We start from the raw sequence: 56,453 nt of genomic DNA, 5'->3' as shown, positions 1-56,453 counted from the left end.
TTGCAGCCACCAGCTCGGCGCGATCTGTGGCAAAGATAATCTTGTCGATCAGCGCATCCACCGCTTCATTCTTGATACCGGCAAAGTTGCGCGAACCTTCCCGGTCAGCAGAACTTGAGCCGAAAAACTCCCGTTGCTCGTTGCCTGGCGACAGGCTCTGCGCCCAGCCGGAATAGATCAGATCATAATCGCGGCTGCGCAGACGGTTGATATATTGCGAGCTGTCGACCATCCGGATATCGAGCTTGATCCCGACCCGCTCCAGCGAGGCCTGCAGGCGCAGGGCAACCCGCTCGAACCCGGAACTGTTGAGCAGATATTCAATCTCGAAGGCTTCACCCTTGTCGTTGCGCATGACGACCTTGGTCGGGTCGCTCGCCAACCCCAGCGTCACCATGATGGAATGGAAAAAGCCTTGCGGTTTCTTCTCCTCATCCACCTCGGTACGTGGCTCCCAGCCCGCTTCCTTGAACAGCTCAAGTGCCTTTTTCAAGTTGTCGCGCAAATCTTCCCGGCTCTCGACCTTGGGATTGGTGTAAGGCTCAAAGGCAGCGGGCGGCACCTTGTCGCCCAAATCGCTCAACAATTCAGCAACCCGCCCTTCAGCTGCGCCCTTGCTGGCCAGATCGGTGCCGAAGAAGTAGCTCGAAATGCGGCTATATTGATCAAAGAACAGGGTGCGGTTCATTTCCTCGAAATTGAAGACATAATTGAGTGCCTTGCGGACGCGGATATCGCTGAATTTCTCGCGTCGCAGGTTGGGAATGAACCCCACCATCACGCCGCGTGCTGTATCGGGGAACAGTTCGGTGACCACACGGCCATCCTTGGCCGCCGGGAAGTCATATTGCACCGCCCAACGTTGGGCCGTGGTCTCGACCCGATAGTCATAGCCGCCGGACTTGAAATTCTCGAACATCACGGTGTCGTCGCGGAAATATTCAATCTGGATCTCATCCATATTGTAACGTCCGACATTGACATTGAGATCCTTGGCCCAATAATCATCCACCCGCGTGAAAGTGACACTCTTGCCCGCCGAGAATTCTCCAATCTTGTAGGGCCCGGAGCCAAGCGGAGGCTCCAACGTGCCCTTGGCAATATCGCGCGGGTTGCCGTCTGCATCTGTGCCCGTCCACCAATGCTTCGGCATGATCGAAAGCTGGCCGACAATATGGGGCAATTCCCGGTTGCCGGTCTGATCGAAGCTGAAGGTCACCTCTCGCTCGCCGGTCACTTCCGCCTTGGTGACATGGGAATAATAGAAGCCGACCTGAGGATTGAGTTTGGTTTGCTGCTCAAACGACCAGACCACATCTTCCGCCGTGATAGGCTGGCCATCATGCCATGTGGCATTCTCCCTGAGGCGGAATTTCACGAAGGAGAAATCCGGCCCCACAAAAATTGCCTCGGCCAACAGGCCATACTCGGTCGACACTTCGTCAAAGCTTGCCGCCATTAGCGTATCATAGAGATAGCCAAGGCCACTGGCCGGATCGCCCTTGGTGATGATCTGGTTGAAGCTGTCATAGCTTCCCTGCACCGCCATCTTGACCGTGCCACCCTTTGGCGCGTCGGGATTGACGTAATCGAAGCGGGTGAAATCGGTAGGATATTTCACATCCCCCATCAGCGAGGTGCCATGCAGCCAGGTTTCGAATTCCAGTGCTTCGGCCCGGCCCGGTTCCACCAGTGCGCCAACGGCTCCACTCGACAGCAGCAGCAGCCCCATCAGGGGCGCGCGCAGGGACTTGAAACAGCTTTGGCGCATGGATTGAGGCACGAAGACTTCTCCTTTAAATGGACTAACCTGCAAAGACCTTAGCAAAGCCGCGTCGGGTCGAGTAGGCGAAATTATGAGCACAAAATGCAATGTAGTCGCAAAGTACGATTTTCAAATCACTTTTGTGATGCAATCGGACGCTATTGTGGCGTTGTCTGTCAAGTTTCAATGAACTTTTCGTAAGGCATACAAAATCATAGGCCCAATGGAGCTGTCCATCACCTTACCAAAACACACTGGATGGTCATGACAATCGCAGCTAGGCGAGCAAGGTTGCCTTGGTGGCCGCCTGCAAGGCATCCGGCTTGACCTCAAACACCGAGTTCGGCGCCCCTGCCGCTGCCCAGACAGTGGCATGGGTCAATAGGGCCGGGTCCATATAGACTTCCATCTCGCACAAATGGCCAATCGGAGCGACGCCCCCAATGGCAAACCCGGTGTCCGCACGCACTTTTTTCGGGTCCGCCCGGTCAAGGCTGGTGCCGATCACCCGGGCCGCCAGATCCATATCCGCCCGATTGTCCCCCGCGATCAGCAACAGTGCCAGATGCTGATTGTCGTGGCGTTCGAAGATCAGGCTCTTGACGATCTGCCCCACTGCGCAGCCACAGGCCTCTGCCGCCTCTTCCGCCGTGCGGGTGGAGGCGGGCATTGTCACGATCTCAATCGCCAGACCAAGCGCCTCGCCAGCCTCGCGGACCCGATCCTTCGAGCTTTTCTTCGGCTTGTGCTGGTTTGGCTGGTTCATGCTTCTGTCTTCCTTGTCATACGATGACATCTTGCGCGGTCTGGTCTCCGACCCGGAACACACGTTTGTAGCGGTCGATTTCGCTGGCGGGCCCCATGGCCTTGTTCGGATTGTCCGACAGTTTGACCGTCGGGTTGCCATTGGCCGACACCGCCTTGCAGACCAGCGAAAAAGGCGCCAGCCCATCGCCTTTGACCAATGTGCGGAAATCATTGGTCAACAAGGTGCCCCAGCCAAAGGAAATGCGGGCACGATGGTTGAATTGCTGATAGAGCTCGGCGATCATCTCGACATCCAGCCCGTCGGAGAAAATGATCCTTTTCTCGGATGGATCCTCGCCGCGATCACGCCACCATTGAAGGGCAATTTCTGCCGCTTCCGCCGGATTGCCGCTGTCGATGCGGATGCCGGTCCAACCGGTCAGCCAATCCGGTGCCCGTTCCAGAAAGCCTTTGGTGCCATAGGTATCGGGCAAGATGATCCGCAAGTTGCCGTCATGCTCTGCCTGCCAGTCCTTGAGCACCTGATAGGGGGCGTTGGCCAGCTCTTCGTCGCTGGTGGCGAGCGCTGAATAGACCATCGGCAACTCGTGCGCATTGGTGCCGATGGCTTCGAGCTCGCGTCGCATGGCAATCAGGCAATTGGAGGTGCCGACAAAATTCTCGCCCAGGCCTTCATGCATTGCCTGCACGCACCAGTCCTGCCACAGGAAGGAATGACGCCTGCGGGTGCCAAAATCGGCAATCTTGACATCCCCGATGGTCCGCAGCTGCTCGACCTTTTCCCAAAGCTTGGTCATTGCCCGGGCATAAAGCACCTGCAGCTCAAACTGCTTCATCTCATGCAGGATTGCTCGCGACCTGAGTTCCATCAGCACCGACAGAGCGGGGATCTCCCACAGCATCACCGCCGGCCAGTCCCCTTCAAAGCTCAACTCATACTGATCGCCGACCCGTTCCAGATGATAGGGTGGCAGGGTCAGATTTTCGAACCATTCCATGAAATCGGGATGAAACATCGACCGCTTGCCATAGAACATATTGCCACGCAGCCACGTGCTTTCCCCCCGCGACAGGCGCAGGGTTCGGATATGGTCGAGTTGGGCGCGCAACTCCCCTTCATCGATCAGCTTGGCCAATGGCACATCTTTTGACCGATTGATCAGACTGAAGGTGACATGAACATTCGATCTGTTGTGAAAGACCGACTGGGCCATCAAGAGCTTATAGAAATCAGTATCGATCAGCGATCGGACGATGGGATCTATTTTCCAGCGATGGCTGTAGACGCGCGCGGCGAGATCCGTTGGCATGGAGTCTCCTTACCCGAATTCAAATTGCACGACAGGCTGGCCCAGCAGACCGTCGGTTGCAAGTCCTTTTTGTGACCTGTCCCTAAGGGTCAGGTCCGAAGCGACAAAGAGAAACAACAGGATCAGTCGAAGAACTGGACCCCATGGTCACGCATATCCTGCAACGCGGCGGCGAGCGACCCTTCCATGTCGATGGCCCGGCAAGCCGCCAGATCGACGGACACATCAAAGCCCAGCTTGGCCGCATCCACAGCCGAATAGCGCACACAGAAATCGGTGGCCAGACCCACCATCATCAAGGCAACCACGCCCCTTTCGCGCAAATAGCCCTCGAGCCCGGTTGGCGTGTGATGATCATTTTCAAAAAAGGCCGAATAGCTATCGATCGCCGGGTTGGTGCCTTTTCGCAAGATCATGGATGCGCAGTCCGTTTCCAGATCGTTGTGGAAGGCGGCGCCCTCGCTGCCCTGAACACAATGGTCGGGCCAGAGGATCTGATCACCATAGGGCATGGTGACATGCTCATAAGCGGTCTTGCCCTGATGGCTTGAGGCAAAAGATTTATGCCCCGCTGGATGCCAGTCCTGCGTCAACACGATATGGTCAAAGCTCTGCTGCATCTGGTTGATCCGGCTGATGATGGCATCGCCGTCCGGCACGGCCAGCGCACCACCGGGGCAGAAATCATTTTGCAAGTCAATAATGATAAGAGCTTGATGGGACACGCTTTTCATGGGGGTGCCTTTCTTCTTCCGTATGGCCTGGTTGCAGCCATGCAAAGACTATTCGGTCCTGATCGATTATTCCAGCCTCTTCTTGCCTAGATCCGGGCACAAAAAAAGCCGGGGAAATCCCCGGCCTTGTGCCCTGTTTGCGCTTGAGGCGGCGATCAGTTGTTCAGGCTTTGCAGATAACCGATCAGGTTGGCGCGGTCGGTATCCTTCTTCAGACCGGCAAAGGCCATGGAGGTCTTGCCAACAAGATCCTTTGGCTTGGTCAGGAAGGCGTTGAGCGTGTCTGCATCCCAGCTTTTGCCTGCACCGAATTCGGTCATGGCATCGGAATAGCCAAAGCCATCGACGCTGGCAACCGCACGGCCAAAGACATCATGCAGGTTCGGACCGGTTTTGGCGCCGGCACCGGCTTCAAACGTATGGCAGGACTGGCATTTCTTGGTGACCTTTTCACCCTTGTCGATATCGGCTGAAGCCAACAGGGTGGCAAAATCCACTTCCTCTTCGGCTTCCTTGGCCGGACCGCCGGTATCGGATGCGTCTGCAATCTCAATCACGTAACCCGGTGTCTCGGGTGTTTCCTCATGGAAAATGTAACCCGTGACCATGCCTGTCACCATGATGAAGATCAGCGCGGCCAACAGCGCGCCAAAGGCTTTGTTCAGTTCGAAAAAGTTCATTGGTCCTTGCTCCGGGGTCTTTGTGACGGACATTATCCTAACAGCATCGCGCGCCCATGTCGCGCTCATGACTGTTGCAATAACTATTTGAAGCGGAAACTACTAGCTTTTACTAATAAATGTCCATAGGAATACCGGCTAAGATGGATCGACTTTCGCCACAGATTGCTTCGTTTTCAACAATATTGGAGGAATTTTTGATGTCGGCTGTAAATCATCCAGGGAAATCGGTCATTCTCATTCCCGCTCGGATGACATCTGTCCGTCTGCCGAACAAGCCCATGCTCGATATTGCAGGGGAACCGATGATCGTTCATGTATGGCGGCGTGCCATGCAAGCCAACGTCGGGCAGGTTTTGGTTGCCGCAGATTGTCACCAGATCGCTCAGGCAGTGCGTGATGCAGGTGGTGACGCCGTCGTGACAAATCCCGATCACGCCTCTGGCTCCGATCGCATCTTTGAAGCGCTCGAGCATATCGACCCGAACAAGCGCATAGATTATGTGATCAATGTGCAAGGGGACCTGCCGACCATCAATCCAGCCGTGATCCGCTCCTGCCTTGAGCCGATGGAAGACCCTGAGGTCGATATCACCACGCTGGCGGTCGAGATCCGTGAAGAAGCCGAAAAGACCAATCCCAATGTCGTCAAGGTCGTTGGTTCTCCGTTGAGCAAGGACCGCATGCGGGCGCTGTATTTCACCCGTGCGACCGCCCCTTTTGGTGATGGTCCGCTCTATCACCATATCGGCCTCTACTGCTACCGCCGCAAGGCGTTGGAACGCTTTATCAGCCTGAATGTCTCTCCCCTTGAAGGGCGCGAGAAACTGGAACAATTGCGGGCACTTGAAGCTGGCATGCGGATCGATGTGTCGATCGTTGACGACGTGCCGCTCGGGGTTGACACGCCTGCCGATCTTGAGAAAGCTAAAGCCATCCTTGCCTTCCAATCCTGATTGACACCGGATCCACCGGGACGTGTGTGAAAGACAAGAGGAAAAGGCAAGCAAAATAGACAGATATCTGACCCCGGCTGTCGTGCGGCAGCCGGGGTCTTCATCCCAATAGAGGCGTGGCAAGCCATGCGCTCGCTCGCCAAGGAGCCAACATGACCATCAAGAAAGTCGTCTTTCAGGGAGAGCCCGGAGCCAATTCCCATATTGCCTGCAACAATGTCTATCCCGACTTTGAAGCGGTACCGATGGCGACTTTTGAAGATTGCTTTAATGCGGTTCAGAATGATGATGCCGATCTGGCAATGATTCCGGTGGAGAATTCGGTGGCTGGCCGCGTTGCAGACATTCACCATTTGATGCCAACCTCGGACCTGCACATCATCGGTGAATATTTCCTGCCCATTCATCACCAACTTGTGGGGGTGCGGGGGGCATCTCTCGATGAGGTGAAAAGCGTTCAGAGCCATGTGATGGCCCTTGGCCAATGCCGAAAGGTGATTCGTGAAATGGGCGTGCGTGCGGTGATCGGAGCGGACACAGCAGGCTCCGCCCGGCAGATTTCAGAGCGCAAGGATCCCTCTCAGGCGGCCATTGCCTCGGACTTGGCCGCTGACATTTATGATTTGGATATTCTCAAACAGGATGTCGAGGATGAAACCCACAACACCACCCGCTTCATCATCCTGTCGAAATATCCGATCAAGGCCGACCACGGGGTTGGGCCTGTGGTCACGACCTTCTTCTTCAGGGTTCGCAACGTGCCCGCCGCGCTCTACAAGGCAATGGGTGGTTTCGCGACCAACGGCGTCAATATGACCAAGCTGGAAAGCTATCAGACCGGCGGCAAGTTCTTCGCCACCCAGTTCTACGCCGATATTGAAGGGCACCCGGATGACCCTCGCGTGGAGCTGGCACTCGAAGAGTTGCGCTTCTTTTCCGCCGAGTTCAAGATCCTCGGAGTCTATCCAGCGCATAGCTATCGCAACACAAATGCCGAACCGGAAGCCAACCGTGCTCTGCGTCCAAGTCCGGATGTTTGATCAGCCATGGTCTGATACAGCCAAGACCGAACCCCATGGCCTGCGCGGGTCATGGGGCCTTTGGCTGTGCGGCGGACCAACCGCTAAAGGGGCAGCCCCGGTTGACGCGGGCTTTGGGTGGCTCTAGCACCGATAGGCGTAGGTGAAGACCAGTGTGTCTGTCGTCCAGCGACCGGTCGGGCGGCAGCGATTTTGCACTTCCCTGTTGCCTTGCACAGTCACTTTCAGCTGGTTCGTCGCGACCGGGCCCTCGACATGATAGGGCAGGGGAGATCCGGGGCAATATTTTGAGAAAACCCGTGCTGTTCCGACATACCAGTTCCCCTGCTTGTTGCCGTTGAACAGCAGCGTACCAGGACCGACCGCAAGGCCTGCGCGGGGTTGTTCATAATAGAACCAGCGGTTATTGCCTTGTGCCACCAAGCGCATCAACGACCCATTGTGCCACCAGCAGCTGTCGGCAGAGGCCTGACCCGTTGGCAGCAACGCGATGCCGAAAGACATGGCAAGGATCAAGGTCAGGATTGTTTTGTTTATATTTATTTGAAACCACCGAATAGTCATCTTAAATCCCCCCCAAATACATCCAAATACCCTAGAAGCCTAGCATGCATCAGCACGGACGGGAAAGCAATTCTGCTTACGGCAAAGGCTGGAAGTGAAACGAGAGGAGATTAGATAAATACATCGTTGAATAAAATGTAACTGCATCAGTCAATGCATTTGGTTTTTCTATCCTGGTAAGCCTTATTCCTGAGCGAAGCCTCAGGTTGCTCGGATTTTGTGCAGTTTATTCCTAAAAAGGATTGATGTCGCTCACCCTTTGTCAATGTTTTCTTGTCACCTTCGACCAGACAAAAACAAAAATGACCGCGAACAAAAAATGGGTGTTTGCAGTGACGACTCGAACGCAAACCAGTGAAATTGTTGCTTCCAAGGCACGAACGCGATTCTTCGCGCTTTCGACTTTGCCCGCGTTTTTTGCTGCATTGGTGGTCGTGGTCGCCACCTTCGTTGCCGAAGATGTCAGTCGTGAATTCGAGCACAATGACATGCGCAGGTACCTTCAGCAGAAAACCAACCTGATCGGATCTCGCTTGCAGGGCCGCATCACCGCCAATGTCGAGCTGGTTCGTGGTTTGGCCGCAACCATTGCAACGGATTCCGACATTGATCAGGAGCGTTTCACTGCTCTCGCCAACAGCCTTGATAATGCCCGCAGCGACATCCAGAGCTTTGCCGTCGCACCGGACCTTGTCGTTTCCATGGTCCACCCGCTCGAGGGCAATGAGGCAGTGCTTGGATTGGACTATCGCACCAATGAAGCACAACGGGCCATGGCTTTGCAGGCCCGCGATACAAAGGAGACGATATTTGCCGGGCCAGTCGATCTGGTGCAGGGTGGGCGTGGGTTCATTGCCCGCTATCCGATTTTCAATCGTCTCCCCAACGGCAGAGAGCAATTCTGGGGTCTTCTGGCGGCGGTCATTGATGCCGACACGCTGCTGAAATTATCGGGGATCGTCGATAATACTGAGGTTGATTTCGCGCTGGTGGGGCGTGATGGGCGAGGTTTTGCCGGCAATCAGTTTTTTGGTGATGCGAAGATTCTGGAGAATGATCCGGTCAGCAACTTCATTGACTTCGGCTCGGGACAATGGATCCTCTATGCGATTCCAAAGGGGGGATGGGCGACCACTTCAAAAAATGTGTGGTTCATCCGTGCCGTCGGATTGTGCATCTTCTTTTTGGTTGTTGTGCCGATTTACGGGATTGGGCGCCTTTATCAGGAGCGCGGGGTTCATCTGGCAGACAATCTGGCCAATCAGCAAAAACTCGCCCATATGACCAAACGTCTGGAAATGGCGTTGCAAAGCTCGAAAATCGGGGTTTGGGAGTTCGATCCGGCCTTGGAAAAAACCCATTGGGACGAGCGCATGAAGGAGTTGCATGGGCTGCCTCTCCATGAAGATGTCACGGATCAATTCTGGCGTGACAGACTCCACCCCGATGACAGGGACCGGGTGATCGAGGAGATTCGTGTTGCGGTCGAGAATGGCACCCTGTTCAAATCGCAATTCCGGATCCGACCTGCAGGTGGCAAGGAACTCACCATCCGGGCTGTCGGCTCGTTGCTGGTCAGTGCCAGTGGTGAGCGCCGGCTGATCGGGGTCAATTGGGACATTTCGGAAGATGTTGCCCGCGAGCACGAACTCGAAGAAGCGCGCGCCGAAAGCGAGCGCCGCTATCTGGCACTGGAACAGGCTCAAGTGAAAATCCGGGAAAGTGCCCTGCATGACTTCCTGACCGGACTGCCAAATCGTCGCTATCTTGACGACTTGCTTCACCGACGCAACGGTGACGGTCCCTGTATTGATGATCAGTCATGTCTCATCAAGATAGATCTCGATGGCTTCAAGGAAGTCAATGACAATTACGGTCACGCCGCAGGCGATGCGATCCTCGTTGAAGTGGCCTCCTTATTGCGTAGAGTGATCAGCGAGGAGGAATTCACCGCCCGTGTTGGTGGCGACGAGTTCATTATTCTCTGCCAAACCGATGAAGAACTGGAGCGTCCCGTCGCCCTGTGTGGTGAGGTGCTGGAAGCCCTCCAGACCCCGATCGAGTTCAACGGCAGGAAATGCCGCATCGGGGCCAGCATCGGTATTGCCCTCTCGGTGGATGCCAAAAACGATCCGGACAAGCTGTTGTCCAATGCGGACCTTGCGCTCTATCAGTCCAAACAGACAGGCAAGGGGCGTTATAGCTTCTTCAGTGAGCCGTTGGTTCAGAAAGCCCGACAGCAACGCCGTCTTGCCGACGATGTGCTGCGCGGCATCGAAAACCGAGAGTTTATCGCCTTCTATCAGGGACAATATTCCGCCAAGACCCACGAGCTGGTCGGAGCCGAGGCGCTGGCACGCTGGCAGCATCCAGAGCGCGGCCTGGTCAGCCCGTTCGAGTTTGTCGAAACGGCTGAAGCCCTTGGCGTCATGGGGGCGATTGACGCCCAGATTCTTGATCATGTGATTGCCACCAAGAAACGCTTCGATCAACAGGGCTTTGTCGTGCCGCGCCTGTCGGTCAATGTCTCTGCCAAACGTCTTGGTGACAAGGATCTGATTGGCAATCTCAGAAAGCTCGATATCAATCCCGAAAGTCTGACCTTCGAGCTGGTGGAATCCACCTTCCTGGACCGTAGCGACGCGCAGGTTGCGGCCAATATCCGGCAAATTCGCGATATGGGCATCGACATTGAAATCGATGATTTCGGCACCGCTTACGCCTCGATCGTCAGCCTGACCCACCTGCTACCAAACCGTCTGAAGATTGACCGTGAACTGGTCTTGCCGATCATCGAGCGCGAAGACCAGCGCGAGTTGGTCCATTCCATCATCCATATCGGCCGCACTCTTGGCATCGGCTCGGTGGCTGAAGGGGTTGAGAGCATGGAACATGCCGAGATTTTGCGCATCATGGGGGTCGACATCCTGCAAGGCTTTGCCTTCTGTCGTCCCCTGTCGGCGGAGGATTTCTACCGCCATCATCACACATCAACCGGCTCCAAGGCATGGCGGGTTGCCGCGACTTGATCGCGAAGTGAGGATCAGACCGACTGTGTAGCCATAGGACAATGGGGCTCGGTGAGCCCCATTGTCCTTTGTCGTTTCATGATGTCAGTTCAATGATCCTGACAGTCAGCCAACAGTCGGGCGGGCATTCAGGCCGGCATCATTTGATAGCTCACCGGGACATAGCGGAAGCCGGTGTCGCGTTGTTCCACAAACCCGGCGGCCGGGAAGGGCATGTGATAGCCGATCAATGGCACCCGATCCGCTGCCAGCATGCCAAGGATCTTGCGTCGGGTTGCCGCAGCGGCTGCTTTGTCCATGTCAAACTTCACTTCCCAGTCGGGATAGGCCAGCGACCAGACATAATGGTTGGCCGTATCGGCCATCAGCAACAATTGCTGCCCGTCGCTCTCCAGCATATAGGCCATGTGGCCCGGCGTGTGACCATGGGCGGCAACCGCGGTGATGCCTGATGCAACCGAGCCTCCATCATTCAGGAAGGTCATCTTTTCTGCCAGCGGTTTGACCTTGGCGTCGAAATTCTTGTTGTCGGCCTTCGACCAGTGATCAAATTCTTTTTGGCCCGTCAGATAGACCGCATTGGCAAAGGTCGGCATATCCCCATCCATGAGACCGCCAATATGATCGCCATGCATATGGGTGATGACCACATGAGTCACATCTTCCGGCATTGTGCCAGCCTCGGCCAGAGCAGCCGTGATGCCTGCGGCATTCAGTCCCGTATCGAACAGGATGACATTGCCACCCGCCCGCACCAATGTCGGCGTGAAATAGAATTGTGCCATGTCGGTGCCAATGAAGTTTGCCGCACTGACCTTTGCAAAGTCGTCGTCGGACACGTTCAGGCCGAAAATGCCGTGCGGGTTATCGCGCGGCACCGAGCCCGCCAGCAAAGCCACGACATCCAAGGAGCCGACCTTGAAGCCCCGTGCCTTGGCCATCGGCATCATTGCCTTGTTATCCCCATTGGCAAAACTGACTTTCGGGGCCAGCATCGCACCGGTTGCACCAGCAGCAGCCAGCATCGCTGTGCGTCGATTGATCTTCATATCCATTTCTATCTCCCCTAGAAAAATGCGCAAAGCACACGGTTCCTACGTGAAGATCCTATCATCCGGATTACCTGATCGGTGAACACGCTTTTGTGACCAGTGCCGCCTTGCCACCCACCGATGACGTTGCGTCCGGACTTTGGTTACTGAATCGGTAAGGTTAACAGGCATTTTTCTTTTCCCATTGTAGGTGCCTTTATCCATTTCAGTTATCCTTCACCGAACAACGCAATTTGTGGCGTTGATTGGCGTCTGACGGGACTAGACAAGACAAAAGCAGAATGAAGGCATGACAGAAAAAGCAAAACCACATTTTGGATTATTCGCTGTCTGGCGCCTGATCGCAGCAATTCTGGTGATGATCTATCATTTTAGCGCCTACGGCCCGGAATTCTATCAGGCGTTGAACATTGGCATGGAACGCCTGACGCCGATGCTCGACATGTTTTTCATCATTTCCGGCCTGCTGATCTGGTTTCATTATGCCGATCGGATCCAGAGCTGGCAGTCTCTGCGCGTCTTTATCGTCAGGCGGTTGGCGCGGATATATCCGCTGCATCTGGTCACGCTGAGCTTCTTTTGTTTTGTCGCTCTGGCCGTCCATTTCGGAGTGGTTTCCACCGCTGATCCGGAGCGCTACAGTCTTGCGGAACTCGGACGAGAGCTGTTGTTGATCAACGCCTGGGGGACAGGCGATGTGCTGGGTTACAATTATGTTTCCTGGTCTTTGTCAGCGGAATGGTTCGCCTATCTGGCTTTTCCCTTGATCGTGTTCATCTATCGCCGCAATGGATTGATCGGTTTGGTCACCCTGCTGCTTTGCTGTGTTGCAGTCCTGGAAGGGGCAACGAAACTCGAACTGATGCCATTCCCCACCTGGCTTGAAGCCAATACGTGGGGGGCCTATCGGGTGTTGGCGGACTTTGTGCTCGGAGCAATTCTGGCCGATTGCATTCTGCGTCATCCGGTCAAGGTGAAGTCTCATCTTGCCCCATGGGGCCTGTTCGCGCTGTCGATGATCATGATGATCAGTGGCGTTTCGTCGGGATATCTGACCATCGCTGTGATTGCGCTGTCGCTCTATGTTGCGGGCTGCATCGATTTGGTATCCCCCGAAAAGGGCCGTTACCTGCGACCACTGATGCCTGTTGCTGCCGTGTCCTTTGGCATGTATCTCTGGCACCCGGTTTTGGCCGTGACCCTGCTCGGCTTTGGCTGGCGGCACATCCTTGAACCAATGCAGACTGTGCCCTTCACAGCCATTCTCATTGTCGGCCTCATTGCCAGCACCATCGTAGCGATGATCTCGGCGCGCCTGATCGAACAGCCGATGCGTGCGATGATCCTGTGCCTTGCAGAAAGCCGCAAAACCAAAAGACAGAAAGCGTCAAATCGGGCCAGGGCCATTCCGGCAGAATAAGCGGGCAGGGCCCCAAAAGCAGGTTTTTATGCAGGATCTGCCTCGGCCCATTCCTTGATCAGCCAGTGGGCAATCGAAAAATCGCCGGGCACATGCGGCTCCGGCGAGCCGACCGGCCGTTCCATCATCACCTTCAGCGCCTCACGGCTATACCAATGGGCCTCGCCCAGCTCGGTGTCATCGAGCGTCAGATCCGTCGACAGCGCTTCGGCAAAACAGCCAAGCATCAGCGACGAAGGGAAAGGCCAGGGCTGGCTGGCCAGATAGCGCACCGCCCCGATCTTCACCCCCGCTTCCTCGAAAATCTCCCGACGGACCGCATCTTCCAGTGTCTCACCCTGTTCCATGAAACCGGCAAGCGTTGAGAACATCGGATCTTCAAACCGGGTGTGCCGCGCCAGCAGGCAACGCTCGACGCCTTCCGCATCGCGATGGATCGCCAACATGATCACCACCGGATCCGTGCGCGGGAAATGCACTGCCTCGCAAGAGGGACAATCCCGTCGGGCACCGGCCAGCGCAACATGGGTCTTGGCTCCGCATTTGGCACAATATTGATGGGTGTCATGCCAATTGAGCAAGCTACGGGCCTGCGCCACCGCACCCAGCTGATCCGCGGGCAGCATGTCTTTCAAGCCAACGGCCCGCACGGTCTCCAACTGATAGTCCGCATGCTCTTCATAGGCAGCTGCCCGCTCTGGCAACAGCGGGGCCGCCAGCCGTGGGGCATTGTCCTCGACAGGGTCGGTGCCAAGCAGGATCACCCGATCCATATCCGCACCCAGCTCGGACGCCATCTTTTGGCAATAGAGCGGATCAAACCGATCCGCTTTCACCCGCACCAGCAACCGATCCCCGTCAAACAAATAAAAGCGGGCCCGGTCGTGGGCCATTCGATCCATGAGCGTGGCCTCGGTGCGATGCTCGGTGTCCCGATCGAGTCGATTGTGGGCATATCCCAACCCCTCAAACGATGGATTGTGGCGGGGTCCGGCGAAAAAGTCCGACATGGTCAACTCCGTTGGGTCTTCAATAGAAGTTTTGGTCAAAAAAGGGGAGGCAAACAAGAGGAGGGCAGGGCAAAGCCAGAAACGGCTTAAAGCTCTGCCATGATGGCTCTCTTCATGTCAGCAATCAAGGCATTGCCGTCCATTTCATCATAAGCCACCGCTGGCACCTTGCCCCAGACCGGGCCGGGCCAGGCTGCATCCCCTTCAAAGCGGGCAATCACATGGATATGGAGTTGGCGCACCATATTGCCAAGGGCTGCGACATTCAGCTTGTCGCACTTGGTCACCGCTTGCAGCGCCTTGGAAACGACCCGGATTTCGTCGGTCAATCGATGCTGATCCTCGATCGATAAGTCGATCAGCTCCGCAAGGCCCGCTTGCTTTGGTACCATCAATATCCATGGATAGGTCGCATCATTCATCACCCGCAGGGTGCACAGATCAAGTTCGAGCAAAGGCAGACTGTCGGCGCCAAGTTGGGGATCAAGTGTGAATTGGCTCATACCAATGCTCCAGTTTTGCAAAATGAATCGACTATGCCCCTTGCTTTAGCATGCAACAAGTGACATATGAACAGACGGAAGGTTGGCAATGGACGTTCCCCTCGCCAATCGGGTCAGGTCCGGAAGGAAGCAGCCCCAACGAGTCCAGAGCGGGTCATCTGTTCAGCCTTCCACTTATTCCCAGAAAATTTATCCAAGCCGCTGTTCCAGCCAGTGCTTTTGTGCGCCCTGCTGCCTGTCAACAGATCGTCCCCGTATGCCACAAGACAGGTGACGGGCTTGCGCCTCCTCTGCTATGGATAGGGACAGAATCTCAGCTTTTTAGGTCAGGACAGCTTTATGAGCATTGCGGATCATCAGTCAGATCAGGGCTATCGCGTTCTAGCGCGCAAATACCGCCCCGCGAACTTTGATGACATGATCGGTCAGGATCCGATGATCCGAACCCTGACCAATGCTTTTTCGACCGGCCGCATTGCGCAGGCCTATATGATGACCGGGGTGCGCGGGGTGGGCAAAACCACCACGGCCCGCATTCTGGCCCGGGCGCTGAATTATGAAATTCCCGGCGAGATCGATCAGCCGACCATCGACATGAAAGAAATGGGTTCCCATTGTCAGGCCATCATGGAAGGCCGCCATGTCGACATCATGGAAATGGACGCCGCCTCTCACACCTCGATCAATGACATCCGCGAGATCATCGAAGCGGTCCGCTACAAGCCGGTCAGCGCCCGCTACAAAGTCTATATCATCGATGAGGTGCATATGCTCTCCACCGCCGCCTTCAACGGCCTGTTGAAGACGCTGGAAGAGCCGCCCGAGCACGTGAAATTCATCTTCGCGACCACCGAAATCCGCAAGGTGCCGGTGACGGTCCTCTCCCGCTGTCAGCGGTTTGATTTGCGCCGCATCGATGCAGCCGAGATGGCCGCCTATATGAAGGGGATCTGCGAAAAAGAGCAGGTCGACATCGAGGATGATGCGCTGCAGATGATCGCCCGGGCTGGCGAAGGCTCGGCCCGCGACTCGCTCTCTCTGCTCGATCAGGCCATTTCCCATGGCGCAGGAAAAATCACCTCTGAGACCACCCGCCAGATGCTCGGTCTTGCTGACCGTGCCCGGGTGATTGATCTGTTCGAAGCGGTGATGAAGGGCGATATCGCCACTGCTTTGGAGGAACTGAAAGCTCAATATGATATCGGCGCTGAACCGGCGGTGGCTTTGTCCGATCTGGCCGACTTTGTCCATCTGGTCACAAGGCTGAAGCTGACCCCGGATGCCAATTCCGATGCGGCCGCAACCGAGGCGGAAAAGAAACGCGGGCGCGATTTCGCCTCCCAGCTTTCCGTGCGGGTTCTCTCGCGCGCTTGGCAAATGCTGCTCAAAGGGCTGACCGAAGTGCAATCCTCGCCGCGTCCGCTGGCTTCTGCCGAGATGGTGCTGGTGCGTCTTGCTTATGTCGCCGATCTGCCAAGCCCGGATGAAGCGCTCAAGATGTTGACCAACAAGGATTACCGCCCGCCAATGCCATCAGGCGCAGGGTCGGGCCCATCCACCCCGCCAGATGCCCGTCTGCCGGCTGAATCAGAGGCCCGTGCTACACCGAGTGATCCGCCACCCTATGGGAATAATGGCGGAACTGGTGCCCCAACCGCGATGCATGCGGGGGCTGGCACCGCGACCACACCCGCTGCCATGCCAATGGGGCATGTCGAGCCGATCAAGGAAGACAGGGAGGACCGAGACGACAGGGCCAACCTGCGTCTGGTTGCCAGCCAGAGCGAGAAGCAATTGGCAGCCCGCAGCCCGCAAGCGGCCGACGCCACCCGCCCGCAGCCAAGCAATCAATCGGTCAAACCGGTCATCACCCGCTTTGAGCAGATCGTGGCGCTGGCTCACAAAAATCGTGACATTGCTTTGAAGCTGCAATTGGAAAGCGCCGTGCGGCCTGTCTCGGTCGAACCGGGCCATCTGGTCATTGCCTATGATGGTTTCGACAGCGAAGGCTTCCAATCGAAAATCGGTCGCAAACTCAGTGAATGGACCGGTGATCGCTGGCATGTGGATCTGGCCAATGAAGGGGGCGGAGCCACCCTCTCCGAGCGCAAGGAAGAGCGCGAGCGCGAAGTCCGCGAAGCCGCCGACCAACATCCGCTGGTCGAAGCGGTGCGCAAGGCTTTCCCCGGTTCCAAAGTGGTCGACGTCCGCATCCATCGCGATTTTGAAGAAGAATTCCTCGCGCCGGTTATCGAAGACCCGGCAGACGAGGATGAGGATGCCATGGTCTTTGCGCTTGATGACGGGTCCGAGCTTGGCTTTGACGACTAGCCCCTTGCAGGCAGGGCCATCGATGGCCACTTATCCAGACAGACCTTTATCCGGCTTTTTTTGAAAGCGGCTTTCTGAAATAACCGGCGGCAGAAGCCGATATATGCGATCCGTCCCTGTCTCGACTCTTCGGGACAAGCCGAGGCGATCGCCCAACGACAAACGACGAGGATGACCATCATGGATATGATGAAAATGATGAAGAAGGCCAAGGAAATGCAGGCCAAGATGGCCCAGATGCAGGAAGAAGTGGCCCAGATGCAGGCAACCGGTGTCTCCGGTGGCGACATGGTCAAGGTGACCTTGTCCGGCAAGGGCGAAATCGTCGCCATCTCCATCGATCCATCGATGATCAACCCGGACGATGCGGAAATTCTCGAAGATCTGATCATGGCAGCCCACAATGACGCCAAAGCCAAGGTCGAAGCCGCCATGCAGGAAGAAATGCAGAAAATGACAGGTGATCTTGGCTTGCCTGCAGGCATGAAGCTGCCTTTCTGACCGCAGAGGCGGTCAGAAACACTCACAAAACCGGCGCTGCCGCCATGGCGGCCGCCGCTGCCGCCATCGCCAACAAAGCATGATCATTTGCCCGCATTGTGCGGCTTAAGACGAGAAGAGACGACAATGGCAAAATCGATGGCTGGCCCGGAAATTGAGGCGCTGATCAAATTGCTTTCGCGGTTGCCGGGATTGGGGCCGCGCTCGGCCCGTCGTGTGGCTTTGCATCTGATCAAGAACAAGGAACAGCTCCTCGTCCCTCTGTCCGCCGCCATGGCCGAAGCGGTCGAGAAGGTGCAGGTTTGCGAGACCTGCGGCAACATCGACAGTGCCAGCCCTTGCACCATTTGCACCGACACACGCCGCGACCCGTCGCTGCTGGTGGTGGTCGAGGATGTCTCCGACCTCTGGGCGCTCGAACGCGCCTCGGTGATCAATGCCGGCTATCATGTGCTTGGCGGCACCCTGTCGCCGCTTGATGGCGTTGGCCCGGATGATCTCAACATTGCCGGTCTGCTGGCCCGCACCGCCAAGGGTGAAATCAGGGAGATCATTCTCGGTGTCAATGCCACCGTTGAAGGCCAGACCACGGCCCACTATATCACCGATCAATTGCAGGCTCAGGCCAAAGCCATGCAAGCCGCCGACCCGAGCTTCGAGCCAGTGACCATCTCCCAGCTCGCCCATGGTGTACCCATTGGCGGCGAGCTGGATTATCTCGATGAAGGCACCCTGTTGCAGGCCATCCGCAGCCGCAAGGCGTTCGGCTGAGATCTATTTCAGCACAACCAATTCTTCGAAATGGTTCATGTCTTCAAACGAACAGAAGGCAGGCGCTGCCAGTTCGATGATCGGCGCGGCCTCGCGTAGATCCTCGACAATTTCCTTCAAAGCCTTTTCCCATGTCAGCATCGCTTCATCGCTGAAGCGCTCGAGCAGATAGGCAAAGGTGATGTGGAACATATAGGTCTCGTGATCAGGATGGCGATAGCCGAAAATATCGGCCAGCTCGTCACGCCAGACGGTCATCCCCTGCCGGTCCTTTTCTGTGACACCTGCCACCGTGAGGCCATTGGGCGTCGCACCGATGACTTCCACCTTGAAACGACCCGGCGCTTCAAAACCGTCGAGCCGCTCGATATAGGCCTTGGTCATCGCGTCGATCGGCGTATCAAGGGCCAGATCCTCCGGCCAATAAGGCAGCGCCCGGCGCCCTTCGATGATGCCTTGAAACAGCGTCATATGCAGACTGCTTACCGCGGTATAGGCAAGCTTCTCAGCCTCTGGCAGCGACTGCATGCGGGTGCGCGCATCGAGCACGGCTTTGGCAGAGAGAGAATCCTTGACCAAGTGACACACGATCGTGTTGCCCGGTTCTTTCAGAAAGACACCATCTGTTGTGTGCCGGATGCCCATATGGCGCAACGGCGTTTGGCTGAGCGTGGACGAGAAAAAATGCAGCTCTTTAGGCAGGGAGGACAGGGTCATGGAACGCCTCTGATTGAGGGAAGAGGGAGAGCAAAGATAGATAAGCAAGGGGTGTTGCAGTTTGATGACTGAGCCAGCGGTCATGGGCAGCCCACCGTCCGGTGAGACCGGCAAGCAATCAGCGATCATCCATATGAAACAGAGAGGCCATCCGCGCCTCGATCTGGGCTTCGGTTGGGTCGTTCTCGCGCGGCTTGTCCGGTGATGCGATGCCAAAGGGGCGGCGTGGCTGAGGCGAACCAGCAGTCTCTTGAGGGTGCGGCTCGGCAGTCGGGGCGGATGCAGCCGTTGCGTCGGCCGCGTCGGCTTGAGGGGCATGTTGCCCTTCGCGGATCGCCAGTTCGGCTTCGCTGACATCGATATCCTCGATCCGGCGACCCCGTTTGACGATCTTGCCGGTCGAGGTGAGGATCTGGTCGATGTCCTTCTGGGACTGGCCAAAATGGCTTTGCAGCTTGGACACCCGATCATCAAGCCGGGCGACATCTTCCATCAAAAGCGCCACTTCCCGCTGGATGATATGGGCCTGCTCGCGCATCCGGGCATCTTTCAGCACCGATTGCACCACCTGGATCGACAGGGTCAACAAAGAGGGCGACACAATCACCACCCGGCTGCGATGCGCCAGCTGGACAATATCTTCGAACTGCTCATGCAGATCGGCAAACAGACTCTCGGACGGCACAAACATGAAGGCCGTATCCTGCGTCTCGCCAACCAGAAAATAGCGCTCGGCAATGTCCTTGATGTGTTTCTTGACGTCGTTGCGAAAGCGTGTCCGGGCTTGCTTGTCCTCGTCCGGATTTTGAGCATCCTTTACGGCGCTCCAGCCCTCGAGCGGAAATTTGGCATCAATCACCAGAACGGCCGCGTCATTCGGGATGTGAATGACGCAATCGGGGCGGTTGTTGTTGGACAAGGTATATTGGAAATCATAGGCGTGAGGCGGCAGGGCATCCTCGATGATGGCCTCCATCCGCCCCTGTCCGAAGGTGCCTCGGGTCTGCTTGTTGGCAAGGATCTGTTGCAACTCGACCACCCGGCCCGACAGTTCGGTGATGTTGCCCTGTGCCTTGTCGATCACTGCCAACCTTTCATGCAGGGCCCGCAAATCGTCCCCGGTCGCCTTCTGGCTGTCGGTCAGGCTCTTGGAGACGGTCTGGGTCAGGCGATGGCCCATGCCGTCCATCCGGTTGGTCAGGGCTTGGGCCATTTCACTCTGGCGGGAGGAAAAGATCTCCGACATGGTCTGCATGCGTCCGGTCATCTCGGTCTGCAGCCGTGTCAGTTCTTCCACCTGTGCCCGTTGCGCCCGCGCTTCGGCAAACGCATCATCGCGCTCGCGGGACTGCTTTTGGACTGATATCAGCACCCACACAAGCATCAACCCCAAAAGGCCGATGGCGCCAAGAAGCAGGTCAAACAGGGTAAAGCCATGCTGGCCAATGGTGATCGCGATCTCATTCATGCCGCGCACTATAGATCGATTCGTCAGTGTCAGAAACAAAAAGAGAACACGGCAGTCGGACACCGCCTCCTCCTTTTCGACAAAACCCCCGGAAATCGGCCCGATTGGCCCTGTTTGTGATTGACGCCAGCCATGCCAGGCCTTACATCACCTCCCATGGCTGTAATGGATATCGTAAAATTGCCGGACCCGATCCTGCGCGAGCAATCGGCTCCCATCGAGCGCGTCGATGATGACCTTCGACGCCTTGTCGAAAACATGTTTGAAACCATGTATGACGCACCGGGCATTGGTCTGGCGGGCGTGCAGGTTGGTGTGACAAGACGGCTCTTCACCGTCGACTGTGCCAAGGAAGGCGACGACAAGAAGCCGCTCTGCTTCATCAACCCGGAAATCATCTGGAAATCGGAAGAGATCAGCACCTATGAAGAAGGCTGCCTGTCGATCCCGGAATATTACGCCGAGGTCGAGCGTCCCGCCGAGATCAAGATCCGCTATATGGATCAGTTTGGCAAGGATCAGGAAATGCATTGCGATGGCTTGTTGGCCACCTGCGTCCAGCATGAATTCGACCATCTGAATGGTGCGCTCTTCATTGACTATATCTCGAAACTGCGTCGCGACCGGGTGATCAAGAAATTCGCCAAACTTGCCAAGCAGCAGGAAAAGCAGGGCATACTTTAAGGCGCTTGCGCTGAAATGCCCATTGCGCTGTCATCGCCCCGGGCGAAAGGCGCCAAGACCAGAAGCAAGGATCAATCATGGTGCGTGTCATCTTCATGGGAACCCCGGATTTTGCGGTTCCGACCCTGATGGAAATTGTCGGGCAGGGCCACGACGTGGTTGCGGTTTACAGCCAGCCGCCGCGTCCCGCCGGTCGTGGCATGGATGAACGCAAGAGCCCGGTGCATGAAAAGGCTTCTTTGCTTGGCCTGCCGGTTTTCACCCCCACCTCGCTGAAATCGGAAGAAGAGCAGGAAAAATTCCGTGCCCTTGATGCCGATGTTGCGGTGGTCGTCGCCTATGGCCTGCTGCTGCCCAAAGCGATTCTGGATGCGCCGGTTGAGGGGTGCCTCAATCTGCATGGCTCGCTGCTGCCTCGTTGGCGCGGCGCGGCCCCCATCCAGCGGGCCATCATGGCAGGGGATGCTGAAACCGGTGTGCAGGTGATGCGCATGGATGAAGGGCTCGATACCGGCGACATTGCCATGTCCGAGACCATTGCCATCACGAACACCATGACCGCCCAAGACCTCCATGACCGGATGATGGTGCTTGGTGCTGACCTGATGGTCCGTGCCTTGGCGGCCCTGTCCCGTGGCTCCCTTGGCTCGCAGCCGCAGCCTGAGGAAGGCGTCACCTACGCCAAAAAGATCGACAAGGCCGAGGCGCGGATCGATTTTGCCAGCCCGGCATCCGAGATCCACAACAAGATCCGCGGTCTGTCGCCATTCCCCGGTGCGTGGTGCGAAATGACCATCCGCGGCAAGGCCCAGCGGGTGAAAATCCTCCGATCTGAGCTGGCCGAAGGGCAAGGTGCGCCCGGCACCCTGCTGGGCGATGGCATGACGGTTGCTTGCGGTGACGGTGCTATCCGTCTGGTCGAGTTGCAACGGGCGGGCAAGGGTGCGATGAAGGCAGATGATTTCCAGCGTGGGGCGGATCTGAAGGTCGGCGAGGTGATCGGCTAGGATGCCTCGCTACAAGCTTCTGATTGAATATGATGGCCGCCCTTTTTCCGGTTGGCAGCGGCAGGATAATGCACCGAGCGTGATGGGATTGATCGAGCAATCTTTGCTCAAATTCACCCGCGAGCAGGTGGTCGTGTTTGGCGCAGGGCGAACGGATTCCGGTGTCCATGCAACGGGCCAGATTGCCCATTTCGATCTGGAGCGTGATTGGCACAGCCAGAAGGTCCGCGAAGCGCTCAATCATTTCCTGAAAGAAACCGGCGTCGCCATTCTCGGGGCCGAAAAGGTGACCAGTGAGTTCGACAGCCGCTTCATGGCCACCCGCCGCTATTATCGCTATCGCATTTGCAACCGCCGTGCGCCGCTGACCTTTGAAATGGGACGGGCGTGGCAATATAGCTATCCGATTGATGTCGATCTGATGCAGGAGGGTGCCAATCAGCTGATTGGTCATTTCGATTTCACCACCTTCCGTGCCACTGCCTGTCAGGCCAAAAGCCCGTGGCGGACGATGGAGAAGCTGACCATTTCCCGTGAGGGCGAATGGGTCTATCTCGATGCCATGTCGCGCTCGTTCCTGCATAACCAGATCCGCTCTTTCGTCGGCTCGCTGGCCGAGGTCGGGTCAGGCCGCAAGCCGGTGGAATGGATCACGGAAATTTTGGAAGCCCGCGACCGCCGCGCCTGTGGCCCGGTCGCCCCTCCTGCCGGGCTTTACCTCACGCAGGTCGATTATCCCGAAGACGCGGATTTCCTCATCCCTGAGGCACCGTGGTACGGTCACAAGAAGGACTAAGCGGCAGGCAGGGCTGGCAATGTCGCGCTGAGGCGGTTGATCACCATGATCGACCACAACCCCATCACCAGCATCAGGATCGCAAGACCAACGGCCATGCTGGGCGGGCAGCCGAGCACAAAGCGATAGAGCCGGAATGACATCCAGAGGATGAAGCCATAGATTGCCAGCATCACCATCACGGCGACCTCTGCGACCACAAAGTCGGGCGTGATCAGAGCGCCGGGCAACAGCACAATCATTAGAATGACGACACTGATCCAGTTCGAGCTGACAATCAGTGGCACCAGTCGGTCGCGATAGCCAAAGATCGCGCAAAAGCCCAAAAAGAGCATTGGCGCCATGCCCCAATCGAGCAACAATTCGAGGCAGTAGAGCCCCAAGCCACCCGCGCGGAGCAGCAAGATCTGATCCAGATGGCCAAACAGGGCTGCATAGAGAAAGCGGATCGGCTCGACGATCAGAATGGCCATGAAGGACAGCCACAGCCCACGCCGCGACACATCCATCCCGTAAAGCGCTTCATCCTGCCCGCGCACAAAGGACCAAGCCAGCTCCAGATGATAAAGGATGTAAGACATGAGGCCTCTTTGGAAGAATGACGGGGGACGGATGGCGATGGGCAGAGACATAATGCCCCTGTTCTTTACAAGCAAGTCGAAACAAAAAAGGGCCAGCAATGCCAGCCCTTTTGCCGATCGATCTTTCAACGAGACTTATCCCTTGATACCGAAATAATGCTCGAGGAAGTCGAGATAGATTTCGCTCAAGGTCTCCAGATCCTTGATGTCGGTATTCTCATCGATCTTGTGCATCGTTTGGCCGACCAGACCGAATTCGATGACCGGGCAATAATCCTTGATGAAGCGGGCATCCGAGGTGCCGCCATCAGTGGAATGATCCGGCGTGCGGCCGGTGATGCGCTCGACCGACGCGGTGAAATTGTTGATCAGGCTTTCCGACTTGGTCAGGAAGACTTGCGAAATGTCCGGCTGCAAGTCCAGCTTCACATCGAAAGCGTCATTCGGCAGCATGTCCTTGGCGTGGCCGATCACAAAATCGGCGATCTTTTCTGGGTTCCAGACATCATTATAGCGACAATTGAAGCGGGCAGACGCGGATTTGGGAATGAGGTTCCAGGTCTCGTTGCCGACATCGAAGGAAATGAATTCCAGATTGGTCGGCTGGAAATAATCCGTCCCATGATCAAGGATGGCATGGTTGAGACGGGCAACGATGTCTGCCAGAACCGGCACCGGATTGTGCGCCAGATGCGGATAGGCCACATGGCCCTGCTGGCCGGTCACCGTCAGGGTGCCTGACTGGCTGCCACGACGACCCACCTTGATGGCATCCCCCAAAGCGTCCGGGTTGGTCGGCTCGCCCACGATGGCATCAGAGAAGCTCTCGCCACGTTCCTTGGCCCATTCGAGCAACTTGATGGTGCCGTTGAGCGCCGGGCCTTCTTCATCGCCGGTGATCAGAAAGGAGATGCTGCCCTGCGGCAGGCCATGCAGTTCGATGAATTTCAGCGCAGCGGCGGCAAAGGCACCGATGCCCCCCTTCATATCTACTGCGCCACGGCCATAGAGCTTGCCATCCTTGGTCTCACCGGCAAAGGGAGGCAAAGTCCAAAGGCTTTCATCCCCCGTTGGCACCACGTCGGTGTGTCCGGCAAACATCAGATGCGGGCCTTCGCTGCCCGAAATCTTGGCAAACAGATTTTCCACGTCCGGCGTGCCGTCCTGGCTGAAGACGGGGCGCTGCACTTCAAAGCCTTTGGGGCTCAGCAATGTGTCGAGATAGGCGAGCGCGCCGCCTTCTTTCGGAGTGACGCTGGGGCATTGAATAAGATTTCGGGTGACTTCCAATGCGGTGGGGGCGTTGGTCATGACAGAGGCTGCTTTCATGGTCTGGACGGATCCCGGCAACCGGTTCGGCCACCTCGATAGGCTTGGCCGGTCTGGATCGGGTGCACAACAAAGTCTCAAGCCGCTCATCCGCAGGAAGCGGGGCAAACGGCACGGGCATCACGGCAGCAAATCGGCAAATGGACATGCGCAGGATTGCTTCATGGCACAGAGAACCGATTTGCTCGGTGTCACGCAATCTAGGGCCCGTCTGCGACAGAAATCTGGCAACAGGCGACAAATCGATGATTTGCGGGACGTAAGATTGCGACGTTGCAAATCGAAGTCTGCGGGCGCTACCATAGTGAAGCCGCGCCCAGCCTTCAATCCCGAATATCCAGGAAGCAGCAATGCAAACATGCTGACCCGACTGGTTATTTTCCCGCAACCGGGAAATTGGCAGAATTGTCGGAGGTTGCGCTCGCATCCGTCTTGCGATGCACCTGATCCTCTTGTGTTGCTTCTTCGTCAGGAGCGGGATCCTTTGTGGACAGTTTGCTTTTCAAAAGGCCCAGATCGATGAAATAGATCAACCAGAAAGGCAGGATCAGTGCCAGATAGATCAACCGTCCCTCAATGGGTATAGAACAGGACAAGGGATAATGCGGCGCCAGCGCACTCAGCGTCGCAAGGATCGGCAGGGCATAGGCAAAAAAGCTCAGATGCCCCCGACCGCGCGCCCGCAACCGCTTGATGACGACACAGTACCACATGAAAAAGAAGGTCGCCGCCATCACGGCCAGTGCCCCATAATAGACCTGACCGAGGGTCGTGGTGGGATCCATCGCACAGAGATAGTTTTCATGCACACGGAACAAAAAGGCCGCCGCAATCTCCAGCGGAAAGAGCCACAGATGGGCCAGCCAGAATTGCTGGCGATTGATTGTGCCCCGGCTGTCAAACAGCAGCTGTTCGAAGGTCATAGCATGATCCAATCCATCCGGACACCTCGGGGGGCTTCGGCCCGTGTGAGGTGACCGTGACATCTTACAGGTGGTGTGCTGAAGGTATGCACATTTGGATGTCTGAAAAGGATAACGCCATTTGTCCCCAAAAGGGGGACTTTCTTAACCGTCATCACCATTTTCATTCTCTAGCCCACCGGTCAGGTGAGCGACGATCTCATCTGGCGCTCCGAATGCACTCTGGGGCAAGCGCCCTTGGGGATAAGACAAACAAAAACCCCGCAACTGGAACAGTGCGGGGTTCGAGAATGTCAAAGATCTTTAGGGGATCAATCGCGCAGCAGCTCGTTGATCGAGGTTTTGGAACGGGTGCGTTCGTCGACACGTTTGACGATGACCGCGCAGTAAAGGCTTGGACCAGCAGACCCGTCTGGCAGCGGCTTGCCTGGCATGGCACCGGAGACAACCACAGAATAGGGCGGTACTTCACCCATGAAGATTTCACCGGTATTGCGATCGACGATCTTGGTGGAGGCACCAAGATAGACACCCATCGACAGCACAGAGCCCTCACGGACAATGACGCCTTCGGCCACCTCGGCGCGCGCACCGATGAAGCAATTGTCTTCGATGATCACCGGACCGGCCTGCAAGGGTTCCAGCACGCCGCCAATACCAGCGCCGCCGGAAATATGCACATTTTTGCCGATCTGGGCACAGGAGCCAACAGTTGCCCAGGTGTCGACCATGGTGCCTTCACCAACAAAGGCCCCCAGATTGACGAATGATGGCATCAGCACGACACCCTTGCCGATATGGGCAGAGCGGCGCACGATGCAGTTTGGCACGGCACGGAAACCGGCTTTCTCGAAATCAAGACCGCTCCAGCCGTCAAACTTGGAAGGCACCTTGTCCCACCAGGTTGCATCGCCCGGACCACCCTTGATGATTTCCATCGGGTTGAGGCGGAAAGACAGCAACACGGCTTTCTTCAGCCACTGATTGACCACCCAATTGCCATCAGCGCCTTTTTCAGCCACGCGCGCCTGCCCACTATCCAGCAAGGTCAGCGCCTTTTCGACCGCGCCGCGAATGTCACCATTGGTGGTGTTGGTGATGCTGTCGCGTTTCTCGAACGCGTCGTCGATCATTGTTTGAAGGGAAGCCAAGTCAACCTGCGTCATGTCTTTTTGCCTTTTTCTCAAGTGCACGTCCTGCCCGGTTCCGGTGACAAAGCCACGGTGAGCCGGTGCGGGGAACGGCGCAATCTGTCTTCCGTTTCTTGCACCAAGCGAGATGGCTCGGTCATTGCAAAGACGGAAACTGTCTCTGTACAACATCCATCTCTGGGCCAGTCAAGATCGGATATGGCACATGCTTCAATCACCCGCACACACCCTCTTGCACGAGTATTCGGCCAAACCATAAGCACCCTAGTAGCGGTGTCAATATAAAGTCGGGGCAATCAGGGGCATTTCGAGGTTATGGACAGATAAAGTTCCCGGCAAACACAAGTGCGAGAGTCGAAATTTCCTGCGCTTAAATAGATTGTTTAAAAATATGGCGTATCTATTTGGTTTAGGGAGTGTCGCTAAAGTATTCTTGCGCAAAACGTTAAGAAAAGTTAAGTTTTGCTTCTCTTTGCAGGGTTGTCACCTTTTTGACGTTTGGGTAAGGCGATCAACTTTGCGTGAGACAGACTCCGATGGGGATGGGGAAATGGCAGAATAGAGCGCTTTTTCCGGTTGGCACCGCGCTGGGTGAAAACGCCTCTCCTGAGGAAAATATTCTTGTCTGACCAATATAGACAGATATACTGATACGATATTCTCGAATGTGTATTGCTGCCGGCGTGGGTGGTTCTCAGGATCATCCTTCGGCCCGAATGTTGAATTGAAGCCAGCCGGAAAATCCGGGCCTGACGTATGGAACGTTTGACCAAGGATGGGGTGGTTTCCGATCGAATGAGGGAAAAGAATTGGTTCACCAAGGGAAAGCGCCGAGCAAGCTGATGCTCACTGTTACCGTGCTTCTGTCCAGCACCGCTGTCGGAGCTGCGGCTGGCACGCCTGTCTCGCAACTGCCTGTTTCCAGCAAGGCTGAAAAACATCTGGATCCTACGTTGGACGCGCCTGTGCAGATCATTGTCTCGCGCAAGGATCAGCGTCTGCGGGTCTTCAAGGGCGGTGAGGAAATTGCGACCTCGCGTGTTTCGACCGGCAAGCGCGGCCACACCACCCCGACCGGCATCTATTCCATTCTGGAAAAGCGTCGCCGCCATTTCTCCAACCTCTATAACAGCGCACCAATGCCTTACATGCAGCGCCTGACATGGTCTGGCATTGCCTTGCATGAATCCAATTCTGTGCCGAGCTATCCGGCGTCCCATGGCTGCATCCGGTTGCCCAACGGCTTTGCCAAAAAGCTTTTCAGCCTCACCGAGCGTGGCGCCCATGTGGTGATAGCCAATCGTGATGCTGCACCGGAACTGATTGCCCATCCGGTGCTGTTCCAGCCAGAGGAAATGACCTCTTTCGACAAACTGTCGTCTGTGCAGGCAGCCGAACGCCAGGCCACCAAGACCTTTGGCAAGGTTGCCCTCCTGTCCGACAAGCCACCGCTTGATCCGTTGGCCCATCAAATGGCCAAGCGCCTCAACCGGTTTGCTGAAATCCGCCAGAGCGACAAGCCCTTGCGTATTTTCATCACCCGTCAGGCCAAAGGCAATCTGGTCCATGAAGTCCAGACCTTGCTGAACAAACTGGGCTTTGATGCGGGCGCGCCCGATGGCCTTGTGGGCAAAATGACACTGAGTGCTGTCAACGCTTTTGTCGCTTCCAAGAAAGACAGCATCGAAAGCCGCCAGTCTTCAATCTCCAGCAAGATCGATCAGACCCTGCTGGCGCAATTGTATCAGGCAGCAGGCAAGGGCGCAGTGCCGACTGGCCACCTCTTTGTGCGTCACAATTTCAAGCCCCTGTTCGATGCTCCGATCCAGATCCGCAATCCCGAGCAAGCGCTCGGCGCCCACCTCTTCACCGCGTCGCTTTCGCGTGAAGAAGAAGGTAAGCTTGATTGGCGGGCGCTGGCTCTTGGTGACATGCTGACAGCCAGGCTGCAAGACCGCTATGGGGTGACTGATCCGGGCGCCGATGATGGGATCGTGGCGTCCACAGACATTCTCGATCGTGTCATCATTCCTGATCATGTCCGCGCGCAGGTTAATCACCTGATTGGCAATGGTGCATCGCTCACCATATCCGATCGTGGCTTCAGCCGCGAAACCACGCCACAAGGCACGGATTTCATTGTGTTGACCAAACCCTCCTTGCCGAAATATGCCAAGAAGACGCCGGCCAAGGTCAAGAAACAGCGCGTGGTGAGAAAAATCACCAAGCCCAAGCGCTCCGTGGCCGAGGTGAAAAAACCGAAACGGCGCGGCCTCTTCGGTCTGTTCAAGAAGCGCAACACGGATCAGGTCGCCAGCCGCTAGGCTGTGATACAAACAGAACAAACAAAAAAACCGGCTCTACAACAAGGGCCGGTTTTTTGTCGATCAATATAACCGGATCACTCAACCGCAAATTGGTCATCGAAGCTGTAGCCTGAGCCACGCACGGTGCGGATGGGATCTTTCACCCGGCCCCGATTGATGGTTTTGCGCAGGCGCCCCACATGGACATCTACGGTCCGCTCGTCGACATAGACATCATGGCCCCAGACCCCATCGAGCAGCTGTTCGCGGGAATAGACACGACCCGGATTCTGCATCAGAAATTCCAGCAGACGATATTCGGTCGGGCCCAGATTGACCTCGCGATTGGCGCGTTTGACGCGATGGGTCTCCCGGTTTAGCTCCAAATCTCCGGCCTTAAGGATGGTTGCGACCAGATCCGGGCTGGCCCGGCGCAGGATTGCCCGCACACGGGCCATCAGCTCCGGTACGGAGAAGGGCTTGACCACATAATCATCAGCACCAGTGGAAAGTCCGCGAATGCGCTCGGATTCCTCGCCCCGCGCCGTCAGCATGATGACGGGGAGCTTGAGGGTTTTCGGTTTCGCACGCAAGCGCCTGCACAATTCGATGCCAGACAGTCCCGGCAGCATCCAATCCAGAAGCAGCAGGTCTGGAAGGGTTTCCTGCAACCTGCTCTCCGCTTCATCACCGCGGGCAATAACCTCTACCTGATAGCCTTCGGCTTCCAGATTGTAACGCAGAAGAAGGCTAAGGGCTTCTTCATCCTCCACGATCATTACTTTGGGGCTCATAGCCAAATGTTCCACATTCCGAAGATCCGTGCCAGCAGGGGCAAAAAATCGGATCATACCTTCAAGTTGGCACGACATCCAAGACGACGTCATGCCCGTTTTTGATGGACGATGTCAGGAGACCAGACGGCTCCTTGAGCATCACAGGGGACGATCGTCCATCGTATGCCCGGTTTTCACATAATAGATCGTTTCAGCGATGTTGGTTGCATGATCTCCGACGCGTTCGAGATGTTTGGCAGCAAACAGCAGGTTGGTGCAAACGGTGATGTTGCGTGGATCTTCCATCATGTAAGTGAGGAACTCACGGAACAACGAATTGTACAGGGCATCCACTTCACGGTCCTTCTGGACCACGGCCAATGCCACATTCTCGTCGTGGGCGGTATAGGCATCCAGCGTCCGGCGCAGCTGGTCAAGAGTGATCTCGGCCATATGCTCGATGCCGTGCATCAACTGCTTTGGATGGCTGCGGCCTTCCAGAGCCAAGGCGTTGCGGGCAATATTCTTGCCCAGATCGGCAACGCGCTCCAGATCGATGGAAATGCGCAGGGCTGCCACAATCTCACGCAAGTCCTTCGCCATTGGTTGGCGACGGGCGATGGTGAGAACGGCTTTCTCTTCGATTTCCTGATCCAGCTTGTTGATGAGCGCATCCTTTGCGACCGTTGCATGGGCCGCACTCATGTCCATGCGGACCAGAGAACTAACAGCTTCTTCCACCATGCGCTCTGCATGGCCACCCATTTCGGCAATGCGGCCGGTCAGCTCGCGCAGGTCGTCATCATAGGACGAGACAATATGATCAGACATTCTTGGTATTCCCCTGATAGTCGCTCATTTGGCGGCCAGAATGTGCTGATTCCAGCCTGCCGCGAAGTCAAAAAGCTTAGCCGAAGCGGCCGGTGATATAGTCCTGCGTCCGCTGATCTTTCGGGTTGGTAAAGATCATATCGGTTTGGCCTTCCTCGACGAGATTGCCAAGATGGAAGAAAGCGGTGCGCTGAGACACACGGGCAGCCTGCTGCATGGAGTGGGTCACGATGACGATGGTGTAATTCTCGCGCAATTCGTCAATCAGCTCCTCAACCTTTGCCGTGGCGATCGGGTCAAGGGCCGAGCAGGGCTCATCCATCAGGATGACTTCCGGGCTGACCGCGATGGCGCGCGCAATGCACAGGCGCTGTTGCTGCCCACCGGACAGGCCGGTGCCTGGCTCATCAAGGCGGTCCTTGATTTCTTCAAACAGACCGGCCTTCTGCAAGGAAGAGACGACAACCTCTTCCATCTCTGCCTTGTTGCGGCAAAGACCGTGAATGCGCGGGCCATAGGCCACATTCTCGAAGATGCTCTTGGGGAATGGGTTGGGCTTCTGGAACACCATGCCAACGCGGGCACGCAGCTCGACCACATCCACCTTTGGGTCGTAAATGTCACTGTCGCCAAGCTTGATGGCGCCGCCGACGCGACAAATGTCGATCGTGTCATTCATCCGGTTCAGGCAACGCAAGAAAGTCGACTTGCCACAGCCGGACGGGCCGATCAGTGCGGTGACCTGATTTTCTTCGATCTTCAGATCGACATCGAACAGAGCCTGCTTCTCACCATAATGGACGGTGACTTTCTCGCCGGACATCTTGATCGGCTTCGCACGCGCGGAGGCGTTCTGAATATTCGGGTTGGTATCCTGCATGGTCAATGCTTTCACTATCCTGTTCGGGGCTCGCTTGTTCTGAACTCGATTGACCTGTGGTCATCGGCGAGCGCGGGAATAACGTTGGTTCACGGCGTCGCTGACTACCAGCGACGCTCGAAGCGGCGACGCAGAAGCACCGCAGAAATATTCATCAGGGCGAGGAAGCCCAGAAGGATCATGATGGCAGCCGAGGTGCGCTCGACAAAGGCGCGTTCCGCTGCACCGGCCCACATGTAAATCTGGACCGGAAGGGCGGTCGCCGGATCAAACGGATTGACTGGAAAATCCTTGACGAACGCCACCATGCCGATCATCAGCAACGGTGCGGTTTCCCCAAGGGCCTGAGCCAGACCAATGATGGTGCCGGTCAGAATGCCCGGAGAGGCAAGGGGCAGCACATGGTGGAAAATGGCCTGTGTCTTGGATGCGCCAACCCCGAGGGCCGCTTCCCGGATGGACGGTGGAACCGCCTTCAAGGCAGAGCGGGTGGCGATGATGATGGTCGGCAGGGTCATCAGCGTCAAAACGAGACCGCCGACAATCGATGCGGACCGTGGCAGACCGGCAAAGTTGATAAAGACGGCCAGACCCAACAGGCCAAACACGATGGAAGGCACCGCAGCAAGGTTGTTGATGTTGACCTCGATCAGGTCGGTCCAGCGATTTTTGGGTGCAAACTCTTCCAGATAGATCGATGCAGCCACCCCGATTGGCAGAGCCAGAACCAGAACGGTGATCATCATGAAGATTGACCCGACAACCGCAACCCCGATACCGGCCGTCTCGGCACGGGACGAAGCGCCGAAGGTGAAGAGGCCGGTATTGAACTTCTTGTCCATGATGCCCCGTTCGCGCAGATCGTCGATCCAGCCAATTTGCTGGTCGCTGATTTGGCGACGGCTTTCAGGAATGTCGCGGGAAATCTGTCCCTTGACGAAGCTGTCGACATCCCCGTCGGCCAAAAGCCACATGGTTTTCCGGCTGCCAATCAGCGAAGGATCGTTGAGAACCATGTCACGGATTTCAATGGCGGCACCACGGGAAATCAGCTTTTTGGCTTCCCGCATTTCCTTGCGCTTGGTCTTGTCCTTGGGATCAATGCCCAGAGCGCGATAAAAGGCCGGCTCAATAATCTTGTTGTAGCGAATGGCCCGCTGCAATTCACTGCGGGACCGGTTGCCCGACGGGTCGATAACCTGCTCGTCAAGATAAAGATCGAGGCGGACCTGGGTCTGTTCAAAGGCGGTATAGCCCTTTGAGACGATCGACCAGAACAGGATGATCAGAAACAGGATGCCCATTGCGATCGCTGCAACCCCGCCCAGACGGAAGCGCGTTTCCGACGCGTAGCGTTTCTTGAGACCGACCTCGCGATGGGCAGTTTCAACAACCGAGTCGACTTGATTTGGTGTGGTATCAGTCATCAGTCATACTGCTCCCGATATTTGCGCACGATGTGCAAGGCAAAGACGTTGAGCCCTAGCGTGATACAGAACAGGGTGATCCCCAGAGCGAAGGCAACAAGGGTCTGCGGCGAGGTGAATTCAAGGTCACCGGTCAACTGGCTGACAATCTTTACTGTCACCGTGGTCACGGCTTCGAACGGATTGGCGGTCAGGTTGGCGGCAATACCCGCAGCCATCACCACGATCATCGTCTCGCCGATGGCGCGTGAGGCGGCCAGAAGGATCGAGCCGACAATGCCCGGCAGGGCCGCAGGCAAGATCACCCGCTTGATGGTTTCCGATCGCGTGGCGCCCAGACCGAGCGATCCATCACGCAGCGACTGCGGCACCGCGGTGATGATGTCGTCCGACAGGGACGAGATGAACGGGATCAGCATGATACCCATCACGAAACCGGCCGTCAGCACCGAGTTGGCCGAGATGGTCAGGCCGATCGAAGCACCCGCATCGCGGAAGAATGGGCCTATCGTCACGAGAGCGAAGAAACCGTAAACGATGGTTGGGATACCGGCCAGAATTTCCAGCAGAGGCTTGGCTGTAGCCCGCACCCGCTTGGTGGCATATTCCGCCATGTAGATGGCGGCGAACAGACCGATTGGTACAGCCACCAGTAGGGCGACCATCGAAATATAAAGCGTACCCCAAAGCAGCGGAATGAGGCCAAAGGTGCCGCCTTCTGAATCGACCTGACGGCCAACTGACGAGAAACGAGGGTCCCAAGAGGTTCCGAAGAAGAAGTCCAGCGGATTGACATGGCCAAAGAAGTGGATTGCCTCGAACAGCATCGAGAAGACGATGCCGACCGTGGTAAGGATGGCAATCGATGAGGCCAGGATCAAGGCAACCTTGACATTGGCCTCAACCAGATTGCGGGCCCGCAAGGCTGGCTGGATGCGACGATAGGACAGAAACAGACCAAGAAACAGCAACAGCGCAATGCCGCCATACATCACATAGCTGGTCAATTGTTTGACCTCATTCAACCGATAGGCGGTATGAACAACGGTCTTGTTGACATTCTCTGCAAGTGCGACGCCATATTTTGCAAGGGTTGGCCGCACTGCAATCAGGCCACTGCGCAGCTGGATCCGTTCGTGTTCGGACAGGTAGGTCAGGCCATCGGCGACATTGCTGACGACGCCAAACATCAGAGCCCGACGGGTATCGTGGGCTTCATACTCATCCTTGTCAGAGCAGATTTTCGGCTGGTCTGCGTCCTGTTCCCCTTCGATGCCGCCCATTGCATGGGAACAGGCCTGCATGTAGCCAGTCCGCAATTCGGTATCGACCACGGAACTGTTGACAATCGGCTGAGCAATCATCACAGCCACCATGAAGACGATAGCTGGGAGCGCAGTCCAGATTAGAACGTAGGAACCGTAATATCCGGGTCGTGAATGGAGAGCTGACACATTTCCGTCGACGCTGGCTATGGCGCGGCTGCGCCCGAGAAAGGATCCCACCAGTGCGAAAACAAAAATAGCAGCCAGAAGCCAAAGCGGGCTCATAGCGACCTGTCCCTTGAACAATGCGTTAGTGACGCAGTTTCAACTCTGAGATTTCTCCGGTCTGCCCCATCTGTTTCGCGTTTGCCCCCGCGCAACGAATGTCAGGCCAAGGCCGGAAAACGCCTCAATGAAGGTTCCTGACGGCGGGCATGGTGTCGATTGCCAGCGCCTGTCAGAAGGCTCAGCCGAATGGCAAGAAGCGGCTGAAATCTGGGTACAAAAAAGCCATGCGCGCATCGCGCGCATGGCCAGACGGCAACCCTTAGAGGGTTTTGCCTTCTTTGATCGCAGCGTGGATCGCATCACGCTCGGAAGCAGGAGCAGGAACCAGACCATATTCAGCGGTTGGAGAACCTTCACCGGTCATGTCGTCGGACATGAAGAAGTCAACATACTCTTTCAGGCCAGGAATGACGCCCAGATGCGCTTTCTTGACATAGAAGAACAGAGGACGGGACACAGGATAGGTACCATCAGCGATCACGGCAGCGTTTGGAGCGATACCGGACATGGTCGCAACTTTCAGCTTGTCGGTGTTGTTTTCGTAGAAAGCAAGACCGAAGACGCCGATGCCGGTTTTGTTGGAGTCGATGCGAGCAAGGGTTTCGGTATAGTCGCCGTCAATGTCGACAGACTTGCCGTCTTTACGAACCTTGAAGCACTCTTTGGCAGCTGCTTTTTTGTCCAGGCCGGAAGCCATGTACAGATCGAAAGCGCCAGCGGCTTTACAGCCAGCTTCGAGAACCTTGGTTTCGAACACTTCACGGGTACCGTGCTTTTCACCAGGGATGTAAGCAGCGATTTCCCACTCTGGGAAGGAAGCGTCGATTTCGGACCATTTGTTGTTCGGGTTGTCAACCAGCTTGCCGTCAACAACGGTTTTTGGTGCCAGAGCGTTGAACCAGTGGATTGGTTCGAATGCAAAGTCAGCGCCATTGATGTCAGAAGCGAAGACAATGCCGTCATAACCGATTTTGACTTCAACGATTTCCTTGACGCCATTTTCGCCGCAAGACTTGACTTCGGAATCTTTGATTTTGCGCGAAGCGTTGGCAACGTCAATGGTCTCTGGGCCGGTGCCTTTACAGAATTCTTTCAGGCCAGCGGAAGAGCCACCAGATTCAACGATTGGGGTTTTGAAGTCTGGGTAGTTTTCACCGAAGGATTCAGCAACGATGGTTGCGTAAGGAAGAACGGTGGAAGAACCGGCAACCTGAACCTGATCGCGGGCCTGAGCAGCGGTGCCGGCGAGAATGGTGGTTGCAGCAAGAGCAGCTACACTAGCAAAAGAAGCAAATTTCACGTGACCTCTCCATAAGTCAGTTTTTTGAACGGACAGGTCTTCTATGACCCAACATGACCGTTCTTGATAGGTACGGGCGTCTTGGCATCGGGCACGAAATGTGCGCTCGCAAAAGCCGTCAATCGCTCGAGACAGGCGGACCCTATCGCTCGGATGTGATGGGTATATGACACTTATATTTCAGTATTATGACAATTTAAGAGTCTGTATTTGTTGGAGAATTTTTTGGATAGTCATTTTACTGTCACAAAGTGTCAATCTCTGTGACAGGGAGTCGCACGTCAAAGGTCGCACCTTCCCCTGCCTTGCTCTCAATCAACAACTTGCCACGATGGCGAGTCAAAATATGTTTGACGATCGCCAACCCCAGACCAGTGCCCTTTTGCTCACGCGATGAGGCAACATCAATGCGATAGAAACGCTCGGTCAGGCGTGGCAAATGCTCTGCCGGGATTCCGGGGCCGAAGTCTCTGATTTTCACCGAATAATAGGATTTCCCGTCGGCTGGATCATCCAGAAGGTTGCAGAGAATTTCAACGCGCTTACCGCTCTGACCATATTTGAGGGCATTTGAGACCAGATTTTCAAACACCTGAACCAATTCGTCCCGGTCCCCCGACACCCAGCGATTGACAGAACAGTCACAGGGGGTGATGGCAACATCATACTCCTTGGAGAGCGGGGTCAGGGCGTCGGCCACATGGCGCACGATTTTGCTCAGATCCACCCGCGTGTCAGGCTGAACATGGGCTTTCATTTCAATCCGCGACAGGGACAACAGATCCGAGATCAGCCGTGACATCCGTTCGGCCTGATCGAGCATGATGCCCAGAAAGCGCTCGGTTGCCACCTTGTCGCCACTGGCAGGCCCTTGCAAGGTTTCGATGAAGCCAATGACAGACGCCAAAGGCGTGCGCAATTCATGGCTGGCATTGGCCACGAAGTCGGCCCGCATCCGCTCGATATTCTTCTGCTCGGTCTGATCATGCAACAACATCAAGATAAAGTCCGGGCTTTCCCCGGCTGGCTGGTCGCCGGACAGATGGATCGGCGTCACCCAAGCCTCGTAAAGCCGCTCGCTGTGGTCTTTAAGGGAATATTCCACCTTCTGCATCTGCCCGCCATCCAGCACATGATCCAGCGCCGCCAGCATGTCCGGCTGGCGGATGCGAAAGGACAGGGGGTCCCCTTCCTTGACATTGCCGAAGATGGTCGAGCCAGCCTGATTGGTGAACCGCACGATGCCGCGCCGGTCAAGAATGAAGCAAGGGTCCGGCAGTGCAGCCGCCAGCTTGCGCATGTGAATGTCCGGCATCATGGTCAGGCGGCGTGCTTCGGCTCGCACCTTTAGCCTCGTCACCTTGGGGCGTCGCGGCAGGATCATGGTTGCCAAGACCACAGCGCCCATGACAAGCGCGACATGGAGAAGCTGGATCTGGTCCTGAAGATGCAGCCACAACAGGCCTATGGCCGCAACCACCAAGGTCCAGCGAGCGTGCGCCAACCGGTTCAGGGGACCGCTATCCAGAATATAGCCATTGGCGGCAGCATCATCCGGCGTCAGTCTTCTTTTCTCAGGGGTCATTCTCGTTCAATCCATCCAGAAGCGTGGCAGAAACAGCACCAGTACGGTTAGCAATTCGAGGCGCCCCAACAACATGCCAAAAGAAAGCAACCATTTTGCAACATCATTGAGCGGCTGGAAATTGCCTGCCGGACCGATGATATGGCCGACACCTGGCCCGACATTGGCAATGGCCGTGCCTGCCCCCGACAGGGCGGTGACAAAATCCAGACCGGTGAGTTGTAGCAATATGCCGAGCACCAGAAAACTCAGAACATAAAGGAAGAAGAAGCTCATCACCGCGACCGAGACACTGTCATCAAGCGGATAGCCGCCATAGCGCTTGACGAAAACGCCATTGGGGAAGACGATCCGGTTGATATGCTGCTTGATCACCTGAAACATCACCTGCAACCGGAAAATCTTGAGGCCGCAAGCCGTTGATCCCTGACAGCCGCCGATAAACATGATGAAGAAGAAAAAGGCGATGGTGAACGGCCCCCATGCCTGATAATCGGTCGAGGCATATCCGGTGCCGGTCATGATCGAGACCACATTGAAGGCTGCATGGCGCAAGGCTTCGCCGCCCTGAAACAGGCCGGACTCGATGGCATAGAAGGCCGCGATCGAGGTGAAAAAAGCCAGCAGACCGAAAAAGGTCAACACTTCGGAATCCGAAAACAGGCGCCTGCTGTGGCCGCGCAGTGCCTGAATATACAGAATGAAGGGCAGGGAGCCGATGATCATGAAGATGATGGCGATGATTTCGATCTGGGCACTGCCATAATGACCGATGGAGGAATCGTGCGAGGACAAGCCGCCTGTGGCGACCGTTGTCATACCATGGACGACCGCATCCAGCGCATCCATCCCGGCAGCGTGATACAGAATGCTGCAAAGCGCGGTAAAGACGATGTAAAGAGCCGTCAGTCCAGCCGAAATCTGCGTCGCCCGCGGCAGGATCTTCTCCGCTGTGCTGAAGGCCTCTGCCTGAAACAGCTGCATGCCACCCACCTGCAACATCGGCAGGACGGCAATTGCCATAACGATCACACCCAACCCGCCAAGCCATTGCAGAATGCCCCGCCAGAGCAGAACGCCTGCCTGCATTTGGTCAAGGCCTGACAGGACGGTCGAACCGGTGGTGGTGATTCCCGACATGCTTTCAAAGAAGGCATCCGTATAGCTTGGGGCGGCTCCTGACCATAGAAGCGGCAAGGCCCCAAAGGCCGCCAGAGAAAACCAGGACAGGACCGTCATCACAAAGGCCTGCCGGAGGGTGAAGTCCACCTTGCCACTCCGCGTTGCCAGCCAAAGCCCGCCGCCGACAAAGACCGTGATTGCGCCTGAGGTGGCAAACACCCGCCATTGCGGGTCGCCAATGGCGAAATCGACGAGGGCGGGCAGGAACATGGCTGCTCCCAGCACGGAAAGCAGTGCGCCGATCACCAGCAAGACAGGCCTTACATCGAGCAACATCTGGGAGCAGTGCCTTCCTCAAAGAGACAATCTTGTCACAGCTGGCCGCGAAGGGCCATGTGGACAGGGTCAGTTCAGTGTGATGCTTCGGTTCGGGATATCAAGCGAAAAGGACGGGATGATCACCTCAAACAGCGAACCATCCTCTGCTTCCATCTGAAAATGTCCCGACATGATACCGGACTCGCTGTCGAGCGGACATTGAGAGCTGTAGGAGTAAGAATCGCCTGCCTCGATCAGCGGTTCTTCGCCGACGACCCCACGGCCGCGCACTTCCTGAAGGCGGCCTTGCCCGTCGATGATTCGCCAATAGCGTGACCGCAACTGGACATCGCTCTGTCCCAGATTGCTGATTTCGATGTGATAGGCCCAGACATGGTGGCCTTTTTGCGGTGAAGAGCGGTGGGGCTGATATTCCGTTTCAACCATCACCTGCACCGAATCTGTTATCGCTTTATAGGTATACACGCTTTATCCTCGGGAGCGGTCGCCTGACGGTCTGCCCATCATTTGGTCGCCATGATTTCCCGTCGAGTCAAGACAGAGAAACCAATGGACTTCAAGTGTTTCTAGCGAAAAAGTTATCAAATGTGCATGGCAATTTGGTTGGCCAAGCCCCTTATGAATGACAAAGCCCCCGGACTGGCCCTTGGTTCAGTCCACGAGACACAAGCGCCCCAAGACTGAGCTGCATGGAAAGTGACGATTATGTTTGACGCCCGCCTGCGCCGCTTCATCGATCCACCGATGAATGAAACCGGACGATGGATTGCCCGAAACGGCATCACGGCCAACCAGATCACCAGTCTTGGTTTGCTGCTGGGGGTCCTGGCGGGAGTTGCGATTGTCATGGAGGCCTACTGGCTGGGTTTGTCGGTGTTGCTGGTCAGTCGGGTTATGGATGGTCTTGACGGTGCGGTGGCCCGCGCCAGCCGCAAAACCGATCTGGGCGGCTATCTCGACATTGTCTTCGACTTTATATTCTACGGCCTCATCCCGCTGTCCTTTGCCTTCGCGCGTCCGGAAGACAATGCCCTGCCGGCGGCCGTTTTGCTAATGGCTTTCTATGCCAACGGGGCAAGTTTTCTGGCCTATGCGATCATGGCCGAGAAGCGCCAGATCAGCACCGAAAGCCATGGATCCAAGTCGCTCTACTTCACAGGTGGATTGGCAGAGGCCGGTGAAACATTCGCTGTTTTCGCCGCCTTTTGTATTTTCCCCGACCATTTCGCTCTGATCGCCTATGTCTTTGCTGGCGTTACTGCTATCACCACCATTTCGCGGATCGTGCTGGCGACCAGAGTGTTCAGCCATGATGATCTGTCAGACGAGGATACGTCCCGGACATGAAGCTTTCTCACTGTGCAATCGATGGTTTGACCTTCGCCTTTTACAAGGCGCGGGGCGATTTTCAGAACAAACTCGTTCGTTGGTCGACCAGATCGCACTATTCCCACTGCGAAGTGATCTTCTCCCTTGCGGAGTTGGAGCAAACGGTGCTGTGTCATTCCTCCTCCTCGCGAGATGGAGGCGTTCGGTCCAAGGACGTGTACTTGCATCCGGACCATTGGGATCTGGTTCATCTGCCCCTATGTTTCTTTGATCCCGAACGGGCGGATCGCTTGCTGACAGAATCTGCCGGCGCGCGCTATGATTATCCCGGCATCCTGCTCAGCCATGTCTTCTCTCTCAATCGCCATTCTGAAAGCCGCTGGTTCTGCTCGGAATTCTGCGCGGCGCTGATCGGGATCCCGAACCCGCATACCTACAGCCCGCAGGCTTTGTATGATCTACTCATCTATTTGCGGATCGAAACCGCAGCCCTGTGGGCCGATGATTGCCAACAAAAGCCAGTGGCAGGTGAGGCATCTGGCAAAGGGGCTGACAAAGTGTCCGGCAAAAAACAAGCCTGCGGCTGTCAAGCCAAAGGGGCCTGATCCCTTACGGCAGGATCAAATGCCCATCGTCGCCAATCGGGAAAGCCCCATGAGCGATTTCCCACAAGTAGCCATCCGGATCGGCAAAATGACCTGAATAACCACCCCAAAAGGTATCCTGCGCCGGTTTCTTGATGCTGCCGCCTGCTGTCTCTGCCAGCGTCAGCACGCCATCCACCTCAGCTCGCTCGCGGCAATTATGCGCCAACACGATGCCACAGGCCCCCGCTTTGGGTTTGAAATCAGGGTCGGGCAGTTCCTCTGCCATTTTGTCGATCGGATAGAGCGCAAAAACCGTCCCGGCTGTCTTGAAAAAGGCAATGCCGTCCTCTGGCTTGTAACCCGTTTCCCAGCCCAGCCCGTCGCGATAAAAGGCGACCGCGCGCTGAAGATCATCCACGCCCAACGTGACAATTGAAAGTCTCGGTTCCATATTGATCCCTCATTCTCTCTGGTTTGTCGCCAGCCTAACAGATCACAGCGCGCGTGTCAGACGAAGAAAACAAAAAGGGAACAAAAGGCGCGATCTTATATTGGAGTATAGAATGATTTTCTTGAGTTTCGGACGCATGGTGTCAGATAGGGTAACTGAACCCAACTAAGAACTGAATATTGGAATTATTTTTCCTCCATCGCGATGACTCTAAGATAGCCTTTCTTGCGTTTTTTGGCATCAGATGCACAATGGGCCGCAACGAACAAAGGGGATGTCGTCAGGGGCATCCAGAACAAAAACAGTTCCCGCACACTCCCATTCCTCCCGAACCCCAGCGCGATTGCGGTGCGGCCTCTGGCTGCGACCCGATCAGGAGAAGCATAATGAAACATTTGATGACCCTCGCCCTGGCCGCCTTTGGCCTGTTGACCGCGCCGGTTGCCGCTGCAACCTTTGGCCCGCTGGTTTCCCCGCAGACCCTTTCGACAACCGATGCCAATCCGCTGATCATCGATATTCGTGGCAAAGGCAAAGACGGCGTCAGCCTGTTTGAGCAGGGCCATATCCAAGGGGCTGTGAATGCGCCTTACGGCCTGTTCCGTGGCACCAAGGAAAATCCCGGCAAACTGGTCTCCCCGGAGCATCTACAAAAGGTACTGCGTGAGATCGGCGCCACCAAGGACCGCGCCACAGTGATTGCCTATCAGGGTGCCAACATCTCCGACTTCGGTGCCGCTGCCCGTGTTTACTGGACGCTCAAGTCCGCCGGTTTCAAGGATCTGTCCATTCTCAATGGCGGCCTGAACAACTGGACGGAAGCCAGCCTTCCACTGGCCAAAGGGGCAGCAAGCCTGACCCCGAGCACCATTGAGGTCACCTTCTCCAGCCAGTGGCTGGCGACCACCGATGACGTTCTGAAAATCGTCAATGGCGAAGAAAAAGCCCGTCTGGTCGATGCCCGTCCGGAAGAATTCTGGAAAGGCGAGAAGAAGCACCCGGCAGCCGCCAAACCCGGCACTCTGCCGCAGTCGGAATATTTCGTCCATTCCAGCTGGTTCGACAGCAAGCCGGTCATCGCGGACGCTGCCAAAGCCAAGGCGCTGGCAGCCGAAGCTGGTTTCAAAAGCGGCGAACAGCTGGTCAGCTTCTGCAATACCGGCCACTGGGCTGCCACCAACTGGTTCGCCCTGTCTGAACTGGCGGAACTGGACGATGTGAAACTCTACCCAGATTCTCTCGTTGGCTATTCCAATGCCGGTCACGACATGGCCAACACCCCGGGTCTGTTCCAGACCCTCATCAAACAGGTAACGGGCAGCTAATCCGGTGACTGATATCACAGCAAGCATCGAGCCCCCGAAAAAGGGGGCTCGCATTCTTTCAGGTGCGGCCCTTGGCGGGGTGGCCCTGTTTTTCATTCTGGCTCTCATGGCCTCCGCGGGCGTCCGTTATGGCTTGGTTCTGGCCATCGGCATCGGCTTCGGTCTAACGCTCGAAGGCTTGCGCTTCGGCTTTGCCGGTCCATGGCGGGCGATGATCCTACGCCGCGAACCTGCTGGCCTGATTGCCCAATTGCTGGCCATTGCTCTGGTGGCACTGGTGGCCTTCCCGCTGCTGGCGGGGGACAATCCCGAATTGATCGGTGCCCACGGGGCTGTGGGCTATGCCATGGTTGGTGGAGCCTTTGTCTTTGGCATTGCCATGCAGTTGGTCTTGGGCTGTGGCTCTGGCACCTTGGTCAATGCGGGCAGTGGCAATCCGGTCAGCGTCGTCGCTTTGCCCTTCTTCGTCATCGGTGCCTTTGCTGGCTCTTACCATCTACTCTGGTGGAATGGTCTGGGCTCCCTGCCGTTGATCGTGCTTGAAGGCACCACCGGCCTTGGCATCACCCTTGCTGGCCTTGCCCTGATCGGCCTTCTGGTCTGGGCTTTGGCCCCTAGGGAAGCCCGCAAGATCCCGCGTCGTCTGATCATTGCCGCTCTGTTGTTGGCCGCTTTGGCTCTGGCCAACTTTGTCGTTGCCGGGCAGCCATGGGGCGTCGTCTATGGCCTTGGCCTTTGGGGGGCAAAAGTCTCCACCGCCTTGGGCGCGGACCTGTCTGCCTCGCCTTTCTGGGCCAACGAGGTGCATCACGAACGGCTGATCAGCAGCCTGCTGACCGACTATACCTCGCTGACCAATCTGGGCATTATTCTTGGAGCCTTGATCATTGCCGTCTGGCGTTCAGGTCTTGGGGCGCAAATCCCCAAACTGCCACTCAAGGCATGGATCGCCACCATTGTAGCGGGCTTCCTGCTGGGCTACTCCTCGCGCCTTGCGCTGGGCTGTAATGTCGGGGCCTTTTTCTCGGGCATTTCCACCGGCAGCTTGCATGGCTGGGTCTGGTTCGCCACCGCCTTTGCTGGTTCCTGGGTCGGCATCCGCCTGCGCAAACCCTTTGGATTGGAGAGCTGATGATGGCCATTTTTGTGACAAGCCGTGCCATGGCAGCTTTTGCCACCTTTGCCGGACTGGCGGCCATTTTGGCGGTCGATCTGTCCAACAGCAAGCCGCTCAATCCTTACAGCGCACCCGCAGCCATCGCCTTGGGTTCGAACGAAGCCGCCAGCGGAGCCTTTTGCGCTTTGGTGCCGCCCAGCAAATAAGCGGCGCTGACATCATCAGACAAAAGAAAAGCCCGGAGGGACATCCCTCTGGGCCTTTTTGTTTGGGGGCAAGACCTGCTGGATCAATAGGTTTCCAGCGTGTGAAGCTGATCCGGTGCGACCGAATAGCGGGCCTTCTGCTCGTCGGTCAGCGGCACCGCCTTGCGCGTTTCGGCGCTGATCGGCACCCACAAGGTGCGTGCCTTGGCCAGCAATTTACCATCATTGCGGCGCAGAATATGGGTGAAGCGCTCGAAATGCCGATTTTGCCGCCCGCCAATCCATGTGCGGGCATAGACATCATCTTCAAGGAAGGTCTGTCTTTTATATTCGATCTCGTGCTTCATCACGACCCAGAACAGGCTGTTAAATTCATGCGGACGCGCCACATGACCCCAGTGGGTCACCGCCGCATCCTGCACCCAACGCAAATAGACCGTATTGTTGACATGGCCCAGCTCATCGATATCAGAGGGCTGAATGGTGATGTCGAGTTCAAACGGGATTTTCGGGTCGGGAAACATGAACCACCTGCTAATCTGATCAAAGCTCCAATCTGGCGAAGATAACCGCAAAAGCAAGTGGGTATTTTGTCCCACAAATGCCCTCAAAGACGCGCCAGAGCCTGCTCGAAATCGTCCCACAGATCTTCGACATCCTCCAGACCGACCGACAGGCGCAACGTGCCTTGGCCAATACCAGCGGCGGCCAACTGATCATCATCCAAACGCTGGTGGGTGGTGGTGGCCGGGTGTGTGATCAGGCTTTTGGCATCGCCCAGATTGTTGGAAATCTTGATCACTTTGAGGGCATTTTCCAGCGCAAAGGCCTTGCCCTTGCCGCCAGCCACATCAATCGCCACCATGGTTGAGCCACCGCGCATCTGCCGCTTGCAGAGTTCCGCCTGCGGATGGTCGTCACGGCCCGGATAATAGATCCGCTCGATCGCCTTGTGACCGGCCAGCCGATCGGCCAGCAATCCGGCGCTGCGGGTCTGTTCCTTGACGCGCAGCGGGAAGGTTTCCAGACCCTTGAGCATCACCCACGCATTGAAAGGCGACAGGGATGGGCCGGTATGCCGATGAATGTCTTTGAGTTCTTCTTCAATGAATTGCTCGCTGGACAGCACCACACCGCCGAGACAACGCCCCTGACCATCAATATGCTTGGTGGCCGAATAGATCACCACGTCGGCGCCGAGCGCCAGCGGGCTCTGCCACAGGGCGGTGGCGAACACATTGTCCACCACCAGCCGCGCGCCAGCTTCATGAGCAATGGCCGCAACGCCAGCAATATCAATCACCGAGAGAACCGGGTTGGTCGGGCTTTCAAGGAAGCAGGCGCGGGTGTTTGGCTGCATCGCCGCTTTCCATGCATCAAGATTGGTGCCATCGACCAAAGTGCATTCCACACCAAAGCGCGGCAGCAGCTCGCTGACAATATAAAGGCAAGAGCCAAACAGGGCGCTGGCCGCAACCACATGGTCGCCCGCCTTGACGCAAGACAGCATCGCTGCCGTCACAGCCGCCATACCCGAGGCCGTCCCACGCGCCGCTTCTGCCCCTTCGAGCAAAGCCATCCGCTCTTCAAACATCGAAATGGTCGGGTTGGCATAACGCGAATAGACATAGCCGGGTTCTTCGCCCTTAAAGCGGGCTTCCTGGCTTTCGGCGCTGTCATAGACATAGCCCTGCGTCATGAACAGAGCCTCGGATGTCTCTCCCCACTGGGACCGCATCACGCCGCCATGGACCATCTCGGTGGCCGGACGAAGGGTGGAAGGCTTTTTGGTCTCTGACATCACACAATCCTGTCTCTTCAAAGCCGGGAGCAGATACACAAAACCCGGCAACGCTTGTTAAAGCACGACCGGGTTCATCTCTTCGTCCCCCGGCCTTTTAGCATCCTTATTTAACGTGGCGGCAAGCCGACCGGCTCAAATGACCACGAAGTAGATTGCTTATAGGAGGAAAGGGCAGGGCTGTCAACAAATTGGCGGTTTGAACAAAAAAGAGAGGCAACCATGGTTGTCTCCCTTCAGAAACGGTTTCAAATGGCGTCTATCTCACCCGAACCAGCCCTTGACCTTACCCCAGATCGAGTTGTCCGGTGCGGCCTCGGCCGAACCCTTGACCACGTCGGCGCCTTTCAATTCCGGCAGGTCTTCGCTTTCAAAATGCTCTTCATCGGCTTTCACAGCAGCTTTTTCAACCACCGCATCGGTGACCACAGAGGCAAAGCTCTTCATTTTGGCGAGCGTTGCCGGGCCAGCCATGCCGTCAACATCAAGGCCGTTTTCTTCTTGGAATGCCATCACCGCCTTGCGGGTGCCAGCACCAAAAATGCCGTCCGCTCCGGTGCCAAGATCTTCCTGCATGGCCTTGACCGCAGCCCCGCGTGAGCCGACCCGCAACAGAACCAGCTCATGCAGCCCCATAGCGGTGAAGGTGTCCGGCCCGGCAATGCCGTCAACGGCCAAGCCGTTGGCTTCCTGAAACGCCCGGACCGCTTTCTCGGTGCCCGGACCAAAATCCCCGTCGGCATCAATGCCGAGTTTTTCCTGCAACCGCTTGACCGGTGCGCCTTTCAGGCCCCGTTTCAAAATGGACATTGATCTCTCCTCTGCTCGATCAAATGGCAATGATAATATGAGTGATGAAAACCGATTACATTGCGTGCGACTCGCACCCGCCCGCGAAACTCCGTAAGCACAATAACGGTTGTCAGAATTGCGGCAAGAGATATGTGTGAGGAGAGCATCATCAGGGCGTCCCAAACAGACAATCTGCCACTTACTGGCGAAGTTCGCGATTGCTCCTCCTCTCTCCCCTTGCTACACACAATCAAATCCACTCCATCCTGCAAGGCCCGATCCATGAGCGCTCTTTCCTTTCCCGGCACCGGTATTTTGAATGATGCAGACATTGCCGCGCTGGTCGAGGCGGGGGCGATTGGTTTTGATAGGCCACGGGACGCTGACCAGATCCAGCCAGCCAGCCTTGATCTGCGCCTCGGTTCCACCGCCTACCGAGTGCGGGCCTCGTTCCTGCCCGGTCCCAACCGCACGGTGAAAGAGCGCCTTGATCACCTGCAGCTCCACCAGATCGATCTGAGTGAAGGGGCGGTCTTGGAGACCGGTTGCGTCTATATCGTGCCGCTGATGGAAAGCCTGAAACTGCCCGACTTCATTGCCGCCGCTGCCAATCCGAAAAGCTCGACCGGCAGGCTCGACATTTTCACCCGCATCATTGCTGACAGGGCGCAGCAGTTCGACAAGATCCCCAAAGGCTATCAAGGCCCGCTCTATCTGGAAGTCAGCCCACGCACCTTTCCCATTTTTGCCCGTGCAGGCTCGCGCCTGACACAAATCCGCTTCCGGCAGGGTCGGGTGGTGCTGAGCGACGAAGAGCATCGCGCGCTCCATGCCACTGAGACACTGGTTGCCAGCCAGACCCCTTTCATCGCCGATGGCATTGCGGTCTCGATTGATCTGGCTGGCGAGGGCATTGTCGGCTACCGTGCCAAGCGCCATGCCGCCGTCATCGATGTTGACCAGCGCGATGCGCTCGACATGCTTGATTTTTGGGAGCCGATCCCGGGGCGGGGCAGGGGAGAGCTGATCCTTGACCCCGATGAATTTTACATTCTGGTTTCCAACGAGGCGGTCCATGTGCCACCGCTCTATGCCGCCGAAATGGTGCCTTTTGATCCGCTGGTCGGCGAATTCCGCGTCCATTATGCGGGCTTCTTTGATCCCGGCTTTGGCCATTCCAAGGTCGGTGGCTCCGGCAGCCGGGCCGTGCTGGAAGTGCGCAGTCACGAAGTCCCCTTCATTGTCGAGCATGGCCAGATCATCGGCCGCCTCGCCTATGAGAAGATGCGCGCGCGCCCCACTGCGCTTTATGGCTCTGGCATCGGCTCGAACTATCAGGCACAGGGCCTCAAGCTCTCCAAGCATTTCAAGGTGGTCTGATGGCCACACTGAAGACCATAGAAACCGAGTTCTATGCCGAACTGGAAGAGAAAAAGTCCCGTTTTCTTGCCTTTCTCGTACCCATCGACCAGTTCGAGGCTCGGCTCGAAGCCCTGCGTATCGAGCATCGCAAAGCCAGCCACCATGTCACAGCCTTCCGGCGCATACATGACGATGACCATATCGAGGAAGGGGCCAAGGATGATGGCGAGCCGGCAGGCACCTCCGGCATGCCGATGCTCAAGGTGCTGATTGGCCGCGAGTTGATCGATTGTGGGGTGATCGTGGTGCGGTATTTCGGAGGTACCAAGCTGGGCGCAGGCGGACTGGCCAGAGCCTATTCCGGCGCAGCCAGCCGGGCGATCGATGCCGCACAGCTTGTCGTTTGGCAGCGCCTGATGCAATATACGGTTAAGGGCCGCTTCGATCAGACCGCCGATCTGGAACGCCAGATCAGTCTCCTCGGGCTCGACGTACAAGACCGTCACTATACCGAAACCGGCGTCGATATTCTGGTCGAGGGGCCGGAAGCGCAAATCGAAGCCATGAAAGACTTTCTGCACGAGTTGAACCTCTATTGAGGGAACGGAACCGGTCATCCCGCCGCAGGGTCATTTGTCGCACAGGCTCAGTAAATCAAATTTAAAGCTTTTGGTTGCATAACCAATGGGCGTTTGCTCCACCTTGCCCAAAAGGCTCTATGGCCGCCCAAACGCGCAGAAGATATGAGTTTACACTTGCTTATGATTATTGTGTGAGTATCGGAGCGCCCGTGCGTCACTGTTTCGGGAGCCAAATATAGCGATCTGACTGTGTAGGTTGCAGTTGCTCGATATGCAAAAGATGATGAGAGCGAAAGATGATGGAATTGAACGTTTCCGAGGATTTTGATTTCCAATCCGAGGAATATTCAGATCTGTATACCCAATCTGATTGCACCGCCTTTCAGCATCCTGTCTGGCAAACCGCCATGCAACAGCATGTGCGCAAACAAATCGGCCTGCGCAACAAAACCCTGCAATTTCGCTGTAAGAAGAGCGGTCAGCTTGTCGGCATATTGCCTCTTGTCGCCCGCAAGAAAATGGGCACCAACATTCTTGAATTTGCCAATCTTGGATTGGTTGATTACGCCCTTCCCACTTTGCATACCAATTTCTGGCAATGGGTTCCGAACCCCTCCACCCTGAGTGTCGAGCTTGATCGGGTGCTGGGCCGCTATGACATGCTGCGTATCAAGCATATGCCGTCGAACGATCCGAACTTCCTGCGCTTGTTGCCCAACGCCTGTATGGAGCGAGCCAAATTCAGCGCCCATGTCGCGGAATTGGGCAGCGACTATGACAGCTGGCGGACGGACGTCATTTCCAAGGCTGAGCGCAAGAGCCGCGACAAGAAACGCCGCGCCATGATGCGCAATGGGGATTGGCAGATGAATCGCCTGACCGATCCCGCCGATATCACCGAGGCCTTCAACCATCTCAAGCTCTATCACAAGGAGCGTTTCGCGGATCGCCCTGGCAAGGACATGCTTCAGGATGGCAGCAGTTTCCGCTTCTATGTCGATCTTGCCTGCCATTCGGCCGAGTCAGGCTTCTCGCGTACCTATAGTTTCACCTATGACGGCGATATCGTTGCTGTCCAGTTTGGATTGCATGACGGCGACCGCTATCTCTATTTGATCATGGGCGTGGATTATGAGCGCATGGGCAAATACTCACCCGGCCTGTTGATGACCGAGGACATTATTCGCGATTGCATTAAGGACGGTATCAAGACCTTCGATCTGACGGTTGGCGATGAACCCTACAAGGCGAAATTCGGGACCAAACCCGTAGCGATCTATACCCTGTGGCACGCCTCTTCCATGCTTGGAACCATGGGCCGAACGGTCGCTGATCTGATGCACAAACAGAAGGTTGGCAACAACCTCCTGCGCTGGATGTCCAATTAACACCGCATTGTGCGTCAATCAGGCCCCGGAAACAGGGTCACCGGATCCCCGTCCTGCCAGACTGGCCATCTCCTGAAAATCGACGAAAACAGCGCTGACTGTTCATGGCCCTGAAGCCATGCAAGCAGACGCGGCGGCACGGCATCATCAAACCAGTCTCGATCGGTATTGGCAAATTGCCGTACAAAGGGGAACAAAGCAATATCGGCCAGCGCTATCCGGTCTGCAAACAACTGATCATGCCGCATCAGACGGTCGATCAGTGGACTGAGCGCTGTCAGGGCCAGGTCCCGTTCCGTCTTTTCTGACACATCCTCATAGCGGGTCGCATATTTGTAGCGGTCCAGATGGTGCTTGAAACCGCCATCCATCTCGGCAATCAAATCCAGCATCTCGGCCCGCTTGCCGGCTTCAGGTGTGAGCCAGCCCTGTGGATCATGCTGATCAAGAGCCCAGAGCATGATGTCGAGGCTTTCGTCAATCACGGTGCCATCGGGCAATTGCAGCACCGGAATGGTGCCCTTTGGTGAAATTTCCAGCATATGGGCCGGTTTGGCCCTCAGCACGATCTCGCGCAGCTCCACGGTGATGCCGGATGCCCACAATCCCATCCGTGCCCGCATGGCATAGGGGCAGCGGCGAAAGGAATAAAGCAGCGGGCGGGTCATCATCATCGTCCTTTCGGCACGTCAGTCGACAGAAGGCCGTGTCAGCCTTTGCGTTGCTCGGCGAGCAACTGTTTCAACTCGGCTATCTCACCCCGCATCGCCCTGACTTCCAGCATCACGGTCGATGTTTCTTCATGCAGAGCGGCGCGGTCGGCCTCGGCTGTGGCTTCATGTTCGGACTGCATGGCCGAAACAATGATACCGATAAACAGATTGAGCACCGTGAAAGAGGTCATCAAAATGAAGGGCACAAAGAACAGCCAGGCCAACGGATGAGCCTCCATGACCGGACGGACGATCCCCATTGACCAGCTTTCCAGCGTCATGACCTGAAACAGGGTATAGGCGGATTCGCCAATTGTGCCGAACCAGTCAGGGAATTCCGTGCCGTAAAGCTTGGTCGCCATCACCGCAAAGACATAATAGAGCAGACCCAGCAGCAGCGAAATCGAGCCAAGCCCCGGCAAGGCCTCAAGCAACGCGCCGACGACGCGTCGCAAAGAGGGAACAAAGCTGATCAGCCGCAAGACCCTGAGGACCCTCAGAGCACGCAGCACGGACAGGGCGCCAGTGGTGGGCATCAGGGAAATCGCCACCACGACAAAGTCAAAAATCGACCATGGGTCAGTGAAGAAACGCAGCCGGTGGACAATCAGACGCAAGGTGATCTCAATGACGAAAATCACCAGGATCGACTTGTCGATGAAGTGAAACAACGGACCGAACATGTCAAGCGCGGCCGGCCATGTTTCGAGCCCCAGCGTGATGGCATTGAGAATGATCACCGCCGTGATGGCCATTTCAAAGGTGCGGGACGCCAAAATGGTCTTGATTCGATCAAGCATCGCGAAAACCCTGTCTCTCAAATCAACAATTATCAATTGAACTCATATGGTGCTGATTTGCTTTCTTTCCAGCAAGTGTGCTCCATTGCAAGCATTTTGCTGCAAAAATAAGGGCTTTTACCAGCTCAGAAGGCCGAGCGGTCTCATCTGTCAAAAATATGTCAAAAACCCTGTGTGACACCCTTGAGATAAAAACCCAAATGCTCGATATTGCACGCACTCAGCGGGTGTAGCTCAATGGTAGAGCAGAAGCTTCCCAAGCTTACGACGAGGGTTCGATCCCCTTCACCCGCTCCATCTATTTTTCAATGGCTTAGAGACTATTCTGGTAACGCTCATAGTTGCGGTTTTCAAATAGTTTTCAAAGGGTTTTCACGGCTTGTTCTTTCCCAAGCCTTCCCTTTTTCGCAAAGCAGCTCTTGCGCGAGCAACCTTGGCTGTTTGCTTTTCGGAGCCACGATTGTATCGGCCAGTCATTTTTATGTCCGAATGGGTAGCGTGCTGACGTGCATGTTCGATATTTGCATCGGCATCCATTGCCTCTGTAATACCGCCGGCTCGATAATCGCGTGACCAGATTTTGTCTGGCAAACCAGCGGCTTGTGCAATTTCACGATATTTCCTTGCAAAATGGCGATGGAAATACGGACGTCCTGCATTCTCATCAATGATGATTGGGCCTGTCCTTTTCTCAGTAGGTATTTTCTCGAGTTCCTGAACAAGCAACGGGTATTCATCAACGATCCATTTGCCGGTTGCGCCGGTCTTGGACGTGTCGATTGTAAGAACCCCGTTTTTTATGTCCTGCCAAACTAAACCATCTTCCCAGCGTTTGCCGTGAGCGATAATCCCTCCCTCTTCGTCACCAATAGGTGCCCACTGACCAATCACATTTGATTGACGCATGGTCAATTCGAACATAATTGCTTGGGCCAATGCTATAGACGGTCGGCCATGTCTATGAGCTTCTTTTATGAACGCAACGACTTGATGATATTCTGGAGCCTCCTTGCGCGGGGCTGGGCCTTCGATCCGCAGCTCTGACAGAATCGCCTTGAAGTCGGCACATCCATGCAAGCGAAGCATTTTTCCAAAGGACACAATCCTCCGAAGGTGACGAACTAGGCCTTGTGCTCTTCTAAGGCGACGAGGACCTCGTTGAGATGCCGGTTCGCTAGCTTTCTTATGCCATCTGATAACATCTGCACCCGTAACTTTGTCTATCCGACGCTTTCCAACCGCAGTGATCAGAACTTTTGCTTCTATCAGATAAGCGTGTTGGGTGCTGTATTTCACTGCCTGAAATGGACTGTTTGGGTGAGTCTCGTAGATCCTTGAAAGGCTCTCGATTGTTCCGTCATATCGTTTGGGATTCTTGCGACCGTTCTTAAGCCAGTCTTTGAGCTGAACGGTGAATGTTTGGCAGAGTTCGGGCCTTTTGTCGGCTGCAACAGAGGTCAGGTTTACAGATTGATCAGGATAATCTTTAACTCTGGGGTTACCAGAAACGGCTCTGGTTGCCCTCCAATAGTAATAAACTGACCCATTCTTCTTTTTGGTCTTCAATAGACCGGGGCTATCACTCATTCCAGCTTTCCTCTCCGTCTAATGCTGACATTGGTTGCTGCTCAATAATGCCGTTGCGAAGGTCCAAGAAAGCCTTCACGGCAGGGAAGTAATACATTTTAAAAATCGGATCTTTTTCGGGAAAACCGTGTGGAAGCAGAGCCTTAATAATCGCTCGCCCTTTGTCGTTTCCGACGCCCAGCAGTTCACAAAGTTGGCGGTCGTTTACGTAAAGATGTAAGTATTTTTCCTGCATTGGCCTTTCTCACTATTTCAGATTAGATAAAGCTCGAAGACCCAGGAAAAATGGAATTTCAGGTATCTATTCACCGTTGGTTTCGAGCTTCCGATGTCAGGGAAGTGGGTCCATTTGACTGGATAGAAAAATGGAATTTGAAACTTTTTTCGACTTCTGATCTGCCATCAAAAAAGAAGCGCAGTAAATGGGTTCGAGAGTTGCTTGATCAAAAAAGAAATTTCAAAATTATTGCTAAATAATTGAAATAAAAAAGAAAATTAGTTTCTTAAGGGGGCGTCTAATCACGCTGGTTTCTACTCTTTGATGACGCGAGTTTCTGGTTTTAAAGTCTCATAGTGCTCGAAGGCAGAAAATTTTTTTTGAAAAATCTTATGATTTTCGCCGGTTTAGCCGCTGACGAACAGTTGAGTGTTACAAACTGAAGCGCGTCAACGTCGTCGATTGCCTGAATCAGACAGGGGCGTGGTTCTAGCGGTCATTGCTGATCGTCATCAAGAGACGGGGTACGGAATAACACCAAGCCACCACAAGACAGAGTATGCTTCCAATTGTCGGGTTCTGACGAAGATGAGATGCAGGTTTTGAATAGCATGACTTTGGCCGTTTGAGTGAGAGTAGACACCAAGGCTTTCTTCTTGGTCCTGCGATCGGATCAACCGCGGCTTCAAAATTGACAGCCGCGTGTGAACCGGTCGCTTGGGCGAATAGCTGAATATTTGTCGTCGCCAGTGAATTTGGTGTGCACCCCAATTAGGGTGCTGCTGTAGGCGGTCCGTTGGGCCGACCTGAAGTGTTCTATAGCCTCTCAAAGAATGATATGCGCTGGGAGCCCAAATCCTTGATGGCAGACTGAGTGGCTTGTTGGGCCTCTTCACGAGGGGGCCGAAAGCCGTGCCTTAAGTTTGCATGATTTTTTACCCGAGCAAGTCGAGGGAATATGGAGCGGGGAGTGAGCTTGCCATGCCCAACTTCTTTATGCGTTGGTGCAACATAAAGCTGTCTGTGTGACCATTGGCAGCTCTATTGAATCGATGCCTGCAACTCCCCCCTCTCTGCTGGCAACGATGCGCCAAACCGGAGGGGGGAGTTGCCCGTTTTGGGGAAATTAGACCTGCCACTTATATAGTGGGGGTTTCTCTGTTGCTGTTTTGGTTAGAGTGATAGAGGGCAGGGTCGGCTTTTTATGAGTGCCCTTCTTTTGGGTGTTTTCGAGATAGCGAGCCGCCGCCATGTCGATATTGACCTGAACGCGCGCACGAATTGCATTGAAGTGTAATCTGTCTTGATCGATCAAGCGCCCAATAACTGGGGAGGCAGCCCCGTTGCTTTTGAACCCTTCATGGTCGAGGGCAACGGTAATTCTGAGGTTGCTGTTAAATGCCGTTGGTGATCTTAGCCCCGCGGCAACCAAGGCAATTGGGTTCGAGATGTATGTTTGAAGAGATGACTTGCATTTGGTCTCGCGTTTTGACCCACAGATGAGGGTGGCAAAGCGCACTCCGCTGACGCAGCGGATGTCTTGAACAAGACAAGGACGTGGTTCTTGATCGAGCCGCTGCCGCGTCGCGTCGATCGGGAAGGGGAATAGAATGACATCACCCCATTTGAGTCTGTCTTTCCAGTCATGACAGGATTGGCGAGTCTGGCGATTGGAGATGGCCTTGATGAGCATCAGTTTGGATCCTTATAATTTGAAACCTAATTGACGCCTGTCTTTGCCTTTTCCGGAGAGGATCGGATCATAAGCGGCGTCACCAAGGCTGCCGCGAATGATCAGACCTCTCTGTTTATTTACTTTCTTGGTCTCTGGATTTGATGCCTCAACATATGCCTTGGCTGTTTCCAGCGAGCCAAGCAATCAATTATGTGGCTCATGGGAATAGGGAGCAGGAATGATCACCTGATCACGTTTTCTCGGATTTTTGCAGGATTCTTCGAAAAACCATTGCTGAGCCCAAAGGCAAGTTTTCCGATCAGCCAAAACCTTCTGAGGTGAACGAACGGATCGAAGACGATATTGACCTGCAGAATTTAGCCGGCCAATTACCGGTGTAGCGCCAAAACGCATGCCGAAACCTGAATGAAGAACTGGGACAATGATGCGGTGGTTGGTGTCAAAGGAAATTGGTTCAGCAAGCCCAGCCTCATTTAGTGAAGATTTGTTGGTAATCTGGATATCAAAGGGGCGCGGCGGCGCGGCTACAACTGTTGTTCCGGCGGTAAGAACGACATACATGTCTCCACTGACATAAATAATTTCGAGAACAAGATAGGGGGTAGGATTGATTAGTTTATCGTGATTTTTGAATGCCGAGGGGTGCGCAAAAAGGGCGATATCGCCACGACTGATGGTATTGATCCATTTGCTTTCTTTGTAGGTGGAATGATTGGTTGCAACGGCCATGTTTATGGTTCCTTATAAAACTGAAAACAGACGCCTGTTGCTCTTCTTTCCAACTTGATGGTTCTGATCGGCGCGGCGTCATTCCGGCTGCCGTGCCAATCTGAACTCCATGGCTTCCAACAAAAAACACCCCCTTTCAAACCAATGAAAGAGGGCGTTGTTCGTCAGGCGAGGCGTAGGTCAACAGTTTTGAAAGTGCGCTTCTCAATAAATGCCAGATAGGCATCTCCTCACTTTCATGCCGCGATATCCCGCTGGGTTTTGTGGCCTTATAGATCCCATACAGGATTTGGTTGCTGCTGCCCTTGAGAGCGATAATGCTCTCAGGTGGATCAACCCGAAGAGGAGTAGCAACCAAATCCTGTATGGGATTTATTAGAATGTTATTCAGTTCTATGTTAACTGAGTGCTGTCACATAGATTGAATCCAGACTAACCCGTCTTATGCATGAAGGTCGGGAATTTGGCTGGCGAATGTAGTGTAAATGGTTGATTTGTTGTAGGATTTGGTTGCTTACACCTATCCATTCCATCTCGCACACACAGCCACATTCGCCATGACC

The 56,453-nt window shown here is 55.6% G+C and carries 54 protein-coding genes, 1 tRNA gene, 1 other RNA gene and 1 riboswitch (1 of these 57 running past the window's edge); of the genes, 22 read left to right on the top strand and 34 right to left on the bottom strand.

Going from position 1 to position 56,453, the window contains the following annotated elements; translation table 11 throughout:
• The 5 genes from DSD30_RS00275 to DSD30_RS00255 form a co-directional block, all read right to left on the bottom strand.
• On the bottom strand, positions 1-1,783 hold the 5' portion of the coding sequence (locus DSD30_RS00275) for an extracellular solute-binding protein (protein WP_245418319.1). The gene continues 188 nt to the left of window position 1, outside the view; the window shows 1,783 of its 1,971 coding nt (coding positions 1-1,783); it begins with the start codon at positions 1,781-1,783; its stop codon lies beyond the left edge, outside the window.
• Between the two features lie 259 nt (positions 1,784-2,042).
• Positions 2,043-2,531 (bottom strand): YbaK/EbsC family protein, encoded by a 489-nt coding sequence (locus DSD30_RS00270; protein WP_114007615.1) that lies wholly within the window; start codon positions 2,529-2,531, stop codon positions 2,043-2,045.
• A gap of 16 nt (positions 2,532-2,547) precedes the next feature.
• Positions 2,548-3,843: a nicotinate phosphoribosyltransferase gene (pncB, locus tag DSD30_RS00265; RefSeq protein WP_114007614.1), complete on the bottom strand. Its 1,296-nt coding sequence runs from the start codon at positions 3,841-3,843 to the stop codon at positions 2,548-2,550.
• 122 nt (positions 3,844-3,965) lie between these two features.
• The gene (gene pncA, locus DSD30_RS00260) at positions 3,966-4,577 is read right to left on the bottom strand and encodes a bifunctional nicotinamidase/pyrazinamidase (RefSeq protein ID WP_114007613.1); all 612 of its coding nucleotides are present in this window, start codon (positions 4,575-4,577) and stop codon (positions 3,966-3,968) included.
• Positions 4,578-4,732: 155 nt separating this feature from the next.
• Positions 4,733-5,257 (bottom strand): c-type cytochrome, encoded by a 525-nt coding sequence (locus DSD30_RS00255; RefSeq protein ID WP_157967490.1) that lies wholly within the window; start codon positions 5,255-5,257, stop codon positions 4,733-4,735.
• A gap of 200 nt (positions 5,258-5,457) precedes the next feature.
• Between DSD30_RS00255 and DSD30_RS00250 the strand changes: the two genes are divergently transcribed.
• Both DSD30_RS00250 and DSD30_RS00245 read left to right on the top strand, forming a co-directional pair.
• On the top strand, positions 5,458-6,213 hold the full coding sequence (locus DSD30_RS00250) for a 3-deoxy-manno-octulosonate cytidylyltransferase (protein WP_114008535.1): 756 nt from the start codon (positions 5,458-5,460) through the stop codon (positions 6,211-6,213).
• Between the two features lie 152 nt (positions 6,214-6,365).
• Positions 6,366-7,253 carry a prephenate dehydratase gene (locus DSD30_RS00245; RefSeq protein WP_114007611.1) on the top strand — a complete coding sequence of 296 codons (888 nt, stop codon included), beginning with the start codon at positions 6,366-6,368 and terminating at the stop codon, positions 7,251-7,253.
• Between the two features lie 123 nt (positions 7,254-7,376).
• On the opposite strand, the gene DSD30_RS00240 is transcribed toward DSD30_RS00245, so the two are convergent.
• Entirely contained in the window at positions 7,377-7,757 is a 381-nt protein-coding gene (locus DSD30_RS00240) for a hypothetical protein (protein ID WP_114008534.1), read from the bottom strand.
• Between the two features lie 362 nt (positions 7,758-8,119).
• Between DSD30_RS00240 and DSD30_RS00235 the strand changes: the two genes are divergently transcribed.
• Positions 8,120-10,846: an EAL domain-containing protein gene (locus tag DSD30_RS00235; RefSeq protein ID WP_198662754.1), complete on the top strand. Its 2,727-nt coding sequence runs from the start codon at positions 8,120-8,122 to the stop codon at positions 10,844-10,846.
• Between the two features lie 128 nt (positions 10,847-10,974).
• Here DSD30_RS00235 and DSD30_RS00230 read toward each other — a convergent pair whose 3' ends face one another.
• Positions 10,975-11,901 carry an MBL fold metallo-hydrolase gene (locus DSD30_RS00230; RefSeq protein ID WP_114007609.1) on the bottom strand — a complete coding sequence of 309 codons (927 nt, stop codon included), beginning with the start codon at positions 11,899-11,901 and terminating at the stop codon, positions 10,975-10,977.
• A 286-nt stretch (positions 11,902-12,187) separates the two neighbouring features.
• Here DSD30_RS00230 and DSD30_RS00225 point away from each other — a divergent pair, with 286 nt between their 5' ends.
• Positions 12,188-13,318, top strand: a complete 1,131-nt coding sequence (locus tag DSD30_RS00225) for an acyltransferase family protein (protein WP_114007608.1) — start codon at positions 12,188-12,190, stop codon at positions 13,316-13,318.
• A gap of 26 nt (positions 13,319-13,344) precedes the next feature.
• Here DSD30_RS00225 and nudC read toward each other — a convergent pair whose 3' ends face one another.
• Together nudC and DSD30_RS00215 are read right to left on the bottom strand one after the other, a co-directional pair.
• On the bottom strand, positions 13,345-14,328 hold the full coding sequence (gene nudC, locus DSD30_RS00220) for an NAD(+) diphosphatase (RefSeq protein WP_114007607.1): 984 nt from the start codon (positions 14,326-14,328) through the stop codon (positions 13,345-13,347).
• A gap of 86 nt (positions 14,329-14,414) precedes the next feature.
• Positions 14,415-14,831 (bottom strand): HIT domain-containing protein, encoded by a 417-nt coding sequence (locus tag DSD30_RS00215; RefSeq protein WP_114007606.1) that lies wholly within the window; start codon positions 14,829-14,831, stop codon positions 14,415-14,417.
• 77 nt (positions 14,832-14,908) lie between these two features.
• Here DSD30_RS00215 and ffs point away from each other — a divergent pair.
• From ffs to recR, 4 genes are all read left to right on the top strand, one after another.
• Positions 14,909-15,005, top strand: an RNA gene (gene ffs, locus DSD30_RS00210) — signal recognition particle sRNA small type.
• A 165-nt stretch (positions 15,006-15,170) separates the two neighbouring features.
• Positions 15,171-17,162: a DNA polymerase III subunit gamma/tau gene (locus DSD30_RS00205; protein ID WP_114007605.1), complete on the top strand. Its 1,992-nt coding sequence runs from the start codon at positions 15,171-15,173 to the stop codon at positions 17,160-17,162.
• A gap of 177 nt (positions 17,163-17,339) precedes the next feature.
• Positions 17,340-17,663: a YbaB/EbfC family nucleoid-associated protein gene (locus DSD30_RS00200; protein WP_114008533.1), complete on the top strand. Its 324-nt coding sequence runs from the start codon at positions 17,340-17,342 to the stop codon at positions 17,661-17,663.
• A 126-nt stretch (positions 17,664-17,789) separates the two neighbouring features.
• Positions 17,790-18,434 carry a recombination mediator RecR gene (gene recR, locus DSD30_RS00195; protein WP_114007604.1) on the top strand — a complete coding sequence of 215 codons (645 nt, stop codon included), beginning with the start codon at positions 17,790-17,792 and terminating at the stop codon, positions 18,432-18,434.
• A 3-nt stretch (positions 18,435-18,437) separates the two neighbouring features.
• Here the strand turns inward: recR and DSD30_RS00190 are convergent, their stop codons facing one another.
• Both DSD30_RS00190 and DSD30_RS00185 read right to left on the bottom strand, forming a co-directional pair.
• Positions 18,438-19,151 (bottom strand): DUF1868 domain-containing protein, encoded by a 714-nt coding sequence (locus DSD30_RS00190; RefSeq protein ID WP_114008532.1) that lies wholly within the window; start codon positions 19,149-19,151, stop codon positions 18,438-18,440.
• 118 nt (positions 19,152-19,269) lie between these two features.
• Positions 19,270-20,619: a DNA recombination protein RmuC gene (locus DSD30_RS00185; RefSeq protein ID WP_114007603.1), complete on the bottom strand. Its 1,350-nt coding sequence runs from the start codon at positions 20,617-20,619 to the stop codon at positions 19,270-19,272.
• Between the two features lie 156 nt (positions 20,620-20,775).
• Between DSD30_RS00185 and def the strand changes: the two genes are divergently transcribed.
• The 3 genes from def to truA all read left to right on the top strand — a co-directional run bounded on the left by def (position 20,776) and on the right by truA (position 23,106).
• Positions 20,776-21,303 carry a peptide deformylase gene (gene def / locus DSD30_RS00180; RefSeq protein WP_114007602.1) on the top strand — a complete coding sequence of 176 codons (528 nt, stop codon included), beginning with the start codon at positions 20,776-20,778 and terminating at the stop codon, positions 21,301-21,303.
• An 80-nt stretch (positions 21,304-21,383) separates the two neighbouring features.
• Positions 21,384-22,310, top strand: a complete 927-nt coding sequence (gene fmt, locus DSD30_RS00175) for a methionyl-tRNA formyltransferase (RefSeq protein ID WP_114008531.1) — start codon at positions 21,384-21,386, stop codon at positions 22,308-22,310.
• Between the two features lies 1 nt (position 22,311).
• Positions 22,312-23,106 (top strand): tRNA pseudouridine(38-40) synthase TruA, encoded by a 795-nt coding sequence (truA, locus tag DSD30_RS00170; RefSeq protein ID WP_114007601.1) that lies wholly within the window; start codon positions 22,312-22,314, stop codon positions 23,104-23,106.
• On the opposite strand, the gene DSD30_RS00165 is transcribed toward truA, so the two are convergent.
• From DSD30_RS00165 to dapD, 4 genes are all read right to left on the bottom strand, one after another.
• Entirely contained in the window at positions 23,103-23,687 is a 585-nt protein-coding gene (locus tag DSD30_RS00165; protein WP_157967489.1) for a hypothetical protein, read from the bottom strand. The genes truA and DSD30_RS00165 overlap by 4 nt on opposite strands.
• 135 nt (positions 23,688-23,822) lie before the next feature.
• Positions 23,823-25,016 (bottom strand): succinyl-diaminopimelate desuccinylase, encoded by a 1,194-nt coding sequence (dapE, locus tag DSD30_RS00160; protein WP_245418318.1) that lies wholly within the window; start codon positions 25,014-25,016, stop codon positions 23,823-23,825.
• Positions 25,017-25,390: 374 nt separating this feature from the next.
• A complete protein-coding gene (locus tag DSD30_RS00155) occupies positions 25,391-25,939 on the bottom strand; it encodes a DUF805 domain-containing protein (RefSeq protein WP_157967488.1) in 549 nt (182 codons plus the stop codon).
• Between the two features lie 311 nt (positions 25,940-26,250).
• Positions 26,251-27,105: a 2,3,4,5-tetrahydropyridine-2,6-dicarboxylate N-succinyltransferase gene (dapD, locus tag DSD30_RS00150; RefSeq protein ID WP_114007597.1), complete on the bottom strand. Its 855-nt coding sequence runs from the start codon at positions 27,103-27,105 to the stop codon at positions 26,251-26,253.
• Positions 27,106-27,932: 827 nt separating this feature from the next.
• Between dapD and DSD30_RS00145 the strand changes: the two genes are divergently transcribed.
• Complete coding sequence (locus tag DSD30_RS00145; RefSeq protein WP_157967487.1) at positions 27,933-29,414, top strand: L,D-transpeptidase family protein; 1,482 nt, start codon at positions 27,933-27,935, stop codon at positions 29,412-29,414.
• A gap of 77 nt (positions 29,415-29,491) precedes the next feature.
• Here DSD30_RS00145 and phoB read toward each other — a convergent pair whose 3' ends face one another.
• The 9 genes from phoB to apaG form a co-directional block, all read right to left on the bottom strand.
• Complete coding sequence (gene phoB, locus DSD30_RS00140; protein WP_114008530.1) at positions 29,492-30,190, bottom strand: phosphate regulon transcriptional regulator PhoB; 699 nt, start codon at positions 30,188-30,190, stop codon at positions 29,492-29,494.
• A gap of 141 nt (positions 30,191-30,331) precedes the next feature.
• Complete coding sequence (gene phoU / locus DSD30_RS00135; protein WP_114007595.1) at positions 30,332-31,003, bottom strand: phosphate signaling complex protein PhoU; 672 nt, start codon at positions 31,001-31,003, stop codon at positions 30,332-30,334.
• 76 nt (positions 31,004-31,079) lie between these two features.
• A complete protein-coding gene (gene pstB, locus DSD30_RS00130; RefSeq protein ID WP_114007594.1) occupies positions 31,080-31,883 on the bottom strand; it encodes a phosphate ABC transporter ATP-binding protein PstB in 804 nt (267 codons plus the stop codon).
• Positions 31,884-31,987: 104 nt separating this feature from the next.
• The gene (gene pstA, locus DSD30_RS00125) at positions 31,988-33,310 is read right to left on the bottom strand and encodes a phosphate ABC transporter permease PstA (RefSeq protein ID WP_114007593.1); all 1,323 of its coding nucleotides are present in this window, start codon (positions 33,308-33,310) and stop codon (positions 31,988-31,990) included.
• Entirely contained in the window at positions 33,310-34,860 is a 1,551-nt protein-coding gene (gene pstC / locus DSD30_RS00120; protein WP_114007592.1) for a phosphate ABC transporter permease subunit PstC, read from the bottom strand. Before pstC ends, pstA begins: the two co-directional genes overlap by 1 nt.
• Positions 34,861-35,122: 262 nt before the next feature.
• Positions 35,123-36,163, bottom strand: a complete 1,041-nt coding sequence (locus tag DSD30_RS00115) for a substrate-binding domain-containing protein (RefSeq protein WP_114007591.1) — start codon at positions 36,161-36,163, stop codon at positions 35,123-35,125.
• Positions 36,164-36,407: 244 nt separating this feature from the next.
• On the bottom strand, positions 36,408-37,748 hold the full coding sequence (locus DSD30_RS00110) for an ATP-binding protein (RefSeq protein ID WP_114007590.1): 1,341 nt from the start codon (positions 37,746-37,748) through the stop codon (positions 36,408-36,410).
• 6 nt (positions 37,749-37,754) lie between these two features.
• Positions 37,755-39,206 (bottom strand): TrkH family potassium uptake protein, encoded by a 1,452-nt coding sequence (locus DSD30_RS00105; RefSeq protein ID WP_171022020.1) that lies wholly within the window; start codon positions 39,204-39,206, stop codon positions 37,755-37,757.
• 69 nt (positions 39,207-39,275) lie between these two features.
• On the bottom strand, positions 39,276-39,674 hold the full coding sequence (gene apaG / locus DSD30_RS00100) for a Co2+/Mg2+ efflux protein ApaG (protein WP_198662753.1): 399 nt from the start codon (positions 39,672-39,674) through the stop codon (positions 39,276-39,278).
• 240 nt (positions 39,675-39,914) lie between these two features.
• On the opposite strand from apaG, the gene DSD30_RS00095 reads away from it, so the two are divergent.
• Positions 39,915-40,556 (top strand): CDP-alcohol phosphatidyltransferase family protein, encoded by a 642-nt coding sequence (locus DSD30_RS00095; protein WP_114007588.1) that lies wholly within the window; start codon positions 39,915-39,917, stop codon positions 40,554-40,556.
• The gene (locus DSD30_RS00090) at positions 40,553-41,143 is read left to right on the top strand and encodes a hypothetical protein (RefSeq protein WP_114007587.1); all 591 of its coding nucleotides are present in this window, start codon (positions 40,553-40,555) and stop codon (positions 41,141-41,143) included. Before DSD30_RS00095 ends, DSD30_RS00090 begins: the two co-directional genes overlap by 4 nt.
• Before the next feature lie 4 nt (positions 41,144-41,147).
• Here the strand turns inward: DSD30_RS00090 and DSD30_RS00085 are convergent, their stop codons facing one another.
• Entirely contained in the window at positions 41,148-41,576 is a 429-nt protein-coding gene (locus DSD30_RS00085; protein WP_114007586.1) for a VOC family protein, read from the bottom strand.
• 386 nt (positions 41,577-41,962) lie between these two features.
• On the opposite strand from DSD30_RS00085, the gene DSD30_RS00080 reads away from it, so the two are divergent.
• The 3 genes from DSD30_RS00080 to DSD30_RS00070 are packed head-to-tail and all read left to right on the top strand — an operon-like array spanning position 41,963 to position 44,224.
• Positions 41,963-42,901, top strand: a complete 939-nt coding sequence (locus DSD30_RS00080) for a sulfurtransferase (protein WP_114007585.1) — start codon at positions 41,963-41,965, stop codon at positions 42,899-42,901.
• Between the two features lie 4 nt (positions 42,902-42,905).
• The gene (locus tag DSD30_RS00075) at positions 42,906-44,033 is read left to right on the top strand and encodes a YeeE/YedE family protein (RefSeq protein ID WP_198662752.1); all 1,128 of its coding nucleotides are present in this window, start codon (positions 42,906-42,908) and stop codon (positions 44,031-44,033) included.
• Complete coding sequence (locus tag DSD30_RS00070) at positions 44,033-44,224, top strand: hypothetical protein (RefSeq protein WP_198662751.1); 192 nt, start codon at positions 44,033-44,035, stop codon at positions 44,222-44,224. The genes DSD30_RS00075 and DSD30_RS00070 overlap by 1 nt, the downstream gene beginning before the upstream one ends.
• Positions 44,225-44,307: 83 nt before the next feature.
• Here the strand turns inward: DSD30_RS00070 and DSD30_RS00065 are convergent, their stop codons facing one another.
• The 3 genes from DSD30_RS00065 to DSD30_RS00055 all read right to left on the bottom strand — a co-directional run bounded on the left by DSD30_RS00065 (position 44,308) and on the right by DSD30_RS00055 (position 46,835).
• Positions 44,308-44,748, bottom strand: a complete 441-nt coding sequence (locus DSD30_RS00065; protein ID WP_114007583.1) for an acyl-CoA thioesterase — start codon at positions 44,746-44,748, stop codon at positions 44,308-44,310.
• Between the two features lie 83 nt (positions 44,749-44,831).
• Positions 44,832-46,025: an O-succinylhomoserine sulfhydrylase gene (locus DSD30_RS00060; protein ID WP_114007582.1), complete on the bottom strand. Its 1,194-nt coding sequence runs from the start codon at positions 46,023-46,025 to the stop codon at positions 44,832-44,834.
• Between the two features lie 77 nt (positions 46,026-46,102).
• A riboswitch (SAM riboswitch) is annotated at positions 46,103-46,182 on the bottom strand.
• Positions 46,183-46,289: 107 nt separating this feature from the next.
• Entirely contained in the window at positions 46,290-46,835 is a 546-nt protein-coding gene (locus tag DSD30_RS00055; protein ID WP_114007581.1) for a peptidoglycan-binding domain-containing protein, read from the bottom strand.
• Positions 46,836-47,099: 264 nt separating this feature from the next.
• Here DSD30_RS00055 and DSD30_RS00050 point away from each other — a divergent pair, with 264 nt between their 5' ends.
• The 3 genes from DSD30_RS00050 (at position 47,100) to DSD30_RS00040 (ending at position 50,148) form a co-directional block, all read left to right on the top strand.
• Complete coding sequence (locus tag DSD30_RS00050; RefSeq protein WP_114007580.1) at positions 47,100-48,197, top strand: 2'-deoxycytidine 5'-triphosphate deaminase; 1,098 nt, start codon at positions 47,100-47,102, stop codon at positions 48,195-48,197.
• On the top strand, positions 48,197-48,778 hold the full coding sequence (locus DSD30_RS00045; protein WP_114007579.1) for an IMPACT family protein: 582 nt from the start codon (positions 48,197-48,199) through the stop codon (positions 48,776-48,778). The genes DSD30_RS00050 and DSD30_RS00045 overlap by 1 nt, the downstream gene beginning before the upstream one ends.
• Positions 48,779-49,056: 278 nt before the next feature.
• On the top strand, positions 49,057-50,148 hold the full coding sequence (locus tag DSD30_RS00040) for a GNAT family N-acetyltransferase (RefSeq protein WP_114007578.1): 1,092 nt from the start codon (positions 49,057-49,059) through the stop codon (positions 50,146-50,148).
• Positions 50,149-50,162: 14 nt separating this feature from the next.
• Here the strand turns inward: DSD30_RS00040 and DSD30_RS00035 are convergent, their stop codons facing one another.
• Positions 50,163-50,816, bottom strand: coding sequence for a glutathione S-transferase (locus tag DSD30_RS00035; RefSeq protein WP_198662750.1), 654 nt, complete (start codon positions 50,814-50,816; stop codon positions 50,163-50,165).
• Between the two features lie 41 nt (positions 50,817-50,857).
• Positions 50,858-51,661 (bottom strand): ion transporter, encoded by an 804-nt coding sequence (locus tag DSD30_RS00030; protein WP_114007576.1) that lies wholly within the window; start codon positions 51,659-51,661, stop codon positions 50,858-50,860.
• A gap of 223 nt (positions 51,662-51,884) precedes the next feature.
• On the opposite strand from DSD30_RS00030, the gene DSD30_RS00025 reads away from it, so the two are divergent.
• A tRNA-Gly gene (locus DSD30_RS00025) sits at positions 51,885-51,958 on the top strand.
• 75 nt (positions 51,959-52,033) lie between these two features.
• On the opposite strand, the gene DSD30_RS00020 is transcribed toward DSD30_RS00025, so the two are convergent.
• Together DSD30_RS00020 and DSD30_RS00015 are read right to left on the bottom strand one after the other, a co-directional pair.
• A complete protein-coding gene (locus DSD30_RS00020) occupies positions 52,034-53,248 on the bottom strand; it encodes a site-specific integrase (RefSeq protein ID WP_114007575.1) in 1,215 nt (404 codons plus the stop codon).
• Positions 53,241-53,483, bottom strand: coding sequence for a winged helix-turn-helix domain-containing protein (locus DSD30_RS00015; RefSeq protein ID WP_114007574.1), 243 nt, complete (start codon positions 53,481-53,483; stop codon positions 53,241-53,243). The genes DSD30_RS00020 and DSD30_RS00015 overlap by 8 nt, the downstream gene beginning before the upstream one ends.
• Positions 53,484-53,533: 50 nt before the next feature.
• Between DSD30_RS00015 and DSD30_RS21450 the strand changes: the two genes are divergently transcribed.
• Complete coding sequence (locus DSD30_RS21450) at positions 53,534-53,725, top strand: hypothetical protein (protein ID WP_157967486.1); 192 nt, start codon at positions 53,534-53,536, stop codon at positions 53,723-53,725.
• Between the two features lie 866 nt (positions 53,726-54,591).
• Here DSD30_RS21450 and DSD30_RS00010 read toward each other — a convergent pair.
• Together DSD30_RS00010 and DSD30_RS00005 are read right to left on the bottom strand one after the other, a co-directional pair.
• The gene (locus DSD30_RS00010) at positions 54,592-55,158 is read right to left on the bottom strand and encodes a hypothetical protein (protein ID WP_114007573.1); all 567 of its coding nucleotides are present in this window, start codon (positions 55,156-55,158) and stop codon (positions 54,592-54,594) included.
• Between the two features lie 186 nt (positions 55,159-55,344).
• Positions 55,345-55,890 (bottom strand): hypothetical protein, encoded by a 546-nt coding sequence (locus tag DSD30_RS00005; RefSeq protein WP_114007572.1) that lies wholly within the window; start codon positions 55,888-55,890, stop codon positions 55,345-55,347.
• Positions 55,891-56,453: the final 563 nt, after the last annotated feature.

It is taken from the genome of Cohaesibacter intestini (assembly GCF_003324485.1).
In the GTDB taxonomy this organism is placed as follows: domain Bacteria; phylum Pseudomonadota; class Alphaproteobacteria; order Rhizobiales; family Cohaesibacteraceae; genus Cohaesibacter; species Cohaesibacter intestini.
Note: the sequence above shows the minus strand (reverse complement) of the source record. Positions and strands in the feature narration are given on the sequence as shown.

Excerpts from the sequence above, each read along its gene's own strand:
- pstA (WP_114007593.1), bottom strand. The coding sequence starts at position 33,310 with ATGACTGATACCACACCAAATCAAGTCGACTCGGTTGTTGAAACTGCC.
- DSD30_RS00110 (WP_114007590.1), bottom strand. The coding sequence starts at position 37,748 with ATGACCCCTGAGAAAAGAAGACTGACGCCGGATGATGCTGCCGCCAAT.
- DSD30_RS00045 (WP_114007579.1), top strand. The coding sequence starts at position 48,197 with ATGGCCACACTGAAGACCATAGAAACCGAGTTCTATGCCGAACTGGAA.
- DSD30_RS00250 (WP_114008535.1), top strand. The coding sequence starts at position 5,458 with ATGTCGGCTGTAAATCATCCAGGGAAATCGGTCATTCTCATTCCCGCT.
- DSD30_RS00270 (WP_114007615.1), bottom strand. The coding sequence starts at position 2,531 with ATGAACCAGCCAAACCAGCACAAGCCGAAGAAAAGCTCGAAGGATCGG.
- DSD30_RS00095 (WP_114007588.1), top strand. The coding sequence starts at position 39,915 with ATGTTTGACGCCCGCCTGCGCCGCTTCATCGATCCACCGATGAATGAA.
- DSD30_RS00020 (WP_114007575.1), bottom strand. The coding sequence starts at position 53,248 with ATGAGTGATAGCCCCGGTCTATTGAAGACCAAAAAGAAGAATGGGTCA.
- DSD30_RS00085 (WP_114007586.1), bottom strand. The coding sequence starts at position 41,576 with ATGGAACCGAGACTTTCAATTGTCACGTTGGGCGTGGATGATCTTCAG.
- DSD30_RS00255 (WP_157967490.1), bottom strand. The coding sequence starts at position 5,257 with ATGAACTTTTTCGAACTGAACAAAGCCTTTGGCGCGCTGTTGGCCGCG.
- nudC (WP_114007607.1), bottom strand. The coding sequence starts at position 14,328 with ATGTCGGACTTTTTCGCCGGACCCCGCCACAATCCATCGTTTGAGGGG.
- DSD30_RS00165 (WP_157967489.1), bottom strand. The coding sequence starts at position 23,687 with ATGTCTTACATCCTTTATCATCTGGAGCTGGCTTGGTCCTTTGTGCGC.
- phoB (WP_114008530.1), bottom strand. The coding sequence starts at position 30,190 with ATGAGCCCCAAAGTAATGATCGTGGAGGATGAAGAAGCCCTTAGCCTT.
- DSD30_RS00235 (WP_198662754.1), top strand. The coding sequence starts at position 8,120 with ATGACCGCGAACAAAAAATGGGTGTTTGCAGTGACGACTCGAACGCAA.
- recR (WP_114007604.1), top strand. The coding sequence starts at position 17,790 with ATGGCAAAATCGATGGCTGGCCCGGAAATTGAGGCGCTGATCAAATTG.
- DSD30_RS00050 (WP_114007580.1), top strand. The coding sequence starts at position 47,100 with ATGAGCGCTCTTTCCTTTCCCGGCACCGGTATTTTGAATGATGCAGAC.
- DSD30_RS00240 (WP_114008534.1), bottom strand. The coding sequence starts at position 7,757 with ATGTCTTTCGGCATCGCGTTGCTGCCAACGGGTCAGGCCTCTGCCGAC.
- DSD30_RS00070 (WP_198662751.1), top strand. The coding sequence starts at position 44,033 with ATGATGGCCATTTTTGTGACAAGCCGTGCCATGGCAGCTTTTGCCACC.
- DSD30_RS00185 (WP_114007603.1), bottom strand. The coding sequence starts at position 20,619 with ATGAATGAGATCGCGATCACCATTGGCCAGCATGGCTTTACCCTGTTT.
- DSD30_RS00055 (WP_114007581.1), bottom strand. The coding sequence starts at position 46,835 with ATGTCCATTTTGAAACGGGGCCTGAAAGGCGCACCGGTCAAGCGGTTG.
- DSD30_RS00035 (WP_198662750.1), bottom strand. The coding sequence starts at position 50,816 with ATGACCCGCCCGCTGCTTTATTCCTTTCGCCGCTGCCCCTATGCCATG.
- pstB (WP_114007594.1), bottom strand. The coding sequence starts at position 31,883 with ATGCAGGATACCAACCCGAATATTCAGAACGCCTCCGCGCGTGCGAAG.
- DSD30_RS00030 (WP_114007576.1), bottom strand. The coding sequence starts at position 51,661 with ATGCTTGATCGAATCAAGACCATTTTGGCGTCCCGCACCTTTGAAATG.
- DSD30_RS00015 (WP_114007574.1), bottom strand. The coding sequence starts at position 53,483 with ATGCAGGAAAAATACTTACATCTTTACGTAAACGACCGCCAACTTTGT.
- DSD30_RS21450 (WP_157967486.1), top strand. The coding sequence starts at position 53,534 with ATGGAATTTCAGGTATCTATTCACCGTTGGTTTCGAGCTTCCGATGTC.
- DSD30_RS00245 (WP_114007611.1), top strand. The coding sequence starts at position 6,366 with ATGACCATCAAGAAAGTCGTCTTTCAGGGAGAGCCCGGAGCCAATTCC.
- DSD30_RS00145 (WP_157967487.1), top strand. The coding sequence starts at position 27,933 with ATGCTCACTGTTACCGTGCTTCTGTCCAGCACCGCTGTCGGAGCTGCG.
- DSD30_RS00105 (WP_171022020.1), bottom strand. The coding sequence starts at position 39,206 with ATGTTGCTCGATGTAAGGCCTGTCTTGCTGGTGATCGGCGCACTGCTT.
- DSD30_RS00040 (WP_114007578.1), top strand. The coding sequence starts at position 49,057 with ATGATGGAATTGAACGTTTCCGAGGATTTTGATTTCCAATCCGAGGAA.
- pncA (WP_114007613.1), bottom strand. The coding sequence starts at position 4,577 with ATGAAAAGCGTGTCCCATCAAGCTCTTATCATTATTGACTTGCAAAAT.
- dapE (WP_245418318.1), bottom strand. The coding sequence starts at position 25,016 with ATGAAAGCAGCCTCTGTCATGACCAACGCCCCCACCGCATTGGAAGTC.
- dapD (WP_114007597.1), bottom strand. The coding sequence starts at position 27,105 with ATGACGCAGGTTGACTTGGCTTCCCTTCAAACAATGATCGACGACGCG.
- pncB (WP_114007614.1), bottom strand. The coding sequence starts at position 3,843 with ATGCCAACGGATCTCGCCGCGCGCGTCTACAGCCATCGCTGGAAAATA.
- pstC (WP_114007592.1), bottom strand. The coding sequence starts at position 34,860 with ATGAGCCCGCTTTGGCTTCTGGCTGCTATTTTTGTTTTCGCACTGGTG.
- DSD30_RS00090 (WP_114007587.1), top strand. The coding sequence starts at position 40,553 with ATGAAGCTTTCTCACTGTGCAATCGATGGTTTGACCTTCGCCTTTTAC.
- truA (WP_114007601.1), top strand. The coding sequence starts at position 22,312 with ATGCCTCGCTACAAGCTTCTGATTGAATATGATGGCCGCCCTTTTTCC.
- DSD30_RS00080 (WP_114007585.1), top strand. The coding sequence starts at position 41,963 with ATGAAACATTTGATGACCCTCGCCCTGGCCGCCTTTGGCCTGTTGACC.
- DSD30_RS00005 (WP_114007572.1), bottom strand. The coding sequence starts at position 55,890 with ATGGCCGTTGCAACCAATCATTCCACCTACAAAGAAAGCAAATGGATC.
- DSD30_RS00205 (WP_114007605.1), top strand. The coding sequence starts at position 15,171 with ATGAGCATTGCGGATCATCAGTCAGATCAGGGCTATCGCGTTCTAGCG.
- DSD30_RS00215 (WP_114007606.1), bottom strand. The coding sequence starts at position 14,831 with ATGAGCCAATTCACACTTGATCCCCAACTTGGCGCCGACAGTCTGCCT.
- DSD30_RS00155 (WP_157967488.1), bottom strand. The coding sequence starts at position 25,939 with ATGACCTTCGAACAGCTGCTGTTTGACAGCCGGGGCACAATCAATCGC.
- phoU (WP_114007595.1), bottom strand. The coding sequence starts at position 31,003 with ATGTCTGATCATATTGTCTCGTCCTATGATGACGACCTGCGCGAGCTG.
- DSD30_RS00190 (WP_114008532.1), bottom strand. The coding sequence starts at position 19,151 with ATGACCCTGTCCTCCCTGCCTAAAGAGCTGCATTTTTTCTCGTCCACG.
- DSD30_RS00065 (WP_114007583.1), bottom strand. The coding sequence starts at position 44,748 with ATGTTTCCCGACCCGAAAATCCCGTTTGAACTCGACATCACCATTCAG.
- DSD30_RS00225 (WP_114007608.1), top strand. The coding sequence starts at position 12,188 with ATGACAGAAAAAGCAAAACCACATTTTGGATTATTCGCTGTCTGGCGC.
- DSD30_RS00230 (WP_114007609.1), bottom strand. The coding sequence starts at position 11,901 with ATGGATATGAAGATCAATCGACGCACAGCGATGCTGGCTGCTGCTGGT.
- DSD30_RS00060 (WP_114007582.1), bottom strand. The coding sequence starts at position 46,025 with ATGTCAGAGACCAAAAAGCCTTCCACCCTTCGTCCGGCCACCGAGATG.
- def (WP_114007602.1), top strand. The coding sequence starts at position 20,776 with ATGGCTGTAATGGATATCGTAAAATTGCCGGACCCGATCCTGCGCGAG.
- DSD30_RS00010 (WP_114007573.1), bottom strand. The coding sequence starts at position 55,158 with ATGCTCATCAAGGCCATCTCCAATCGCCAGACTCGCCAATCCTGTCAT.